We start from the raw sequence: 56,784 nt of genomic DNA, 5'->3' as shown, positions 1-56,784 counted from the left end.
CCGCGCGTGGTTCTGCGTCCAGACCGAGGAGGCCAGGGCGTACTCCACGCCGTTGGCGTACGACACGGCCTGCGCCTCGTCCGTGAAGGACTGGACGGTGATGACCGGGCCGAAGACCTCGTTCTGGATGATCTCGTCGTCCTGCTTGAGGCCCGAGACGACGGTCGGGGCGTAGAAGAAGCCCTTCTCGCCGACCCGCTGGCCGCCCGCCTCGACCTTGGCGTGCGCCGGAAGGCGGTCGATGAAGCCGGAGACCTGCTTCAGCTGGTTGGCGTTGTTGAGCGGGCCGAAGAGCACGTCCTCGTCGTCCGGCTGGCCGGTCTTCGTGTCGGCCGCCGCCTTGGCCAGCGTGGTCACGAACTCGTCGTGGATGGACTCGTGGACGAGCACGCGCGTGGCGGCCGTACAGTCCTGGCCCGCGTTGAAGAAGCCCGCCATCGAGATGTCCTCGACGGCCTTGGCGATGTCGGCGTCCTCGAAGACGACGACCGGCGCCTTGCCGCCCAGCTCCAGGTGGACCCGCTTGAGGTCCTTGGAGGCGGACTCGGCGACCTGCATGCCGGCGCGCACCGAGCCGGTGATGGAGGCCATCGCCGGGGTGTTGTGCTCGACCATCGCGCGGCCGGTGTCACGGTCGCCGCAGACGACGTTGAAGACGCCCTTGGGGACGATGGAGCCGATGATCTCGGCCATCAGGACGGTCGACGCGGGGGTCGTGTCCGAGGGCTTGAGGACGACGGTGTTGCCCGCGGCGAGCGCCGGGGCGAACTTCCATACGCCCATCATCATCGGGTAGTTCCACGGCGCGACCTGCGCGCAGACGCCGATCGGCTCGCGGCGGATGATGGAGGTCAGACCCTCCATGTACTCGCCGGCCGCGCGGCCTTCGAGCATCCGGGCCGCTCCCGCGAAGAAGCGGATCTGGTCGACCATGGGCGGGATTTCCTCGGACCGCGTCAGGCCGGTCGGCTTGCCCGTGTTCTCGACCTCGGCCGCGATGAGCTCCTCGGCGCGCTCCTCGAAGGCGTCGGCGATCTTCAGCAGGGCCTTCTGGCGCTCGGCCGGCGTCAGGTCACGCCAGGCGGGGAACGCGGCGGCGGCGGCCTCCATGGCGGCGTCGACGTCGGCCTGCCCCGACAGGGGCGCGGTGGCGTAGGGCTCGCCGTTGGCGGGGTTGACCACCTCGGTGGTCCGGCCGTCGGCGGCGTCCCGGAATTCTCCGTCGATGTAGTTACGCAGACGGCGCAGCTCGGTGGTCACTTCCGGCCCTCCAGTCAGATGTCCAATGGATGAGACTCCCACCCTAGTCGGTACACCGACGCTTTCAACATACCCGGGGCCCCCAAGCTGCGAAATCCGTGACGATCGAAGCTCCAGACAACGAATTTCATCGATCTGACCTTGCGGAACTGTCGAGTCCTGTGCACCATGGGGTCGTGGCCAGTCGCAGCGCAGATTCCAGCGGTTCCCGACCAGGGAACGGTTCTTCGTCCATCGACGCCGTCTCCCTGGCGATCATCGAACAGCTTCAGGAGGACGGACGCCGTCCGTACGCCGCCATCGGCAAGGCCGTGGGCCTGTCCGAAGCGGCCGTGCGGCAACGCGTCCAGAAGCTGCTCGACCAGGGCGTGATGCAGATCGTCGCCGTCACGGACCCGCTCACCGTGGGTTTCCGGCGTCAGGCGATGGTCGGCATCAATGTCGAGGGCGATCTGGATCCGGTCGCGGAGGCGCTGACGGCCATGGCCGAGTGTGAGTACGTGGTCATGACCGCGGGCTCCTTCGACCTGATGGTGGAGGTCGTCTGCGAGGACGACGACCACCTTCTCGAAGTGATCAACAAGCGCATCCGCGCCCTCCCCGGCGTGCGCTCCACCGAGAGCTTCGTCTATCTGAAGCTCAAGAAGCAGACCTATATGTGGGGAACCCGATAGCCGTGAGCAAGGACCTCAGCCGAACCGCGTACGACCACCTGTGGATGCACTTCACCCGCATGTCGGACTACGAGAACGCACCCGTGCCCACCATCGTGCGTGGCGAAGGCACCTACATCTACGACGACAAGGGCAAGAAGTACCTCGACGGCCTCTCCGGCCTGTTCGTGGTCAACGCCGGTCACGGTCGTCACGAGCTCGCCGAGACGGCGTACAAGCAGGCGCAGGACCTGGCCTTCTTCCCCATCTGGAGCTACGCGCACCCGCAGGCCGTCAAGCTCGCCGAGCGCCTCGCGAACCACGCGCCGGGCGACCTGAACAAGGTCTTCTTCACCACCGGTGGCGGCGAGGCCGTCGAGACCGCGTGGAAGCTGGCGAAGCAGTACCACAAGCTCACCGGCAACCACCAGAAGTACAAGGTCATCTCCCGCGCGGTCGCCTACCACGGCACCCCGCAGGGCGCCCTGTCCATCACCGGCCTGCCCGCGCTCAAGGCCCCCTTCGAGCCGCTCGTCCCGGGCGCGCACAAGGTGCCGAACACGAACATCTACCGCGCCCCGATCCACGGCGACGACCCGGTGGCCTTCGGCCGCTGGGCCGCCGACCAGATCGAGCAGGAGATCCTCTTCGAGGGTCCCGAGACGGTCGCCGCCGTGTTCCTGGAGCCGGTGCAGAACGCCGGTGGCTGCTTCCCGCCCCCGCCCGGGTACTTCCAGCGGGTGCGCGAGATCTGCGACAAGTACGACGTGCTGCTCGTCTCGGACGAGGTCATCTGCGCCTTCGGCCGCCTCGGCACGATGTTCGCCTGTGACAAGTTCGACTACGTCCCGGACATGATCACCTGCGCCAAGGGCATGACGTCGGGCTACTCCCCGATCGGCGCCTGCATCATCTCGGACAGGCTCGCCGAGCCGTTCTACAAGGGTGACAACACCTTCCTGCACGGCTACACCTTCGGCGGCCACCCGGTCTCGGCCGCGGTCGGCAACGCCAACCTCGACATCTTCGAGAAGGAGGGTCTCAACCAGCACGTCCTCGACAACGAGGACGCGTTCTACCAGACCCTGCGCAAGCTGCACGACCTGCCGATCGTCGGCGACGTCCGCGGCAACGGCTTCTTCTACGGCATCGAGCTCGTGAAGGACAAGGCCACCAAGGAGACGTTCAACGACGAGGAGACCGAGCGCGTCCTGTACGGCTTCCTCTCCAAGGCGCTCTTCGAGAACGGCCTGTACTGCCGCGCCGACGACCGTGGCGACCCGGTCGTCCAGCTCGCCCCGCCGCTGATCTCCACCCAGGAGACCTTCGACGAGATCGAGGGCATCCTGCGCCAGGTCCTCACGGAGGCGTGGACGAAGCTCTGAGCCATGGGGAGACCCATGGTGTGATCGAGTGATCAACACCGGCCCCGGGGGCGCCCGTTCGAGTGAGAACGGGTGCCCCCGGGCCGCGTCGTTTCCAGGCAGCCCGGCCTGGATCCCTAGCGTGCCCAGTGACCGATCGGCCCCGCCTTCGTTCCCCCGTACGGGGGAGGCAAACTGATCTGAACCGAGGTGTACGTGATGGTGGCCCCGCCGGACAACGACGTGCTGTGGGCACGCGCCCTGCACGTCACACACAACGGCTCGCCAGCGCTCACCGGCGTATCACTGGGTGTGCGCGAGGGCGAGATCCTCGCCGTCACCGGCCCGCGCGGCAGCGGCAAGACGACCCTCCTGCGCTGTCTCTCCGGCCAGCTCCTTCCCGAGCAGGGCGAGGTCTGGTTCAACAGCACGCCGGTGCACACCATGGGGCCGGTCGTCCGTGAGCGCCTGCGCCGCGACCGCTTCGGCTGGATCGACCCGGAGCCGCACCTCGTGCCCGAGCTCACGGCCTGGGAGAACGTCGCGCTGCCGCTGATGCTGCGCGACGCCACGCACCGCGTCTCCAAGACCACCGCCCAGGAGTGGCTCGACCGCCTCGACATCGGCGACTGTGCCCGCAAGCGGCCGCACGCGCTGCTTCAGGCCCAGCGCCAGCGCATCGCCATCGCCCGCGCCCTGGTCACGATGCCGTCCGTGATCTTCGCCGACGAGCCGACGGCGCCGCTGCACCGCGCCGACCGCGCCCACGTCCTTCGTACGCTGACGACCGCGGCCCGCTCGCACGGCATCACGGTCGTCCTGGCCACGCACGACGCGGAGGTCGCCGCCCTCGCCGACCGCACCGTCACGCTGCTGGACGGGCGGCGCGTGAACACGGTGCACCTGCCAGGGGCGGGCGACCTCGGGGAGGCGGGCGGTGACGCGGACGGTGCCGTTGCGGGGGCCGGCTCTGATGCCTCCGACCCGGGCTCCGACTCCGCCGCCGACGGCGACTCCGACGATGCGGAAGGCCGGGCCGCGTGCTCGCTCTCCGTCTAGCCCGCGGGGCTCACCCCCTGGTCCAGCTGCGCCGGCTGCTCGTCGCCGCCGCGTCGGCCGGCACCGGCTTCCTGCTGCTGTGCACGCTGGGGTACGCGATGGGCCACCCGGACGCCTCCGGCGGCGCCCTGCTGCGGCTCGCCTGGTGCGTCGCGCCGATCGCCGCCACCGTGTACTTCGCCGTCACCGTCGCGCGCACCGACCCGGCGACCCGGCCGCGCTCCGGGCTCTCCGCGGTGGGCCTCGGCCCGGCCAAGCTCACGGTGCTCGCCGCGATCTCCACGGCCGTGGCGTGCACGCTCGGCTCGATGGTGGCCCTCCTGTTCTTCCTGCACCTGCGGGGCGATCTGACGGGCCTGCCGTTCGACGGCGCCGCGGCCGACCTGCTCGCCGCCGATCAGCCGCTGCCCGTCGGCGCGGCGCTCACCCTGCTCTCCCTGGTCCCGCTGACCGCTTCCGCCGCCGGTGCGGCCGTGCTGCGGCCACGGACCGCGAAGCCGGGCAAGGAGCAGGACGAGCCGCCGCGTCCGGACGCACCGGCCGCACCGCCGAGCGGGCTGCCCTGGGGGATCGCGCTGCTCGCGGCGGGCCTCGCCGTCGAGGCGTACGCGAGCCGCTCCCCCGGCGCCTCTGACCTCACGATGCCGGGCGGTCTGACCGGCAGCCCCGCGGGCGTGCTCGCCGGGTGGACGCTCACCGCGGTCGGCCTCGCGCTCGCGGGTCCCGGCCTCACCTATCTGTGCGGGCGCCTCCTCCAGGCGGTCAGGCCCGGCGCGATGCGGCTCCTGGCCGGGCGCGGGCTGCAGGAGGAGGCCCGGCGGATCGGGCGGCCGCTCGGGGTGCTCTGTGCGGTGGGCTCCGGGGCGTACGCGGCGCTGACGCTCTACTCCGGTGCCCGGCCCGACGTCGGCCCGCTGACCACGCTCGGCTCGCTGCTGGTCGCGGGCTGCGCGGTCCTCACCCTGGCCACGGCCGCGATCGAGGCCAAGCACGCGCGCTCGGACACGACGTCCGCGCTGCTCCAGCTCGGGGCGCCCGTGTCGATGCTGCGCGGCACCGCGGCGCTGCGGGCAGCCACGCTCGTGGCCGTGCTCGGGCCGCTGACCTGGGTGGTCGCGGAGCTGGCCGCGACGCCGCTCGCGGGGTGAGGGGTCCTCGCCGAACTCGCGGAAAGAAATCTCGCGACGGGCGATGAGTTCTGCGTCGAACGTGCGTCTACCCCTCCGTAAGACACGGAACGCACGGACCGCACGGCACGCACGCGACGCACGCGCCTCGCGGAACTCACCGAAACGGGAGACTCCTCATGTACCAGCAGATGATCTTCGTGAACCTCGCCGTGAACGACGTCGACAGCTCGAAGAAGTTCTTCACGGAGCTCGGCTACACGATCAACCCGCAGTTCTCGACGGACGACTGCGCCTGCGTCGTGATCAGCGAGACGATCGTCGCGATGCTGCTGAGCAAGCCGCGCTACCGCGACTTCACCAAGAAGGAGATCGCGGACTCGACGACGACCAGCGAGACGCTGCTCTGTCTGAGCGCCGAGAGCCGCGCGAAGGTCGACGAGCTGGTCGACAAGGCCGTGGCCGCCGGTGCCACGGAGGGCAAGACGCAGGACTTCGGCATGATGTACGGCCGCGCGTTCGACGACCTGGACGGCCACACCTGGGAAATCATGTGGATGGACGAGTCCGCGGTCCAGGGCTGACGGCCCGCCCGGCGCCCACCGCCCCACCCGGCCTGCTTAGCATGGGCGGATGCAGCCGACTCCCGAACCCGCATCCGCCCCCAGGCCCTCACCCCGACTCCCGGGCGGCGACCGCGAGATCGAGTCGCTGGAGGAGTTCGACGAGATCGCCGCGGGCGGCTCCCTCGCCGGGTGCCGCGTCCAGGCGATAGACCTGACGGCGCGTACGACCGCGTTGACGGCCTGCGACGCCACGGGCGCTGTCTTCCTCGGCTGCGCCATGGAGCAGAGCGCGGTGGACGCGATGCGGACCGCCGGGGCACTGGTGTTCCCGCCCGTCCCCGGCCTGCCGTTCGACCCGTACCGCGGTCTTCTCTACACGCCCGACGAACTGTTCGCGGGACTCTCCGAGGGCGGGTACGAGGCGACTCCGGACGCCCGCGCGTACGCCTGGTTCCAGGAGACCAAGGCCGACGGCGACGTCTTCTCCTCGATGCTCCGCGCGATCCACGACGACTCGGTCTCGGACGCCCTCGACGAACTGCTCGTCAGCGCGCGGGTGGTGGGCGTCATGGGCGGCCACGCGATGGCCCGCGGCACGGACGCGTACGAGGGCGCAGCCCGGCTCGGCCGCTCGCTGGCCCGCGCCGGGTTCACGGTCGCCACGGGCGGCGGCCCCGGCGCGATGGAGGCGGCGAACCTGGGCGCGTACGCGTCGGTCTTCCGCGACGAGATGCTGGACGAGGCGCTCGAACTCCTCGCCAAGGCACCCTCCTTCACGCCGTCGATCACCGAGTGGGCGCGGGCCGCCTTCGACGTCCGCGAGCGCTGGCCGTCCGGCGGCGCCTCGGTGGGCATCCCCACCTGGTTCTACGGCCACGAGCCGCCGAACGCCTTCGCCACCCACCTGGCCAAGTACTTCGCCAACGCCACCCGCGAGGACGGACTGCTCGCCCGCTCGAACGCGGGCGTGATCTTCCTCCCCGGCGCGGCGGGCACGCTCCAGGAGATCTTCGACGCGGCTACGCCGAACTACTACGAGTCCCGCGGCGAACCGGCCCCGATGATCCTGGTGAACCGGGAGCACTGGACGGACCGCCTCCCGGCGTGGCCACTGCTTCAGGCGCTGGCGCGCGGGCGTTCCATGGAGTCGAAGATCGCCTTGGTGGACAGGGTGGAGGAGGCCCCCGACGTCCTGCGGGGCTTCAGCCCGTACGGCTTCTGAGCACCCCGTACGGATTCCGGGGCGGGCCCCCGGAGGGCGGGGATCAGCCCAGCACCACGACATCCCCGGCGTCGAACGCAACCCCCACGGTGTCCCCCACCCCAGGCGCGTCCCGCAGCGCACAGGCCGCCTCGAGCCGCGGCCCCACCCGTGGCTCCAGATGAACGGCGACGTGCGTGCCCCGGAAGGTGCGCGCCGTCACCGCGCACGGCAGCCCCTCGTCGGCGGGGACCAGCCGCACCCCTGCGGGCCGCACCAGCAGCCGGCACCGGCCGTCCACCGCGTCCTCAGGCACCGGCACCTTGCCCCACACGGTGTCCGCCACGTCACCGACGACCGTGGCGTCGACGACGTTGTCGAAGCCGAGGAACCGCGCCACGAACTCGTCCGCCGGGTTCCGCCAGACCTCAAGTGGCGTACCGGACTGGGCGATCCGCCCCTCCCGCATCACCACGACCCGGTCCGCGAGCGCGAAGGCCTCGCCCTGGTCGTGCGTGACCGCGAGCACCGTCGTACCCAACTCGTCGAAGAGTTCACGGAGTTCGACGACAAGCCGCTCCCGCAGCGACCGGTCGAGCTGACCGAGCGGCTCGTCGAGCATGAGCAGGCGCGGCCTCGGCGCGAGCGCCCGCGCCAGGGCCACCCGCTGCTGCTCGCCGCCCGAGAGCGAGGCGACGGCGCGGCGCTGCGCACCCGGCAGCCCCACCAGTTCGAGCAACTCGGCCACGCGGTTGGCCTGTTCGCCCCGCGACGCCCCGTGCATCCGCAGCCCGAAGGCGACATTGCCCGCCACGTCGCGCTGCGGGAACAGCTGGTGGTCCTGGAACATCAGGCCCACCCCCCGCTTGTGCGCGGGCACGCCCCGCTGATCGCGGCCATCGAGCAGGACCTGTCCGGCGTCGAGCTCCTGGAGCCCGGCGACCGCGCGCAGCAGCGTCGACTTGCCGCTGCCGCTGGGCCCGAGCACGCACACGATCTCGTGCTCCCCGACCGCGAGCCCGACCCGGTCGAGCACGGCCCGCGACCCGAACCGCACGGTCGCGTCCGCCAACGTCAGCAGGCCCGGACCCACGCCCACACTCATCAGAACTCCCCAGTCGTGCGGTCGGTACGGAGCCGTTCGAGCAGCAGCAGCGACACCGCGCACACCACCATCAAGATCGTCGAAAGTGCCATCGCCTGCCCGTAGTTGAGCTCCCCGGCCCGCCCCAGCAGCCGCGCCACGGCGACCGGGAGCGTCGGATTGTCCGGCCTCGCGATGAACACGGTCGCGCCGAACTCCCCCAGGGACACGGCGAAGGCGAATCCGGCGGCGATGAGCAGCGCCCGCCGCACCATCGGCAGGTCGACCTCCCGCCAGGCCCGCAGCGGCGAGGCCCCGAGCACGGCCGCCGCCTCGCGCAGGCGTCCGTCCACCGCGCGCAGGACGGGAAGCATGGTGCGTACGACGAAGGGCACGCCCACCAGAGCCTGCGCGAGCGGCACCAGAATCCAGGTGGAGCGCAGGTCGAGCGGCGGCTTGTCCAGCGTGATCAGGAACCCGAAGCCGACCGTCACCGCGGACACCCCGAGCGGCAGCATCAACAGCGCGTCGAAACCGCGCACCAGGCGACCGGCCTTCCGCGTGAGCGCCGCCGCCGCGAGCCCGCCGATCACCAGGGCGATGGCGGTGGCGGCGAGCGCGTACTGGAGCGAATTCCAGACGGCCTCGATCGGCGGCACGAGGAAGGCCCCGCCGTCCGCCGATGTCAGCTCCCTGTAGTAGGTGAAGCCGTAGCCGTCGGGGCCACTGAATGACCGCTCGATCAGCACCCCGAGCGGCAGCAGGATCAGCACGGCGATGGTGACCATGACCCCGCCGAGCAGCGTCCACTGCCCCGCCCCGCGCGGCGCCCGCGCGACCGCGGAGGCGTCGACCAGCTTCAGGGCGGTCTCCCGCCGCCGCACGGTCCACGCGTGCACGGCGAGGATCAGGCCGACCGCAGCGAACTGCACGATGGTCAGGACGGCGGCCGTCGGCAGGTCCAGGAGCTGGGCGGTCTGCCGGTAGATCTCGACTTCCAGCGTGGAGTACGCGGGCCCGCCGAGGATCTGCACGACGCCGAACGAGGTGAACGTGAACAGGAAGACCATGAGCGAGGCCGCGGCGACCGCGGGCCCGAGCGCGGGCAGCGTCACCGTCCGCCAGGCCGTCCAGCGCGAGGCGCCGAGCATGCGCGCGGCCTCCTCCTGGCGCGGATCGAGCTGCGACCAGAGCCCGCCGACCGTGCGGACGACGACGGCGTAGTTGAAGAAGACGTGCGCGAGCAGGATCGCCCACACGGTGGTGTCGAGCCGCACGCCCCACATCTCGTCCAGCAGCCCGCCCCGGCCGAGCAACGCCAGGAACGCGGTCCCGACGACGACCGTCGGCAGCACGAACGGCACCGTGACGACGGCCCGCAGGATCTGCTTGCCCCTGAACTCGAAGCGCGCGAAGACGTACGCGCCGGGGAGCGCGATGAGCAGCGTGAGTGCGGTCGACGCGAGCGCCTGCCAGGTGGTGAACCACAGCACGTGCCGCACGTCCGACTGCCCGACGACGTCCGCGATCCGCCCGAACTGCCACTGCCCGCCCACCTTCAGGCCGCGCGCGACGATCGCGGCGACCGGATAGGCGAAGAAGACCGCGAAGAACGCGACGGGCACGGCCATCAGACCGAGCCGCGCCGCGCCCCCGCGCGCAAGCCCCTGAGGGGACTTGCCCCGAGGGGACTTCCCCTTACGAAGCTTGCCCTCGCGGGGCTTGCCTACTTCAGTACGAGCGAGGTCCACGACTTGACCCACTGCTCGCGGTTGTCGGCGATCTTCTTCGGCGCCAGGGTCTCCGGCTCGGCGATCGTCACGCCGTGCTCGGCGAACAGCTCGGGCACCTCGGAGTTCTTCCGCACCGGGTTCACGAACATGTTCAGCGGCATGTCGTTCTGGAACTCGCTGCTGAGCAGGAAGTCGAGCAGCGCCTTGCCGCCCTTCTCGTTCTTGGCGTTGCCGAGCAGCCCCGCGTACTCGACCTGCCGGAAGCAGGTGCCCGTGGCGACGCCGGTCGGCGCCTCCTTGGGCTGCGGCTTCGCGTAGAGCACCTCGACGGGCGGGGACGAGGCGTACGAGACGACGAGAGGACGGTCGCCCTTGGCCTTCTTGCCGCCCGCGGAGCCGGAGAACTCCTCGTTGTAGGCCTGCTCCCAGCCGTCGACGACCTTGACGCCGTTGTCCTTGAGCTTCTTCCAGTAGCCCTGCCAGCCGTCGTCGCCGTACTCGGCGGCCGTGCCCAGCAGGAAGCCGAGGCCGGGCGAGGAGGTCGCGGCGTTCTCGGTGACCAGCAGGTTCTTGTAGGCGGGCTTGGTCAGGTCCGCGAAGGACTTCGGCGGCGCGAGCTTCTTGTCGGCGAAATACTTCTTGTCGTAGTTGACGCAGATGTCGCCGCTGTCGACCGGCGTGACCCGGTGCTTGTCCTGGTCGACGCGGAACTGCGGGAGAACCTGGTCCGAGCCCTTGGCCTCGTACGACTGGAAGAGATCGTTGTCGAGCGCGCGCGAGAGCAGGGTGTTGTCGACGCCGAAGAAGACGTCGCCCTGCGGGTTGTCCTTGGAGAGGATCGCCTTGTTGACGGCGGCGCCGGCGTCCCCGTCCTTGAGGACGTCGACCTTGTACCCGGAACTCTTCTCGAACGCCTTCAGTACGTCCTTGGAGACGTTGAAGGAGTCATGGCTGACAAGCGTGACGCTCTTGGAGTCTTCGGCCTTGTCGCCGCTGCCCGACGAGCTGCCGCACGCGGAGAGCGCGACGAGCGAGAGGCCGACCGCGACGGCGGTGACCGTGGCCTTCTTGGTGGTGCTCACTTGGGTGGTGCTCACTGAATTGATTCCTCCTGGAGTGACCAGGAAGAGACGCGGCCCTGCCCGCGGACCGGATGGGACCGGTCCGCGGGCAGGGCGCAACAGCATGAGTGATGTCCGAACTTCCTACCCGGAATGACCCGGGCAAGGTTCAGAGGGTCTGCGGCCAACCTGTCCTTGGTGCCGCACTCTCAGCGCTGTGGCGCTCCCCTGTCGGAATATGAAGATGTGTTCCGGCTATGAAGTTGTGTTCCGGCCAGAGTAACCCTCGGCGGACTAACGCTCGGACGCGGCGAGCTGACCGCACGCCCCGTCGATCTCCTGGCCACGGGTGTCACGCACCGTGACGGGCACCCCATGGGCAGCAATGGCATCCACGAAGGCCTTCTCGTCCTCGGGCCGCGACGCCGTCCACTTCGATCCCGGCGTCGGGTTCAGCGGGATGAGGTTCACGTGCACGGGCTTGCCCTTGAGCAGCCGTCCGAGGCGGTCACCGCGCCACGCGTGGTCGTTGATGTCCCGGATCAGCGCGTACTCGATGGAGAGGCGGCGCCCCGACTTGGCGGCGTACTCCCAGCCGGCTTCGAGGACCTCGCGCACGTTCCACCGCGTGTTGACGGGTACGAGGGTGTCGCGGAGCTCGTCGTCGGGCGCGTGCAGCGAGATGGCGAGGCGGCACTTGAAGCCCTCGTCGGCGAACCGGTGGATGGCGGGCACGAGCCCGACGGTCGACACGGTGATCCCACGCTGCGAGAGCCCCACACCGTCGGGCTCAGGATCGGTGAGCCTTCGGATCGCCCCGGTCACCCGGTTGTAGTTGGCGAGCGGCTCGCCCATCCCCATGAAGACGATGTTGCTCAGCCGCGCCGGGCCCCCGGGAATCTCCCCGTCCCGCAGCGCCCGCATCCCGTCGACGATCTGGTGCACGATCTCGGCGGTCGACAGGTTCCGGTCGAGACCGGCCTGCCCCGTCGCGCAGAACGGGCAGTTCATCCCGCACCCGGCCTGCGACGAGATGCACATCGTCACGCGGTCGGGATAGCGCATGAGCACGGACTCGACGAGCGTCCCGTCGAAGAGCCGCCACAGCGTCTTGCGCGTGGTGTCGTCGTCACAGCTGATGTGCCGCACCACGGACATCAGCTCGGGAAGCAACGCCTCCTGCAGCTTCTGGCGCGAACCGGCGGGGATGTCGGTCCACTGCTCCGGGTCGTGCGCGTACCGCGCGAAGTAGTGCTGCGAGAGCTGCTTGGCACGAAACGGCTTCTCGCCGACGGCGGCGACGGCTTCCTTGCGCTCGGCGGGCGTGAGGTCGGCGAGATGCCGCGGCGGCTTCTTGGCTCCGCGGGGCGCGACAAAGGTGAGTTCTCCGGGTACAGGCATGGTCCATCCAGTGTCGCAGACACCGGAGGTCCAGCCGGGCCACGGTCCCCCGCAACGCGCCCCGTGCGCGCAAGGCCGTCGACCGGGTGTTCCTTCCGAGGGACGCCGGGCACACGTGAGCAATGACCTCTTACTGTCTGGCATCGGTGCAACTGGCGGAGAAGTGGGTCGGTCCCCCGTGGTTCAAGTGGGCCTTCCTGGGCGTGTGGGTGCTCTGCGGAGTGTTCATCCTCTTCAAGCTGAGCCGGAACGGATGGAAGTTCCCCCGGCGGCGCTGACGACCGCCGGGCCGGGCATACGAAAAGGGGCCCGCCGTCCCCTGGACGACGAGCCCCTCACGTACGTGTACGCAGGTCAGCCGGACCCTACGAAGACGACGAGCAGCAGCCACACCACCGGAGCGGTCGGCAGCAGCGAGTCGAGGCGGTCCATGATGCCCCCGTGGCCGGGAAGCAGCGTGCCCATGTCCTTGATGCCCAGGTCACGCTTGATCATCGACTCGCCCAGGTCACCGAGCGTGGCGCTCGCGGCGACCGCGAGGCCGATGAGCAGCCCCTGCCACCACGTGCCGCCGTCGATGAGGAACTCCATGCACAGCGCGCCCCCGGCCATCGCGAACGTCACCGCGCCGACCAGGCCCTCGCGGGTCTTGCCGGGGCTGATGCGCGGGGCCAGCTTGTGCTTGCCGAAGCGCCAGCCGATCGCGTACGCCCCGGTGTCGCTGACCACGGTCAGGAGCAGGAACGTGAGCACCCGCATCGCGCCGTCGTCCGCGGTGAGCATCAGCGCCACGAACGTGGCGAGGAACGGGACGTAGAACGCCGCGAAGACGCCCGCCGTGACGTCCTTCAGATAGCCCTCGGGCGGCTCGGTCATCCGCCAGACGAGCACCGCGAGCGCGGTGAGCGCCATGGCCACCCAGGCACCCTCGGCCCCGCGGACGTAGCCGGCGACGACCATCGCGGCGCCGCCCACCGCCAGCGGGACCAGCGGCGCCTTGATGCCCTTGCGCTCCTCGAGCCGCGAGGTGAGCTCCCAGAGACCGACCACGACGGCGACCGCTATGACGCCGATGAAGAGGGCCTTCACGATGAAGAGCGACGCGATGATCACCGCGCCGAGCCCCACGCCGACTCCTATGGCCGCCCCGAGATCACGGCCCGCGCTCTTCTTCTGCGGCGCTTGAGGCGCACGCGGCGCCTCGGGGGCGGGCTGTGATGCGCTGGACATGGGCTCCTGGGGTACTTCAGGCACGTCAGGCACGATGGGCATGGGCTGCGTCTCTGCTGGATACAGGGCGTCAGGCGCATCGTACGCGGGACCTGCCGGGGCAGCCCCTTGAGCAGGGCCCTGGTCGGGCGGCCCCCAGTACCCGGCTCTGGGAGGCGCCCCCCAGGAAGAGTCGTTCACGGATCGGATTCCTCAGTCCTCAGACCCGAGCACTCAGACCTCGAGCAGCTCGGCTTCCTTGTGCTTGAGCAGCTCGTCCACCTGGGCGACGTACTTCGCGGTGGTGTCGTCGAGCTCCTTCTCCGCGCGACGACCCTCGTCCTCGCCGATGTCGCCGTCCTTGATCGCCTTGTCGATCGATTCCTTGGCCTTGCGGCGGATGGAACGGATCGAGATCTTGGAGTCCTCGGCCTTGGTCTTGGCGACCTTGATGTACTCCTTGCGACGGTCCTGCGTCAGCTCGGGGAACGTCACCCGGATGATGTTGCCATCATTGCTGGGGTTGACGCCGAGGTCGGAGTCGCGGATCGCCTGCTCGATGTTGCGCAGCGCGCTCTTGTCGAACGGGGTCACCACGGCCATCCGCGGCTCGGGCACCGAGAACGAGGCCAGCTGATTGATCGGCGTAAGGGCGCCGTAGTAGTCAGCCACGATCTTGTTGAACATCGCCGGGTGCGCACGGCCTGTGCGAATCGCGGCGAAGTCCTCCTTGGCGACCACGACGGCCTTCTCCATCTTCTCCTCGGCCTCGAGGAGGGTCTCTTCGATCACCACTTGCTCCTGCGTGTTGTGAGTGGGCTGCGGGCGCCCCCACACGGTGAAGTAGGGGGAGTCCATGGGGCGTCGGCTGCGTCGCGTCTCTTTCCCTGCACCGTGTCCGACCGGCAGGGCTTTGTCCATCCCTCAGGGGCGTCCCCGAGATCAGGCGCGGGTGCCCTCGTCGCCCACGAGTGTGCCGATCTTCTCACCCTTGACGGCACGGGCGATATTGCCGGTGGACAGCAACTCGAAGACGAGGATGGGCAGCTTGTTGTCGCGGCACAGGGTGATCGCGGTCATGTCGGCGACCTTCAGGTCGCGCGTGATGACCTCGCCGTAGCCGAGCGCGTCGTACTTCACCGCGTCCGGGTTGGTCTTGGGGTCGGAGTCGTAGACCCCGTCGACGCCGTTCTTGCCCATGAGCAGGGCCTCGGCATCGATCTCCAGGGCGCGCTGCGCCGCGGTGGTGTCAGTGGAGAAGTACGGCATGCCCATACCGGCTCCGAAGATGACCACACGGCCCTTCTCCAGGTGCCGTACGGCGCGCAGCGGGATGTACGGCTCCGCGACCTGGCCCATGGTGATGGCGGTCTGCACGCGGCACTCGATGCCTTCCTTCTCCAGGAAGTCCTGCAGCGCCAGGCAGTTCATGACGGTGCCGAGCATGCCCATGTAGTCGGAGCGCGCCCGGTCCATGCCGCGCTGCTGGAGCTCGGCGCCGCGGAAGAAGTTGCCGCCGCCGATGACGGCCGCGATCTGGGCACCGTCGCGGACGACCGCGGCGATCTCCTTGGCGATCGCGTGCACCACGTCGGGGTCGACGCCAAGGCCGCCCCCGCCGGCGAATGCCTCACCGGAGAGCTTCAGCAGGAAACGACCGGGGACTTTATCGTCGCCACTGTTTGTGTCGGCCTTGGTGGTCATGGAGTTCTCGCTTCTTTTTGCTCGGCGCACATACGAAGAAGGCCACTGCCGGTGGGGTGTTGTTCGCATCCCATGCTCGGCAATGGCCTCCTCGTCAGATCTGCGGTCGTACGTCGCGTACTGCGTGGGGTACGCGGGCGACCGCTGTCGACCCTAGCGGGGTCTACCGTCGATCGCGGTACGGACTCAGATGCCGACCTTGATGCGCGAGAAGCGCTTCAGGGTGACACCGGCCTCGTCCAGGACCTTCTGGACGGACTTCTTGTTGTCGAGCGCGTACGGCTGACCGAGGAGGGTGGCCTCCTTGAAGAAGCCGTTGACGCGACCCTCGACGATCTTGGGCAGCGCGGCCTCGGGCTTGCCCTCGGCGCGGGTGGTCTCCTCGGCGACGCGGCGCTCGGACTCGACGACCTCGGCCGGAACGTCCTCACGGGAGAGGTACTTCGGCGCGAAGGCGGCGATGTGCTGCGCGATGCCCTTGGCGAGGTCGGCGTCGGCCTTGTCCAGCTCGACCAGGACACCGATCTGCGGGGGCAGGTCGGGCATGGTGCGGTGCATGTACGCGGTGACGTACGTGCCCGCGAACTGGGCGAAGCGGTCCAGGACGATCTTTTCGCCGAGGGTCGCGTTGGCCTCGTCGACGTACGCCTGGACGGTCTTGCCGGCCTCGATCTCGGACGCCAGCAGCGCCTGGAGGTCGGCCGGGGACGTCTTGGCGATGTGCGCGGCCAGCGAGTTCGCGACGGCCTGGAACTTGTCGCCCTTGGCGACGAAGTCCGTCTCGCACTTCAGCTCGACGATGACACCGGAGGTGTTGTCGTCGGCGATGAGGGAGACCACGGCGCCGTTCTCGGCGGAACGGCCCTCGCGCTTGGCGACGCCCTTCTGGCCCTTGATGCGCAGGGCCTCGACGGCCTTGTCGACGCTGCCGTCAGCCTCGTCGAGCGCCTTCTTGCAGTCCATCATGCCGGCGCCCGTGAGCTCGCGGAGCTTCTTGACGTCAGCGGCGGTGTAGTTCGCCATGATCCTGAAATTCTCTTTCGGAGGTCTGAAAGATCTACGGGTGAACGGCGGGGGCCTGAAGGCCCCCGCCGTCAACTACCGAACCTGTGAAGGTCAGGCCTGCTCGGTCTCCGCGGCGGGGGCCTCAGCGGCGGCAACCTCGGCGGGGGCCTCGGCCTGCTCGGCGTCGGCGGCCTTCTCCGTCTCGGCGGACTTCTGAACCTCGGCCTCTTCGGCCTTCGGCTCGTCGGCCTTGGGCTCGTCGGCCTTCTTCTCGCCCTCGAGCAGGTCGCGCTCCCACTCGGCGAGCGGCTCGCCGGCGGCCTTCTCGCCCGGCTTCTGGTCGCCCGTGGCCACGCCGGAACGGGAGATGAGGCCCTCGGCGACGGCGTCGGCGATCACGCGGGTGAGCAGGGTGACGGAGCGGATCGCGTCGTCGTTGCCCGGGATCTTGTAGTCGACCTCGTCGGGGTCGCAGTTGGTGTCGAGGATGGCGACGACCGGAATGTTGAGCTTCCGGGCCTCACCGACCGCGATGTGCTCCTTCTTGGTGTCCACGATCCAGACGGCGCTGGGCACCTTGGACATCTCGCGGATACCACCGAGGGTCTTCTCCAGCTTGGCCTTCTCGCGCGAGAGCACGAGAAGCTCCTTCTTGGTGAGACCCGACGCGGCGACGTCGTCGAAGTCGATCTGCTCGAGCTCCTTGAGGCGCTGCAGACGCTTGTAGACGGTCGAGAAGTTGGTGAGCATGCCGCCCAGCCAGCGCTGGTTCACGTAGGGCATGCCGACGCGGGTCGCCTGCTCGGCGATGGCCTCCTGCGCCTGCTTCTTCGTGCCGACGAACATGACCGTGCCGCCGTGGGCGACGGTCTCCTTGACGAACTCGTAGGCGCGGTCGATGTACGACAGCGACTGGAGCAGGTCGATGATGTAGATGCCGTTGCGCTCCGTGAAGATGAAGCGCTTCATCTTCGGGTTCCAACGACGGGTCTGGTGACCGAAGTGGACGCCGCTTTCCAGCAGCTCCCGCATCGTGACGACGGCCATGGCCGTACTCCTTGGTGTTCTCGGTTGTGCCGCGTCCGCCGGATGGCGGTCGCGCCTGACGCCCGCGATGCGCCGTGCCACAAAGGACCGAGAGGCGCTGGCACCTGGCTTTTCATGGCCTGGTGTCGGGGCGTGCGAAGTCGACCCGGTGACCCGGATCGCCACAAGAAGTGTACGGGACCCGCGGGGCAGCGGGTGACGCCGCTGTCCACAACCGGCTGGTCATCCACAGATCCGCGCCATGATCCCCGCCGAGGGGCCGGGCGGGGGACGGTTCTGGCATGTCTCACATGCGACGAGAGCTGAGTTGTCTGGTGCTGTTGACCGTGGCGCTGATCACTGCGCTGGCGCTGCCCGCGGGGGCGGGTGTGCGTGCCGCCGGGGAGCCGGTGCCGAAGGTGGGCGGTGCGTGGCCCGTGGGGGTGCGGCCGCCCGTCGTACGGGGGTGGGAGCCGCCGGCGACGGAGTACGGCCGGGGCCACCGGGGTGTGGATCTCGCGGCGCCGCCGGGCGCCGTGGTCCGGGCGGCGGCCGCGGGGAGGGTCTCCTTCGCGGGCCGGGTGGCGGGCCGCGGGGTGATCGCCGTGGAGCTTGCGGGCACGGGGGATCCGCCCCTGCGCACGACGTACGAGCCGGTGCGGGCCACGGTCGAGAAGGGTGCCGAGGTGACGGCGGGCGAGGCGCTGGGGGTCCTGGAACTCCCTACGGCGCACTGCCCGAGCAGCTGCCTCCACTGGGGCCTGCTGAGGGCCGACACATACCTGGACCCCCTGTCGCTGCTGCCGCCGTGGCTGCTGCGGCGCGGGGCGTCCCGCTTGCTGCCGGTGATCGATGTACCGCTGCCGCGAGCGCCCCGGCTGTGGGCAGGGGCTGCGCAGGGCGGTTGGGGCCTGCCCCGCTCGAGCGGAGCCGAGAGCGGGGAGAAAGGTGGGCACAGCGCACTGCTGCCGGGTGCCGATGCCCGGGGCCTCAGCCCCGCACGCCCCTCAACGCCATGGCGACTGCCGCCTCGGTGATGGCGGTCGGCTCCTCGGCGACACCGAGCTCGATCCGCCGCACCGCGGCGTCCACGATCCCCTGAAGCAGCATCGCGGCCATCCGAGGCTGCTCATGCCCCAGGGTCTCGAGCGCCTCGACGATGATGGCGATCAGACCCCCGTGCGCGGCACGGATCTTCTCCCTCGCCCCGGCGTCCAGCTCGCTGGCCGAGATGGCGACCACGGCCCGGTGCCGCCGGTCCCCGACCAGCGCCAGCTGCCGCCGGACATACGCCTCGACCTTGCCCTCGGCGGAGTCCGCCCCCTCCATCGCCGCCGAGACCTCGGCGGCCCAGACGGGGAAGTCGACCTCGCACAGCTCCTCCACGACCGCGGCACGCGACCGGAAGTACTCGTACACGGAGGACCGCGCGAGCCCCGTGCGTTCGGCGAGGGCGGGGAAGGTCAACGCCTCCGTACCGCCCTCGGACAGCAGGGAACGCGCGGCGTCCAACAGGGCGCCCCGCTGCATCGACCGGTGCTCGGCCACAGAGGCCGCTCGAATCCTTGGCACGCCCTCCACTCTACGGACGTGACCGCCAGGACGGGAGTCGATCCACCCCGCGAAACCCCACACCGGTGCCGCACGGAGCAGCCCGGGGGCAGGGACGATTCAGCGCGCTCAGCGGCCGAAACTCGCCAGCTTCGCCCGCAGCTGGAGCACCGATTTCGTGTGGATCTGGCTCACCCGGCTCTCCGTCACGCCGAGCACGTTGCCGATCTCGGCGAGGGTCAGACCCTCGTAGTAGTAGAGCGTGACGACGGTCTTCTCCCGCTCCGGCAACGTATTGATCGCGCGCGCGAGCAGCCGCCGCAGCTCGCGGTCCTCGGCGACCTCCACGGGGTTGTCGGCCGCGGTGTCCTCGAGCGTGTCCATCAGGCTGAGCCGGTTGCCGCCCTCGCCGCCGACGTGGAGGAGCTCCTCCAGGGCCACCACGTTCGCCAGCGACAACTGGCTGAAAACGGCGTGCAGTTCCTCCAGCGCGACGCCCATCTCATGGGCGACCTCGCTCTCCGACGGTGTGCGCCGCAGCTGCGCCTCGAGCGTGGCGTAGGCCCGCTCGACGTTGCGCGCCTTCTGCCGCACGGACCGGGGGATCCAGTCGAGCGCACGGAGTTCGTCGATCATCGCCCCACGGATGCGGGTGATCGCGTACGTCTCGAACTTGATGGACCGCTCGATGTCGAACTTCTCGATCGCGTCGATCAGCCCGAAGACCCCGGACGAGACGAAGTCCGCCTGCTCGACATTGGGCGGCAGCCCCACGCTGACCCGGCCCGCGACGTACTTCACCAGCGGCGAGTAGTGCAGGATCAACTGCTCGCGCAGCCGCCCGTCCCCCGTCTCTTTGTACGACCGCCACAGCTCGTCCAGCGACGAGGGGGCGGGGGGCCGCTCCCGCTCGCCGCTACGGGCGGCGGGGGGAGCTGCCGCCCGATCGGACCCTGAGGTGTGCTGGGGCATTCGTCGCCTTGAGCCGTTCTGCCGTGAACTGGTGGGGTCGTGCGAGCCGATGGATTCGCCCGCACCCGCGAGGTGGTGATCTTGCGTGAAGTGAATGAGGTTGTCCGTCTGCTTGCCTGTGGTTGCCTGTCCGCGTCGGAATCCTTGTGAGCGTAGCGTGACTGGAGTGTCGCAGTGTGCGAACAATAGGGGATCCCGCGTACGCAGATACGTTCCGCTGGACGCCCCACCGAGTTCCCCTCATCGCCGTCCGTGACGACCACGGAGCGCCAACTCCGCTTTTTTCCAAGGCCGTCGGGGGTTGGGCCAGACGGCCGAACACGCTCGGTCACGAACCCCTTCCCTCCGGGAAGACCGACACAATCGCCTGGCGTGTCAACTGCCAGCCGTCGCCGTGTCGTTCGACGAACCCGAGAGAGCGCAACTCGTACAGCCGACCGACCGCTCCGTCCACCGTCGTGCCCGCGCCCAGCGCGATCTCCCGGGCCGGCGCACTCCCCCGGCCGGGCAGCGCCGCCAGCACACGGGCGGCGTCCGGGGTCAGCAGATCGCGCGGCACGACGGGGCCGCGCCGCTCCGGGGCGACCTCGCCCATGTCTCCCACCAGCTCGACGACTTCCGCCGCGTCGGTCACCAGAACGCCCTCGCCCCGCAGCAGTTCATGCACCCCCGCCGAGAGACCGCTGGTCGCCGGGCCCGGCACCCCCATCGTGAACCGGCCGAGCTCCTGCGCGCCGCGCGCCGTGACGAGCGCACCGCTGCGGTACGCGGCCTCGACGACGACGCTGCCCCTGGTCAGGGCGGCGATCACGCGGTTGCGGAGGATGAATCTGCTCGGCGTCGGATGATCTCCGGGCGGCAACTCCCCGACCAGTAGACCCTGTTCCGCGATCCTCCTGATCAACTCGGCGTGTCCTCGCGGATAGGCCCGGTCGACCCCGCACGCAAGGACCGCGACGGTGGCCCCACCGGCCCCCAGCGCTCCCCGGTGCGCGGCCCCGTCGATCCCATAGGCACCGCCCGACACGACCACCCAGCCCCGCTCGGCGAGCCCCGCCCCGAGGCCGGCCGCCATGTGTGCCCCGTACTCCGTGCAGGCCCGGGAGCCGACCACGGCCACCGACCGCAGCGCCCACATCCGCAGGCTGGGCTGCCCCCGCACCCACAGCCCCACCGGCCGCGCGTCCCCCAGGTCGTCCAGCTGGACGGGCCACTCCGCCTCCCCCGGGCACACGAACCGCACCCCCGCGTCCCGTGCCACCGCCAGGTCCAGCTCGGGCCGCGCCCTTTCCGCCCGCGCCCGCAGCCCTTCCCACCGCCCCGGCGTCACCCCGGCCAGCCGCTCGTCCCCCTCGGTCAACCGCCGCACCACTTCGACGGCCCCGGTCTCCCGCAACCACCGCCCGCCCGTCACGTCCCCCGGTTCGAGGATCCGGGTCAGCGCGACCCTCGCCAGACGCTCCTCCTCCGAGGCGGAGCCCGGACCCGGCACCGAGGTCATGTCAACGCCCCGATCGCCATCGGCACGCCCCGCGACACCCCCGTACGCAACTGCAGCGCCAAAGCGACGTCCTGCGCGGCGGGGCGGTCGCGGCCCGCGAGGTCCGCGACGGTCCAGGCGACCCGCAGCACGCGGTCGAGCCCCCGGGCGGTCAGGAACCCGCGCTCCAGGTCCAGTTCGGCAGCGTCCAGGGCGCCCGGCTCGGCGGGCCACCGTGCGCGCAGCGCGTGCCCCGGCACTTCGCTGTTCGTCCGCCAGCCGGTGCCGGTGAGTCTGGCCGCCGCTCTCTCCCGGGCGACGCGCACCCGGTCGGCGACCGTCTGCGTGGAGTCCCCCCGCGTGCCGTACCCGGCCAGCTCGGACCGGGTGACGGGCTCCACCTCGACCTTCAGGTCGATCCTGTCGAGCAGCGGGCCCGAGAGCCGTGCCTGGTAGCGGCGGACGACGGACGCGGGGCATTCGCAGCCGTCGCCCAGCAGCGTGTGCCGACCGCAGGGGCAGGGGTTGGCGGCCAGCACCATCAGGAATTTCGCGGGCAGCCGCACCACTCCCGCACTGCGAGCGATCACCACATGGCCCGACTCCAGGGGCTGGCGCAGGGAGTCCAGGGTCTGGCTGCTGAACTCGGGCGCCTCATCGAGGAAGAGCACCCCGCGGTGAGCCAACGAGACCGCCCCCGGCCGCGCGATTCCCTTGCCGCCGCCCACGAGCGACTGCATCGTCGCGGAGTGGTGCGGCGCGCAGTACGGCGCGGTGTCCACCAGGGGTCTGCCCGGCGGCAGCATGCCCGCCACCGAGTGGACGGCCGTCACCTCCAGGGACTCCTCCCTGGTCAGCCGGGGCAGGATGGCCGGCAGCCGCTCCGCGAGCATCGTCTTTCCCGCGCCCGGCGGGCCCTGCAGGAAGAGATGGTGGCCGCCCGTCGCCGCCACCTCCACGGCGGTCCTGGCCGACGCCTGCCCGACGACATCGGCGAGGTCCAGGGCAAGGGCGTCCTCCAGACCGCCGCCGAGTCCCGTGCCCACGCCGGTTCCCGGCACGCAGAGCCCCGCGAGCATCGGGTCGGGCCGTCCCGGCTCGTCCGGCTCCTCCTCCGGGACCGGCTCGTCGGTCAGCACCGCGATCAGCTGGCGCAGACTGCGCACCCCGAGCACCGAGACCCCGGGCACCAGCGCGGCCTCTGCCGCCGTGCTCTCCGGGACCACGACCTGCTCATAGCCCGCGTCCGCCGCCGCGAGGACCGCGGGCAGCACGCCCCTGACCGGCCGCACCCGCCCGTCGAGCCCCAGCTCGCCGACCATCACGATGTCGGCGAGGACCCGCGGATCGATCCGCTCCGCCGCACCGAGCACCGCACAGGCCACCGCGAGATCGAAGCCGCTGCCGCCCTTGGGCACCGACGCCGGGCTGAGGCCGACCGTGAGCTTCTTCTGCGGCCATTCCCCGCCCGAGTTGACCACCGCGGCCCTGACCCGGTCCTTGCTCTCCGTCAGGCTCTTGTCCGGGAGCCCGACCAGCGTGAACGCCGCGACACCGGGCTCCAGGTCGGCCTGCACCTCGACGACCACGCCCTCGACGCCCACCAGCGCCACGGAACACGTACGCGCGAACCCCATCAGGCCACCCCCCGCGCGTGCTCCACGACAGGGGCGCCGCGGCGTGGGATCAGCACCCCGACGAGGTCGATCCGCACCCCGCCCGGCGGCGGGCCGCCGCGCTCCTCGATCCAGCGCTCGGCCAGGCGCCGCAGCCGCTCCGCCTTGGCCCGGCCCACGGCCGCCATCGGATGCTGATAGATCCCCGAGCCGACCAGGCCGGCCCGGCGCGTCTTGACCTCGCAGACGACCAGCGCTTCGCCGTCCATGGCCACGATGTCGATCTCGCCGGTCCTGCCACCGCGCCAGTTGCGCTCCAGAACCGTCATCCCGGCTTCGCCCAGCCGCCTCGCGGCCAAATCTTCGCCGTACTGCCCGAGTGCCCCACGTGCGTTCATGTCGGAACCACCTCCGACACCCACACTGGGGCTCGGCCCCGGCCCTTGTGGATCTTGGTGGACGACTCACGCGTTGTGGAAAACTCGCTCACCCGTCTCGGTGAGCCCCGCCGAGACGAGGAGGCGGACTCAGCCTCCCGGCAGCTCGAGATCGCTCTTGTTGAGCTCCTCGATATTCACGTCCTTGAACGTCAGGACGCGCACCTGCTTCACGAACCGTGCGGGCCTGTACATGTCCCACACCCAGGCGTCCGCCATGGACACCTCGAAAAAAACCTCACCCTGGACCGAGTGCACCTGCATCTCGTAGTCATTCGTGAGGTAAAAGCGCCGTTCGGTCTCGATCACATATTTGAACAGACCGACGACATCGCGGTACTCCCGGTAGAGCTTCAGCTCCATCTCGGTCTCGTACTTCTCGAGGTCCTCGGCGCTCATGGCATGTTCCCCTTCAGCCGTGCGTCCCCCCATTGTGCGTCAGCCCCTGGAGCCTCTACACGATTTCCGTGTCGAGGGTCACGGGCCGGCTCGGAGGACCCTCGTCGAGCAGCCTGCGAAGCAGCTCGGCGAGCCTGGTCGGATACACCGTCTCATGTGCCTCGGTCAGTTCTTGGCACGTCCACCAACGCGCTCCAGCGACACTCCGCCGTTCCAGCTCCGTCAGCCCTGTGGCCTGCGTGGACGTCTGTGACGTACGCGCCAGGAAGTACCGCTCGTCCTGGTCCCAGCGCCGTCCGGCGAAGGGGAAGGAGCAGATCCGCTGCCACAGGGCGGGGCCGAGCTCGACCTCGGTGATGCCCGTCTCTTCCATCAGTTCACGCAGCGCGGCCTGTTCATGCGTCTCGTCGCCCTCCAGACCGCCGCCCGGCGTGAACCACCAGTCGTCCGCCGTGTCCCCCGGCTCGTGCCCGTGCAGCAGGAGGATCCGGTCCTGCGGGTCGAGCAGCACCACGCGCGCGACCTTCCGCAGCGCTTCCGGCTCCGGCCGCGCCACCGGCCGCGGCTCAGCCGACATGCGCGGTCGCCCCCGAGCGGTCCCGGCTCTGCGGACGCTCGCGCCCGCGCCGCATCCGCTTGGCCACCGGACCGTAGGCAGCGCCGCCCAGGACGAGGACGGCACCGGCCACCACCGCCCACACCACGAGCCGTACGGGCCCCGGGTCGGAGATGCCGCCCGCCATGTCCGCGAAGCCCTCGGGGCGCTCCAGCGTCCCGAGCCTGTCCGTCGGCCAGGCCACCGCGTCGACCCGCCCCTCCACCGCGTCGCGCGGCACGGAGCCGTGGTTGGAGTCGCCCAGGTGCACGCTGGAGTCCAGGGAGCCGCTGCGCTCGTCGCCGAGCAGGAAGAGGTTGCCCTTGGGGACCGTGGTGGCCGGGATTCCGGTGGCCGCGGCGCCCTTGCCCCCGGGAAGATACGGTTCTGCGACCTGCTTGCCGTTGACCATCAGCTTGCCGTCCGTGCAGCAGGAGATCCGGTCGCCGCCGACGCCGACCACACGCTTGACCATCGGCAGATCGCCCCAGCTCGCCTGCCGGAAGACGACGACGTCACCCCGGCGCACCTCGCTGCCGTCTATCCGCTCGGCCAGGACCCGGTCGCCCGCGCCGATCGTCGGCGTCATCGACCCGGTGGGCACGGTGTACGGCTGGTACAGGACGGCGCCCCAGACGAAGCCGCCCAGGAAGAGCACACAGCCGAGGGCCACGGCCAGTCCCGACAGCACGCTGCCGAGCCGTCCGCGGCCCTCGTCCGTACGTTGTGTCCTGCTCATCCCAGTGCTCCCCCATATCGGAGACGACCCCGCGCCCCTACGAACAGAGGCTCGGAAGATCAGCGATCTGGGACGGCACCCTACCCGGCGGTACCTCCGCCAGAAACCCTCCCGGCCTGGGCGGCGGCCACCGTGAGCCGACGCCTGCGCCAGAGCACGACCGGAACCGCACCCGCGAGCCCGAGGGCCGCCGGCGCCGCGCTCATCGCGGTGTTGATGCCCTGCTGGTCGAAGGTGTCCGGCTTGGGCAGCGTCGCCCAGCGGGTGGGCGGCCAGGCGATCACGATCGCGCGGCCCACGACGTTGTCCACGGGGACGGCGCCGCCGCCGGGCTGGTTCTGGTGGTAGCGGGAGTCCAGCGAGTTCTGCCGGTGGTCACCCATGACCCAGATTTTGCCCGCGGGGACGGTGATCTTGAACTGGCCGCCCTGGTCGTCGACGCTGCACGGGGTGTTGCCCTCGAAGACGTACGGCTCGTTCAGCGCCTTGCCGTTGACCTTCACCGGTCCTGTGCCCTTGCACTCCACCGTGTCGCCGCCGACCGCGATGACCCGCTTGATCAGGTCCTTCTCGTCGGCGGACGGCATCAGGCCGACCCAGCCGAGGACCCGCTGGATCGCGTTCGGGTCGGGCGTCGGCTCACCGTCCAGCCAGTGGCCGGGGTCCCGGAAGACGACGACCTCGCCGCGCTCGGGCTCCGAGCCGAACCACGGTGTCAGCTTGTCGACCAGGACGCGGTCGCCCTTCTGGAGCGTGTTCTGCATCGAGTCCGAGGGAATCGAGAACGCCTGCACCAGGAAGGTCTTGATCACCAGCGCCAGGATCAGGGCGATGCCGATCAGGAGCGGCAGCTCCTTCCAGAAGGAGCGGGGCTTCTTCGCCCCCTTGGCCTGCTTCCCGTCGAGATCGCCGGGTGCGGGACTGGAGCCCGCGGTGTCACTCCCGGGGTTCACGCCGTCCGTCGCGGCCCCGGTCTCCGGCTCGTCCGACCGCCCTGGCTGCTCCTCGGGCCCACCGTGTCCGGACCGTGCGCCGACCGCCACATCCCCCACATCCACTCCTCAGTCCGTGCTGTTGCCCGCTCCTGATGCGATGCAGGCCCACCACTCCCATAACGAGCGGGAGTTCCGCAGGGGTCGGGAGTCCGGTCAATCCGTATCGATCGCCGAGGGCCACCCTATGCGACGGGCCGAGGGCCGTGTCCGACTCCGCACGCGCGTCGGGCACGGAGGCGTACGTCTCGGGCTCCTCCAGCTTGCGCCAGTGGTCGAAGGGCCAGGCGATGACGAGCGCGCGCCCCACCACGCTCTCCTCGGACACGGTGCCGCTGAACTTCTCGGTGCGGTGGAAGCGGGAGTCGGCCGAGTCGGAGCGGTGGTCACCCATGACGAAGAGGCGCCCGTCGGGGACCTTCACCTGGAACTCGAAGGACGAGGGCTCATCACCGGGATTGATGTACGGCTCGGTGAGCGGGACTCCGTTGACCGTGAGCTTCTTGTTCTTGTCGCAGCACTTCACGGTGTCGCCGCCGACGCCGACCACGCGCTTGATCAGGTCCCGTTCGTTGTCGGAGGGCAGCAGCCCGATGAAGGACAGGCCCTCCTTGACCTGCTTGACGACCACGGGGTCGTCCTTCTTCTTGGTCTGTTCGTCCTCGAGCCAGTTGCCGGGGTCCTCGAAGACGACGACGTCGCCGCGCTCGGGCTTGGCACCGAACCACGGGGTGAGCTTGTCGACGAGGACCCGGTCGCCGATCTTGATCGTCTGCTCCATGGAGCCGGAGGGGATCACGAAGGCCTGCACCAGGAAGGTCTTCAGGACCAGGGCTATCAGGAGCGCGACGCCTATGAGGAGGGGTATCTCCTTGATCGCCGAGCGCCGCCTGCGCCGCTTGACCTTCCGCGCGAGCTTGCGCCGCTCGGCCCTTCCTGGCAGTACGGGACCGCTGGTGGGCCGGGATCCGGTGGGCAGCCTGGTGTCGGACCGGTGACTGGCGGCTCGCGTTCGCCCGCGGTTACCCATGCGCGCCGCCTGGTGCCGGCACGCGCGCGTAGCTGTCGGGGCGCTCCAGAGAGGTCCAGTGGCCGATGGGCCAGGCGATCCAGTCGGCTCTGCCGATCACGGAGTCGACGGGGATCATGCCGCCGCCGGGCTGGCCCAAGTGGTCGCGGGAGTCACGGGAGTCGCTGCGGTGGTCACCGAGGAGGAACAGGCTGTCTTCGGGCACGACGGCGACGAAGCGCGCCTTCGAGGGGGCGTCCCCCGGGTACAGGTAGGGCTCGTCGACCGGCTCGCCGTTCACCTTGATCCTCCCCCGCTCGTCGCAGCAGACCACCCGGTCTCCCCCCACCCCTGCGACCCGCTTGATGTAGTCGGCGTCCCCGAAGTAGCCGCTGCCGTCGAAGACGACCGCGTCACCTCGCTGCGGCTCGGAACCGAAACGGTACGCCAACTTGTTGACGAGTACCCGGTCTCCGACCCGGAACGCGGGCTCCATGGAGCCACTGGGGATCTGGAACGGCTGCATCACGAAGGTGCTGACGAGCAGCAGGAACACCATGCAGATCAGCAGCGTCAGGGTGGCTCTGCCGCCCGGCACCCAGGAGACGAACGACATAAAAGCGGAGCGCGACCGGTCCTCCGCCCCCGCGGACTCCCCGTCGCACTCGGCGCTCGGGGAATCGGTGGGTGGGGAGGAGCGGTCGCGCTCCGTGTGCTGTGCTTCGGTGTCCATCGGGGCCAGATGCTATCCGGCTCCGCTGTGGACCCGTGCGCGAGCTCAGTTGTCGCGCTTCTCCTTGATCTTCGCGGCCTTGCCGCGCAGCTCACGGAGGTAGTACAGCTTCGCGCGACGCACGGCGCCGCGGCTGACGAGCTCGATCTTCTCGACGATCGGCGTGTGCACCGGGAAGGTGCGCTCGACGCCGACGGAGAAGGAGACCTTGCGGACCGAGAAGGTCTCGCGCACGCCGGCGCCCTGGCGACGGATGACTACGCCCTTGAACTGCTGCACACGCGAGCGGTTGCCCTCGATGACGCGCACGTGGACGTTGACGGTGTCACCCGGGCGGAAGGCCGGGATGTCGGTGCGCAGCGAAGCGCTGTCGACGGAGTCGAGCAGGTTAGCCATGATCGTCTGCTTTCTTCACTGATGCCACAGGTCATCAGCGGTAAGTTCGTGATGAGGATTCGATTGCTGTCCACGCCGGGCGGGCGTCTTTCCCCCTGTGGCAGGGGCGCACGCTGGACGTACAGCAGCGGCCTATTCTTCCACGGCGTCGGGGTCTCGCCCAAATCGGCCGTCGGGACCCGGCCGCCACCCCAGGATCGAGAGCATCTCGCGGTCCTTCTTGTCGAAGGCGGCGGGGTCGCAACGCTCGATCAGATCGGGCCTGTTGCGGACCGTGCGCCGCAGCGCCTCGTCCCTGCGCCAGCGCGCGATCTTGCCGTGGTGGCCGCTGACCAGCACGTCGGGGATGCCGTGGCCGCGCCACTGGGGGGGCTTGGTGTAGATGGGGCCTTCGAGGAGGTTCGCCATGGCGCCGGGGGCGAAGGAGTCGTCGCGGTGGGACTCGGCGTTGCCCAGGACGCCGGGCAGCAGCCGGGCCACGGCCTCGGTGACGACCAGGACGGCCGCCTCGCCGCCCGCGAGGACGTAGTCGCCGATCGACACCTCGTAGACGGGCATCCGGGTCGCGTACTCGTCCATGACGCGGCGGTCGATGCCTTCGTAGCGCGCGGGCGTGAAGACCAGCCAGGGCCGCTCGGAGAGCTCCACGGCGAGCTCCTGGCTGAAGGGGCGCCCGCTGGGCGTGGGGACGACCAGGACGGGCCCGTGGGCGCCGGCCTCGTACCCCTCGGCGAGCACGTCGTCGAGCGCCGCGCCCCAGGGCTCGGTCTTCATGACCATGCCGGGGCCGCCGCCGTAGGGAGTGTCGTCGACCGTGTTGTGCCGGTCGTACGTCCACTCCCTGAGGTCGTGCACGTTCACGTCTAGCTGGCCACGCGCGCGTGCCTTGCCGACGAGGGAGACGTTCAGGGGTTCCAGGTACTCGGGGAAGATCGTGACGACGTCGAGCCGCATCAGGCGTCGTCCCCCGCAGGAGCCTCGTCGTCCCTGGCGGAAGCGATCTCCGCGCGGTCGTCGATCAGCCCCGGCGGCGGGTCGATGATCGCCCGCTGCTCCTCCAGGTCGATCTCGGTGACGATCGCCTCCACGAAGGGGATCATCACCTCGCTGCCGTCGGGCCGCTCCACGATGAACAGGTCCTGCGAGGGCAGGTGCGAGATCTCGGTGATCCTGCCGACCTCGACCCCGTCCTTGGTGACGATGTCGAGGTCCATCAGCTGATGGTCGTAGTACTCGTCCTCGTCCTCCGGAAGCTCTTCCGGATCGACCTCCGCGATCAGCAACGTGTTGCGCAGGGCCTCGGCGCCCGAGCGGTCGCGTACGCCCTCGAAGCGCAGCAGCAGCCTGCCGCTGTGCACCCGGCCGGTCTCGATGGTCAGCGGCCCCGTGGAGGCGGGGTCGGTGGCGAGGACGGCGCCGGGCCCGAGCCGCAGCTCCGGCTCGTCGGTGCGCACCTCGACGGTGACCTCACCCTTGATGCCATGGGCGCGGCCGATCCGCGCGACTACCAGCTGCACTGCTGTCTCTCCTGTCATGTGCCTACGGAAGGAGGCCCGTAGGCGCCTACAGACGACTACGGGCCGGGGAAGGCCCAGAAGCCCTCCCCGGCCCGTGCCGGTGCTACCTGTGGTTCAGTGAACCTGGTCCACGTCGACGAGGTCGACGCGGACACCACGGCCGCCGATCGCGCCCACGACGGTCCGCAGAGCGCGCGCGGTACGGCCGTTGCGGCCGATCACCTTGCCGAGGTCATCCGGGTGAACCCGGACCTCGAGCACACGCCCCCGGCGCAGGGTGCGCGAGGCGACCTGCACGTCGTCGGGGTTGTCGACAATGCCCTTCACGAGGTGCTCGAGAGCCTCCTCGAGCATGCTCAGGCCTCGGTCGACTCGGTGGGCGCGGCCTCGGCCGCGTCCGCCTTCTTGTCAGCCTTCTTGGCCTTCTGGGTGATGGCCTCACCCTTCGCCTCGTCGCCCTCGAGGCCCTTGGTGAAGGCCTCGAACGCGGCGCGCTTGTCCTTGGGCTCCGCGACGAGCAGCGGCGCGGGGGCCGGAAGGCCCTTGTGCGCCTGCCAGTCACCGGTGAGCTTCAGGATCGCCATGACCGGCTCGGTCGGCTGAGCGCCGACGGAGAGCCAGTACTGCGCGCGCTCCGAGTTGACCTCGATGCGCGAGGGGTTCTGCACCGGGTGGTACAGACCGATCTCCTCGATGGCCCGACCATCACGGCGGGTACGGGAGTCGGCGACGACGATGCGGTAGTGAGGCGCGCGGATCTTTCCCAGACGCTTCAGCTTGATCTTGACTGCCACTGGAGTGGTGTCTCCTGGTCTTGACGTGGTTGGGCACAACGAGATGCCACGTGGGGTTGCGGTACTCGGGGTGCCCGATGGACGCGTCAGCCGGAGGCGAGAGGGTTCCTATGCGGCTGTCGAGTACAGCTAGCCATTGTGCCATACGTCGCCGGGGCGTCCGAAACCAGTCCGGACGCCCTGACGAGCACGGTGCGGCACCGCTCCGGCCCGGCCCCGTCAGCCGGCGGCGGCACCCACCACTTCCGGAATGCGGAAGGGCTTGCCGCAGCCGCCGCAGACGATGGGCGCCTGGGCGAGCACCGACGGGACGACGCGGACGTTGCGCCCGCAGTCGCAGACCGCCTTGACGCGGACGCCGCCCCCGGAGGAGCCGTGCCGGGCGGCCGGACCCCGGAAGCTGCGTGCCGTGTCGGCGGCGGTCGCCGCGGTGTGTGCCTTGAGGGCGCGCTGGAGCCGCTCGATCGTCGGGCGGTAGCGCTTCCTTGCCTCGGGGTTGAGCGTGACCAGCGAGAAGCCGCTGCTGGGGTGCGGTTCCTCGGGGTGGTCAAGACCCAGCTCCTCGGCGATCGCGAGGAATCTGCGGTTGTGATAGCGGCCCGCGCGTGAGGTGTCGCGTACGCCGCGTGACGCGGCGATGCCATGGACTGCCTCGTGGAGCAGTCGCTCGAAGGAGAGCTCGGCGCCGCAGGCGGACGACGACTCTCCGATCAGGGATTCGGGCGCGGCAAGATCGGGCAGCTCGGGGTGGTGCCGCTGAATATCGGCCCACGCCTGTGCCAGCTCTGCGGCGAGAACAGGTGGTGTCGTGCTCACGTCGTGAACAACGAGCCGGGATGCCCAGGGGTTCCATTCCGGGGCATCCCAAATAATTTGCACGTACCCGTCAGTTGCCATTGATGCGTCCGGACGAGGGCGGGTGCGCTGATCTGCCCAGAAGCCTCGCAGCTCATAGCAAGCCGGTACGTAGTAGCGCGTACGCCCCGGCGCGTAGAAGAACTCCGCACACCGGGGCTTGTGTTGCCTGGGCAGGCGTACGAGCCGGGAACGAGCGCGCTGGTACCGGAAGGCGCGCCGTCAGTAGGCGCGGGCCACTACGGCGACGTTACCGGGGGTCTCATCGGCGTCCGGCACCGCCCCGTCCTCCGCGACCAGACACCGTACGGACACGGAGTGCTCCGCGAGCTTGGCCTCGCCCTCCGGGCCGAGCGTGGCCCACGGGATGCGTGCCCAGCCGCCGGCCGCCGTGGCCTGGACGGCCTGGTCGACGGTGGTGACGTCCGAGGTGCGGGACTCCCTGCGCTCGCGGGCCTGGTCCAGGAGCAGCCTCTGGTCCTCTTCGAGGACGGTGGGCAGCAGCGCCGCGAGGGAGTCGATCGCGACCGGCTCCTTGCCTCCCTTGATGCGGCGGGCCAGCATCGCGGTGCCGCTCTCCAGGTCGCGCGGGCCGACCTCGACGCGGACCGGCACTCCCTTGAGCTCCCAGTCGACGGCACGGCGCCCGAAGGGGGTGTCCGTGCGGTCGTCGACCTGGACGCGCACGCCCGCGGCCTTCAGGCGCTCGCCGATCTCGTGGACCTTGGCGAGCACCGCTTCGTCGCCCTTGATGGCGAGGACGACGGCCTGGACGGGTGCCAGGCGCGGCGGGACCCGCAGGCCGTTGTCGTCGCCGTGCATCATCACCAGGGCGCCGATCATCCTTGTCGTACTGCCCCAGGAGGTCTGCCAGACGAGCTCCTGCTTGCCCTCCTTGGAGAGGTACTGGGTGTGGAAGGCCCGGGCGAAGTTCTGGCCGAGCTCGTGGCTGGTGCCGAGCTGGAGGGCCTTGCCGTCGCCCATCATGCCTTCGAGGGTGAGGGTGTTGATGGCGCCCGCGAAGCGCTCCTGGGCGGTCTTGCGGCCCAGGACGAAGTCCATCGCCAGGACGTCGCGCATGAAGGCGCCGTAGACGTCCGTGTGGATGCGGGCCGCGAAGTCGCGTGCTTCTTCGTACGTCGCGTGGGCCGTGTGGCCTTCCTGCCAGAGGAACTCCGAGGTCCGCAGGAAGAGCCGGGGCCGCAGCTCCCAACGGACCACGTTCGCCCACTGGTTGATCAGGAGCGGCAGGTCGCGGTAGCTCTGCACCCACTTGGAGAAGTACTCGTTGACGATCGTCTCGGAGGTGGGGCGGATGACGACCGGCTCCTCCAGCTCCTTGCCGCCGCCGTGCGTGACGACGGCCAGCTCGGGGGCGAAGCCTTCGACGTGCTCGGCCTCCCTGGTCAGGTACGACTGGGGGATGAGAAGGGGGAAGTACGCGTTCTGGGTACCCGTCTCCTTGATGCGGGCGTCCATGTCCTGCTGCATGCGTTCCCAGAGGCCGTAGCCGTACGGTCGGATCACCATGGTGCCGCGCACCGGGCCGTTGTCGGCCAGCTCCGCCTTGTTGATCAGGTCTTGGTACCAGCGCGGGAAGTCTTCCGCCCGGGGCGTGAGAACGGGTGCCTTAGCCATGGCGCGCATGGTACGGCGGTCCTCCAAAGAGCGTGCATTGAATTCCTCCGGGGGGCGCACGACGGTGGCACGCAAGCATTGCCCCACAACCTCTGGACGCCACGACGGATGCGGAGTTCTCTGGCATACAGGGGGAGTGCGAGCGCACTGCACGGGGGCGGACGAAACGTTTGAATACGACACTCCAGCAACTCTCGGCGGATTGGGGCGCTTTCGATGACACCTACACTCGCGCAGCCGCACCTCCCCCGCGCGGGCACGACCCCCCGTGGCGTGGACCGGTGCGCACGCGCGCGTGACTGGGCGGAGATCCAGGAACGGATGCTGGTTCCGCTCTATGAAGCGGTGTACGAACGACTCGAAGTAGGCAGCGGTACACGGCTTCTCGGCCTCGGCTGCGGTTCCGGACTCGCTCTCCTGATGGCGGCATCACGGGGCGCGTCGGTCACCGGTGTCGACCCCTCGGCGCCCGAACGGCTCGCCCTGGCGCGTGAGCGCCTGTTGCCCGAGGCAGGCCTGGACGCACGGCCGCACGGCGCCGCCCGGCTCGTGGAGGGCGGCCCCGACGACGTGTCGGGGCCGGACGCGCCCGGGTTCAACATGGTGACCGCTTTCCAGCCGATCGGCTGCACGGCGGGCGACTCCGAGGGCCTCTCCGGCCTCCTGGAGTCCACCGTCCCGCTGACCGGGCGCGGCACCCCGGTGGTCCTCGTCGGATGGGGTCCTCCGGAGCGCTGCACGACCTCTTCTGTACTGAGGGTGGCGACCAAGCTCGCCGACCCTCTCCGTAGTACGGGAAGTTGGCGCCCCGCGCTCCGCGACGACCTGGAGGAGGTCGCCCAGCGGGCGGGCCTCAAGCCGGACGGCTCGGGACGCGTGGCGTGCCCCTTCGGGTACGCGGACACGGACAGCGCGGTCCGCGGTCTGCTCTCGACGGGGCTGTTCGACGCCGCGGTGGGTGCGACGGATCAGGTGCAGGTCGACAAGGAGCTGACGGAGGCCCTGCATCCCCACATGCGGCGGGACGGCACCATCTGGATGCCCAACGTCTTCCGGTACTTGATCGCGCGCACGCGGTAGTCCTTGTCGGCGAAGAGGGCTAGTCGGCGTCCTTGGTGAGGCGGGTGATGCCGGCGACCCGGTACGCCGCCTCCTCCTCCAGCGTCTCGTTCTCCAGGAGCGCGGCGGCCAGGGCGTCCAGCCGGCTCCTGTGCTCCCGCAGTTGCCGGCACGCGCTCTCGTAGCACTCGTCGACGATCCGCCGCATCTCGTGGTCGATCGTGTCGAGGGTGACCGGGGCCGCCGAGAGGCCGTAGGCCTGCTGGGCGTCGCTCGGCAGCGCGGAGAGGCGGCCCACGCGCTCGCTCATGCCCCAGCGGCCGACCATGCCGCGGGCGATGTTGGTGACCTGTTCGAGGTCGCTCTCGGCGCCCGTGGTGATGGCGTCGAAGACGACGTGTTCGGCCGCCATGCCGCCCAGGGCTCCGACGATGCGGCCACGCAGATACTCCTCCGTGTACGCGTACTTGTCGGAGTCCGGTGTCGACAGCGTGACGCCCAGGGCGCGCCCCCGGGGCACGATGGTGATCTTCCGGACCGGGTCGGCGCCGGGCTGCAACATGCCGAGCAGGGCGTGCCCGCTCTCGTGGTACGCCGTGCGCCGCCGCTCCTCGTCGGGCATGACCAGTGGCCGCTCCGCGCCGAGCTGGACCTTCTCCAGGGCCTCGGAGAGGTCGGCCTGCGTCACCTTCCTCTGCCCCCGCTTGACGGCGAGCAGGGCGGCTTCGTTGGCGAGGTTGGCGAGTTCCGCGCCGGTCATCCCCGGTGTCGTACGAGCGACCTGGGCGAGGTCGGTGTCGTCCGCCATCGGGATCTCACGCGTGTGGATCTTGAGGATGGCCTCGCGTCCGCCGCGGTCGGGCGGGCTGACGGTGACGACCCGGTCGAAGCGGCCCGGGCGGGTCAGCGCGGGGTCGAGGATGTCGGCGCGGTTGGTGGCCGCGAGGACGATGACGCCCTCGGAGCCGGAGAAGCCGTCCATCTCGGTGAGGATCTGGTTCAGCGTCTGCTCGCGCTCGTCGTGCCCGCCCATCCCGCTGCCGCCGCCGCGCGCCCGCCCGATGGTGTCGATCTCGTCGATGAAGATGATGGACGGCGCGACCTTCCTGGCCTCCGCGAAGAGTTCACGTACGCGCGAGGCGCCGACGCCCACGATCATCTCGATGAACTCCGAGGCGGACGCCGAGAAGAACGGCACCCCGGCCTCACCGGCGACGGCCCGCGCGAGCAGCGTCTTGCCTGTGCCGGGCAGACCCGCGAGCAGCACGCCCCGCGGCATCTTGGCGCCCATCTCGCGATAGGCCGAGGGGTTCTTCAGGAAGTCGACGACATCGCTCAACTCGCCCTCGACCTCGTCGATGCCCGCCACGTCGGCGAAAGTGGTGCGCTGGTCACCGGGTTCGAGCTCCACCGGCTTCGGCGGCGCCTTGCGCCCCAGCATGCCGCCCGCGCCGCCCATGCCCGAGCTCATCCGCCGGGCGATGAAGATCCACAGGAAGACCAGGAGCAGCATCGGCGCGAGGGAGATGAGCAGGTTGGAGAGGAAGCTGCGCTCCTGCACGACGGGCTCGGCGGTCACCGTGACGTCGTGCTTGGTGAGGTCGTCCCAGAGCTTGTCGTCGGCGAAGGCGGGGCGCTGGGTGATGAACTTGGTGTACTTCCCCTTCTCGTCGCCCGGCTTCTCCTGCTCCTTCTTGAGCTGACCCTGGATCGCGTCGCCCTTGGAGTAGATCTTCGTGACGTTCCCGGAGTCGACCTGCTTGCTGAACTCCGTGTACGAGATCGTCGGCTCGTCGCCGTCGTTGAAGAAGGAGAGGACGAGGTTGGCGATGAGATAGACGATGAGCGCGGTGAGGATGAGCCCGCCCCAGCCGCCCGGCATCTTCTTCTTCGGAGGTGGCGTGGGCGCGGGCGGGGGTGCGCCCTCGGAGCGCCATGGCTGGTCGGGCGCCTGGCGCGGCGGCACAGGGTTGCTCATATGCGGACGTTACGACAGAAAAAGGGGCCGGGCATCCGCTCCGGAAACGCCTGGGGCGCCCCTCTCGGCAGAGGGGCGCCCCAGGAAACGCACGTAACGCAGGACCTCAGCCCATGAACTTCTTGAACTCGTCCGGCAGCTCGAAGTCCTGCGCCTGCTGGCCCGCGGGGAGGCCGAAGGCGCCGCCTTCCTGACCCGCCTGCTCGCGGCGGGCTGCGGCCTCCTGCTCCTCCTGCTTGCGCTTCATCGGGTTGCCCGACTTGCGCTTGCCCTTGGCCTGCTTCTGCTTCTTCTTCTGCTTGCCGGCGCCGCCACCCATGCCCGGCATCCCGGGCATGCCCGGCATTCCGCCGCCCTGGGCCATCCGCGACATCATCTTGCGGGCCTCGAAGAAGCGCTCGACCAGGTTCTTGACGGCGCTGACCTCGACGCCGGAGCCCTTGGCGATACGGGCGCGGCGCGAGCCGTTGATGATGGTCGGCTCGTGGCGCTCGCCCGGCGTCATCGACTTGATGATGGCGGCGGTGCGGTCGACGTCCCGCTCGTCCAGGTTGTTGATCTGGTCCTTGATCTGCCCCATGCCGGGCATCATCCCGAGCAGCTTGCTGATGCTGCCCATCTTCCGGACCTGCTCCATCTGGGCCAGGAAGTCGTCGAGCGTGAAGTCCTTGCCCTTGCTGCTCGCCAGCTTGGAGGCCATCTTCTCGGCCTCTTGCTGGGAGAAGGTCTGCTCGGCCTTCTCGATCAGCGTGAGCATGTCGCCCATGCCGAGGATGCGGGACGCCATGCGGTCCGGGTGGAACGCGTCGAAGTCGTCCAGCTTCTCGCCGTTCGAGGCGAACATGATCTGGCGCCCGGTGACCTGCGCGATGGAGAGCGCGGCACCACCGCGGGCGTCACCGTCGAGCTTCGACAGGACCACGCCGTCGAAGCCGACGCCGTCGCGGAAGGACTCCGCCGTGTTCACGGCGTCCTGACCGATCATGGCGTCGACGACGAAGAGGACCTCGTCCGGGCTGACGGCGTCGCGGATGTCCGCGGCCTGCCGCATCAGCTCCTGGTCGATGCCGAGGCGTCCCGCGGTGTCGACGATGACGACGTCGTACTGCTTGGTCTTGGCGAACTCGATGGAGTCCTTGGCGACCTGGACCGGGTCGCCCACGCCGTTGCCCGGCTGCGGGGCGTAGACGCCGACACCCGCGCGCTCCGCGACGACGGACAGCTGGTTCACGGCGTTGGGCCGCTGCAGGTCGCACGCCACCAGGAGCGGGGAGTGGCCCTGCCCCTTCAGCCAGAGGCCGAGCTTTCCGGCGAGGGTGGTCTTACCGGCACCCTGCAGACCGGCGAGCATGATGACGGTCGGCGGGTTCTTGGCGAACCGCAGGCGTCGCGTCTCGCCACCGAGGATGCCTACGAGCTCCTCGTTGACGATCTTGATGACCTGCTGGGCGGGGTTCAGGGCCTGGGAGACCTCGACCCCCGCGGCGCGCTCCTTGACCTGCTTGATGAAGGCCCGGACGACGGGGAGGGCGACGTCCGCCTCGAGCAGGGCGATGCGGATCTCGCGCGCCGTGGCGTCGATGTCCGCCTCGGAAAGGCGGCCCTTGCCCCGGAGGTTCTTGAATGTCGCTGCGAGGCGGTCGGAGAGAGTGTCGAACACGGCGGTCGCGAATCCTCGGGTCGAAGGGGGCGCCCCCCGCTCGCGCGGAGCTGAGCGTGGGGGAGGGCGGATAGGTCGCCCTCCAGGGTATCTGTCCCGCCGGGCGGGCGGGCCCGCAGGAGCGGGGCGGGCTTCCGTCACTCCGTGACGGGGTGATCGCCTTGCCTGCCGGCCCTGGCGGAGGCCCTGCTGGACGGGCCTCTCCCACCCGCCCACCCGCATCCACCCCTGAACGAACAAGCTCTCCCGCCCACCCGCCCGATTACCCCACAGCGCCAAGGGATGGGTGGGCGGTGGGGGCGATCCGCGTAACGGGTGGGGTGGGGGACGTGGCCAGCCCCGCACCCCCTACCCCCTCAACCCCTCAACCCCTCCTCCACCGCCCGAGCCACCCCCGCCGCCCGCTCCCCCGACAGCGGGGTCGGGGATCCCGCCCCCACCCCCGCCTCCGTCACGTAGAACGCGTCCACCGCGTTCGCCCCCAGCGTCGACACATGCGCACTGCGCACCACCACCCCCGCCGACTCCAGCGCCCGCCCGATGCGGTGCAGCAGGCCCGGTGCGTCCTGGGCCCGTACCTCGATCACCGTCGCGAGGCGGGAGCCGGCCGAAGCCACCGTCACGCGCGGCGGCGGGGCCACCGTCCCCCGGCGGCGCGGGTACGCCGCGTCCCGTTCCGCCAGCCGTGCCGCGATGTCCAGCGAACCGTCGAGCGCCCGCACCAGGTCCGACCGCAGCCGCGCCGCCTGCGGCAGGGAGCCGTACTCCGCCGCGACCCGCCAGTTGAGCAGCAGCACCGAGTCCTCGAGGCCGGACGGCAGCCCGACCCCCCGCAGCTCCGCCGTACGCACCGCGAGCCGGTGCACGGCCAGCACCCCCGCGACGGCGGACAGCACACCGGGCTGGTCCGGCACCGCGATGATCAGCTCCACGCCCAGCGGCTCCGGGCCCCCCGAAGCCTCCTCACCACCTGCCGCGGCTCCCTCCGTCTGTGCCCGCAGCGCCAGCACAGGGCCACCCGTACGGAACGCCTCCACAGCCAGCCGCTCCTGCTCGGCCGTGGGAGCCGCGTCCTCCACCGCCTCCGGTTCCTCCCCCGAAAGCACCGCCCCGACCCGCTTCACCAGATCGGCGACGAGCGAACCCCGCCAGGTGGACCAGGCCGCCGGACCGGTGGCCAGGGCGTCCGCCTCCGTCAGCGCGTGCAGCAGCTCCAGCGTCCCGACCGATCCCACCGCGTCCGCCACGGACCGCACCGTCGCCGGATCGTCGAGGTCGCGCCGCGTGGCCGTCTCGATCAGGAGCAGGTGATGCCGCACCAGAGTCGCGAGGACCGCCACGTCCCCCCGGTCGAATCCGATCCGCGCGGCGACGTCCCGGGCGATGATCTCCCCGGCCACGGAGTGGTCCCCGGGCCAGCCCTTCCCGATGTCGTGCAGCAGCCCGGCCACCAGCAGCAGGTCGGGCCGTCCCACGCGCCGGGTCAGCTCCGAGGCCTGCACCGCCGTCTCCACCAGGTGCCGGTCGACCGTCCACGTGTGCACGGCGTTGCGCTGCGGCCTGCACCGCACCCGCTCCCAGTCGGGGAGCAGGCGAGTGATCAGCCCCTCGGCCTCCAGCGCCTCCCACACCTCGACCGTCGGCCGCCCCGCTCCCAGGAGCGTCACCAACTGCTCCCGGGCCTCCGCGGGCCACGGCGTCGGCAGCGGCCGCACCGTCGCCGCCATCCGGCGCACCGCGTGCAGCGACAGGGGCAGCCCCGCCTGCGCCGCCGCCGCGGCCGCACGCAGCGGCAGCACGGGATCACGCTCGGGCCGGGCCGCCCGGGCGAGGACGACCTCCCCGTCCTGCTCCACGACCCCCTCGGCCAGCGGCGACCGCTCGCCCGCGGCTCCCTTGCCGCCGCCCAGCATCGCCCGCAGCCGGGGCCGCACGGACCGCGACCGCAGCACCCTGCTCACCTCGCGCCACGTCACGTCACTCGCGTACGACACCGTGCGCGCCGCCTCGTACACCTGCCGCAGCAAGGTGTCGGCGTCCAGCAGGCCCAGTTCCGCCGCGACCTGATCCTGTTCCTGGAGCGCGAGCCGGTCCGTGGCCCGCCCCGTGGTCAAGTGCAGCGCGTCCCGCACGTCCAGCAAACGCCGCCGGGCATCGGAGAGCCCTTCCCTCGGCGCGTCCGCGAGCCAGGAGGCGGCGACGGCCCGCAGCGCGGTCGCGTCCCGAAGGCCGCCCCGCGCCTCCTTCAGGTCCGGCTCCAGGAGGTAGCTCAACTCCCCCTGCCGTTCGGCCCGTTCCTCGCACAGCTCCCGCAGCTCGGGCAGCCGCTTGGGCGCGAGGTTGCGCCAGTCGGCGAGGACCGCCGTCCGCAAGCCGGCCGTCAGCCCCAGGTCACCCACCACGTGCCGCGCGTCAAGCAGCCCCAGCTGCACCTTGAGGTCCTCCCCCGCGGTCTTGCGCGCCTCCACCGGCGTCCGCACGGAGTGGTCGAGCGCGAGCCCGAGATCCCAGATGGGGTACCAGATGCGGTCCGCGAGGGCCGCCACCTCACCGGCGTCCGCGCTGCCGTCGTGCAGCAACAGCAGGTCGAGGTCGCTGCGCGGCGACAGCTCTCCCCTGCCGTAGCCGCCCACGGCGACCAGCGAGGCCCCGCGCGGCGCACCCGCGGCCGTGAAGAGTCCGGTCAGCCAGTCGTCCGTGAGGTCGGCGAGGGCCGAACGGCGCGGCGGCCCGGACTGCGCCTCCCCTTGAAGGAGGCGCAGCCGGGCCGCCGCGTAGCCGCTGGGTCCGGAGTCTTCCGAGTCCGATTCAGTACGTACTTCCACACTCGTCACCCAGCAGCTCCTGTCAGTCCCGCTCAGTTCCGCTCAGCCTCTGGTAGCTCAGCCCTTGCCGACCGAGCTCACAACGCATCAGGCCCACGCTCGCCGGTCCGCACCCGGACGGCCGTCTCGACCGGGACGCTCCAGACCTTGCCGTCCCCGATCTTGCCGGTCCGGGCGGCCTTCACCACGACATCCACGAGCTGTTCGGCGTCGTCGTCCTCGACCAGGACCTCGATCCGGATCTTGGGCACGAGGTCGACGGTGTACTCCGCGCCACGGTAGACCTCGGTGTGGCCGCGCTGTCGGCCGTAGCCGCTGGCCTCGGTGACGGTCAGGCCCTGCACGCCGAAGGCCTGGAGGGCTTCCTTGATCTCGTCGAGCCGGTGCGGCTTGACGACCGCGGTGATGAGCTTCATGCGTCCACCCTCTTGTTCTTGCCGGTCGCAGCCTTACCGGCGTCCTGGGCCGGCGGGCCGGGCACGGGGGCGGTACGGGGAGCCGTGCCACCGCCCGCTCCACTGAAGTCGTACGCGGTCTCGGCGTGCTGCACCTGGTCGATGCCCCCGACCTCCTCGTCCTCGCTGACCCGCATCCCGATGGTCTTGTCGACCAGGAGGGCGAGGATCGCGGAGGCGATCATGGAGTACGCGAGGACGGCGCCGACACCGGCGGCCTGCTTGCCCAGCTGTTCGAGTCCGCCGCCGTAGAAGAGGCCCTTGGCGTCGGACTGGACGCCGCCGGTGGCGAAGAAGCCGACGAGCAGCGAGCCGACGACACCGCCGACGAGGTGGACACCGACGACGTCGAGGGAGTCGTCGTAGCCGAACTTGAACTTGAGGCCGACGGCCATGGCGCAGAGCAGACCGGCGATGGCGCCGATCGCGATCGCGCCGAGCGGCGAGCAGGAGCCGCCGGACGGGGTGATCGCGACGAGGCCCGCGACGGCACCCGAAGCGGCGCCGAGCGTGGTGAACGCGCCGTGCCGGATCTTCTCGTAGGCGAGCCAGGCCAGCATGGCCGCGGCGGTGGCGACCTGCGTGTTCAGGAACATCATCGCGCCGACGCCGTCGTCGTTGCCCAGCCACGATCCGGCGTTGAAGCCGAACCAGCCGAACCACAGGAGCGCGGCGCCGAGCATGACCAGCGGCAGGCTGTGCGGCCGCATCGGGTCCTTCTTGAAGCCGACGCGCTTGCCGATGACCAGGATCACGCCGAGCGCCGCGGCACCGGCGTTGATGTGCACGGCCGTACCACCGGCGAAGTCGATGACGCCGAGCTCGAAGGCCCAGCCGCCCGTCCCCCACACCCAGTGCGCGACCGGGAAGTAGACGATCGTGGCCCAGAGCGCGACGAACAGCGCCCAGGCGGTGAATTTCACGCGGTCGGCGAGCGCACCGCTGATCAGCGCGGGCGTGATGATCGCGAACATCAGCTGGAAGACCGCGAAGACGTACACCGGGATGGTGTAGCCGTCCCACAGCTCGGTGAGCCCTATGCCGCTCAGCCCGACGTAGTCGGACGACCAGCCGATGAGGCTGCCGTGGTCGGTGCCGAACGCGATGGAGAAGCCGTACAGCACCCAGAGGATGGTGACGATCCCCAGACTGATGAAGCTCATCATCAGCATGTTCAGCGTGCTCTTGACGCGGACCATGCCTCCGTAGAAGAAGGCGAGTCCCGGCGTCATGAGCATCACCAGGGCGGAACAGATGAGCATGAACCCTGTGTTGGCGGCAGACAGCTGCGGGGCGTCTGCGGCGATCGTGATGCCTGGGGGCATCGGCGTCTCCTCGTCGTCGTATGCGGCCCGTGCGGGCGGGGCGAGTGGGGTCTCCCCTGGTCGAGCGGAGCCGAGAGCTTGGGGAAGGGTGGGCCGTTATGCGCCATGAGATTGGCCCAGCGCCGTTTCAGGGGGCGCCCCTCGATGTTTCGCCGCAGTGACGAAGAGGTCGTACGTGTTACGCGTCCATGAACTGCCGGGTCAGGCGGGGCGCGGTTTCATACCCTGCGCACACCACGCAAACCGACCGCGGCGGCCATCCGGTTGACCTGGCGTGGGGGAGCCGAGTCGGGCAGTTCGGGATGGGCCGGCCGCGGCCGGGGTTCTGGTGGGGCGCCGTCAGACCGCTTCCGCGGTCTCCGGCATGTCGATGGCGAGCTGGTCGGTCAGCTGCACGACCTCGGCGATGTCGCCGAAGTCCCGCACGGCGGTGTCCACGGTCTTGCGAAGGCGGGTGTTGACCCGCTCGGAGCGGACCTTCTTGGCGATGGTCAGGGCCTGGCCCGCGAGCACCGTGCTCTGCTCGGGCTCGCGCTGGAGCAGGTGGACCGTGGCCATCCCGATGAGGTTCAGTGCGTACGAACGCTGGTGCTCGGAGTCCTTGCCGAAGAGGTCGACGGCGCGCTCCATGACGGGCTCGGCGAGCGATGCGTACGTGGGGCTGCGGCCCGCCACATAGGCCAGGTCGCGGAACGAGTGGGCGTTCTCGCCGTTCAGCTCGGCCTCGGAGAAGAAGCGGATCCAGTCGGGCTCGGGCTCGTCGAACTCGGCGGCGTCGGCGAAGGTGTCCTCGGCCATGCGCACGGCCCGCTTGCACTTGCCGGGCTGGCCCATGCTGGCGTACGCGCGGGCCTCCATCGCATACAGCATGGCCTGGGTGCGCGGGCTCGCGCAGTCCCGGCTTCCGTACTGCGCGAGGTGGATCAGTTCGAGCGCGTCGTCCGGCCGTCCGAGGTGGATCATCTGGCGGCTCATGCTGGAGAGGATGTACGACCCGAGGGGCTTCTCGCCGGCTTCCTTCGCGGCGTGCAGGGCGAGCACGAAGTACTTCTGGGCGGTGGGCTGCAGTCCGACGTCATAGCTCATCCAGCCGGCCAGTTCGGCCAGCTCGCCGGCGACCTTGAAGAGGCGCTTGGACGTGGCCTCCGGCTGGGGCTCCTGCAACAGGTCCGTCACCTCGTGCAGTTGGCCGACGACCGCCTTGCGCCGCAGCCCGCCGCCGCACTGCGCGTCCCACTGCCGGAACATCACGGTCGTGGACTCCAGGAGGTCGAGCTCCGGTTTGGAGAGCCGGCCGGGCCTGCGGGACGGGGCGGGCGGCTCGGGGTCGCCGACCGGGGTGGTCGGCCCCGGGACCAGCCAGCGCTGCATGGGCTCGATGAGGGCGGGGCCCGCGGAGAGCGCGAGCGAGGTGCCGAGGAAGCCGCGCCGGGCCAGCATCAGGTCGCTGCGCGAGAACTCGCTGATGAGCGCGACGGTCTGGGGCCCGGTCCAGGGCAGGTCTACGCCCGACACCGAGGGCGACTGGTGCGGGGCGCGCAGGCCGAGGTCCTCGACGGCGACGACACAGCCGAAGCGCTCGGAGAACAGCTCGGAGAGGATGCGCGGGATGGGCTCGCGGGGATTCTCGCCGTCCAGCCAGCGCCGCACCCGGGAGGTGTCGGTGGAGATGTGATGGGCGCCCAACTGCCGTGCCCTGCGGTTCACTTGGCGCGCCAGCTCGCCCTTCGACCAGCCGCTGCGCACGAACCAGGAATTGAGCAGTTCGTTCGGGCGCTTCTCAGCGTTCGCACCACTTCCGCCATTGCCGCCCACTGGAACGCCCCCATCCCTCAAGACACTTACGCGCGGTCCCACGCCAAGCCCTACCAGAATGCCGCGCACCGCGGCTCTCCGTCCGGAGAACGTCACCCATCGAACAGGAAACCGACTTGCCTCCGGCATACCCACGAGTGCACACCACTCAGGGCCCGTGCACTGAAAGTAATCCTACGATCACCCCTCCGGCGAGGGCGATCGCGGAAACGCCACCATTCGCCACCCCTTCGAATGAACTCCCCGCCCTCCACAAGCGATTGACTTGACAGTGGACGTTCGAAGGTGGGCGGAAGGGAGCACTTGGGGGCGCGAATGACCGAGCGCACCCCCCTGAGAGCACCGGCGCCTGAACAAAAGCACAGGGTCACGATCCGATTCCGTCACGTAACCACACCGCGCTCGACCCGTTGGAGGGGGCATGGGCTTCACGATCGGCGGCATCCGGGGGACCGACAAGCCCCGCACCGGTTCACGGCGGCGCGGCCGCGCGTCGGACTGCACCGCGGTGGCTGAGTACACCGGGCTGTGGGGATGGGCCGCGGTCCCCGGCGCACGGGCCCAGGACGGCCGCTGCTCCTGCGGCGCGGCCGACTGCGCGGCCCCCGGCGCCCACCCCCTGGAGTTCGCTCCCGAGGTCCCCGCGGGGGCGACGCTCGGCGAAGTGACCGAGACCTGGGCCCAGTTCCCCGGCGCCGCCGTATTGCTGCCCGTGGGCCGCGCCTTCGACGTGATCGAGGTGGCCGAGGCGGCCGGCCGCAGGGCGCTGGTCCGCCTGGAGCGCATGGGCCTGCCGCTCGGCCCGGTGGCCGCCACCCCGGAGGGCCGCACGCACTTCTTCGTCGCCCCCGGCGCCGCCACCGAACTCCCCCAGCTGCTCTACCGCATGGGCTGGGACGACGCCGGCATCGACCTGCACGGCCTGGGCCCCGGCACGCACATCACGGCCCCGCCGTCCGACCGCGCGGGCCTCGGCCCGGTCCGCTGGCTCCGCGCGCCGGACCTCGACTCCGCGACGCATCCCCCGCAGGCGCGGCTGGTCCTGGGGACACTGGCGTACGTGGCGCACCGCTCACCGGCGTGACCGGCGCTCCGCAGACGGAAATGCCCCACCCCGGCTGCACCCCGGGGCGGGGCATTTCTCTGGTCGTACGCCGTCTCCCGCGGGGCTAAGGAGCCACGGAGCCGCCTCGCGTCACCTACTGGTCACCGATGAGCGCGTCGACGAACGCCTCCGGCTCGAACGGCGCGAGGTCGTCCGCGCCCTCGCCGAGCCCGACCAGCTTCACCGGCACGCCCAGCTCGCGCTGGACCGCGACGACGATGCCGCCCTTGGCCGTGCCGTCCAGCTTCGTCAGGACGATGCCGGTGATGTCCACGACCTCGGCGAAGACCCGCGCCTGCACCAGGCCGTTCTGCCCGGTCGTCGCGTCCAGGACGAGCAGCACCTCGTCCAGCGGCGCGTGCTTCTCCACGACGCGCTTGACCTTGCCGAGCTCGTCCATCAGGCCCGTCTTGGTGTGCAGCCGGCCCGCGGTGTCGATGAGGACGACGTCGGCGCCCTCCGCGATGCCTTCCTTGACCGCGTCGAAGGCGATCGACGCGGGGTCGCCGCCCTCGGGACCGCGGACCGTACGCGCGCCGACGCGGTCGCCCCAGGTCTGCAGCTGATCGGCGGCGGCGGCGCGGAACGTGTCCGCGGCGCCGAGGACGACCGAGCGGCCGTCGGCGACGAGGACGCGGGCGAGCTTGCCGGTGGTGGTGGTCTTGCCGGTGCCGTTCACGCCGACGACCATCACGATGCCGGGCGTCTCCAGGCCCGACTCGGTCTTCACGGTGCGGTCGAAGTCCGTGCCGAGGAGCGCGAGGAGCTCCTCGCGCAGCAGGGCGCGCAGGTCGTCCGTGGTGCGGGTGCCGAGCACGCGGACGCGCTCGCGAAGGCGCTCGACCAGTTCCTGGGTGGGGGCGACGCCGACGTCGGCGGTGAGGAGCGTGTCCTCGATCTCCTCCCACGTGTCCTCGTCGAGGTGCTCGCGGGAGAGGAGCGTGAGCAGCCCCTTGCCGAGTGCGTTCTGCGAGCGCGAGAGGCGCGAGCGCAGACGGACCAGGCGACCTGCCGTGGGCTCCGGGGTCTCGATCTCCGGGGCGGCCTCGGGGGCCTCTTCGGTGACGACCGGCGCCTGTGCTCCGGCGCCCGGGAGTTCCACCTCCTCGATCGTGCGGCGCGGTTCGTCGCGCGGCGTCTCGGCCTCGTCGCCGATATGCGGCTCGGCCGGAGGGGCGGTGATGGTGGGCGTGGACGACGGGGCCTGCGGCGGCAGCTGCTTCTTCTTGCGGCTGCCGATCACGAGCCCGCCGAGCGCGCCGATCACGACCACGGCGATGACTACAGCAAGGATGACGATTTCCATAACCCACCCAGTATCAGCCATGGGGGCAGCAGAGGCCCAGGCTGTAGCTTCCTCCAAAGAACATAAGCTCATAGAGGGCACTACTCGGACTAAAGTACGATGGAGCTCTCCGCATCAACGCGCGTAGAGTCCAACGCGATCACCCCCACGGACGGGTCGCGACGTTGCGATCCGAGCGAGAGGCACGGACCCCACCCCATGAGCACCACCGCCGAAACCGAAGGCGCCCTGGAGACACGCGGCCTCGAGCCCGTCCCCGACTCCGAGCGCACGGGCCGGACCCGCGAGCTGTTCCCCACCTGGGTGGCGGCCAACATCAGCGTCCTGCTGCTCACCATGGGCGCCGGTCTCATCGTGACCAACGGCCTCAACTTCTGGCAGGCCCTGGTCGTCGCCCTGGTCTCGCCGCTGCTCAGCTACGGCCTGGTCGGGCTGATCTCGATCGCGGGCAAGCGCGGCGGCTCCCCCGGCATGACGCTCTCGCGCGCCGTCTTCGGCCAGCGCGGCAACCTCTTCCCCGGCTCGCTGATCTGGATCGCACGCTGGGGCTGGGAGACGATCAACGCGGTGACGGGCGCGTACGCGATCATCACCGTCCTGGACATCTGCTTCGGCGTGAAGTCCAGCACGTGGCTGACGGTCGTGACGCTGGTCGCCTTCGTCGCCTGCACGTTCCTGATCAGCGGCCTGGGCCGCAAGGTCCTGCACATCTGCAACACCTGGGCGACGTACCTCTTCGGCGCGTTCAGTGTCCTCGTCCTGGTCTACCTGGTGGCCAACACCCCCTGGTCGGACGTCTTCTCGCGGCCCGCGGGCTCCACCGCGGCGATGGTCGCGGGCGTCGGCGTGATCGCCGCGGGCGGCATCAGCTGGGTCCCCACGGGCCCGGACTTCACGCGCTACCTCCCGCGCAAGGCCTCGAACAAGGCCCTGGTGGGCAACGCCATCGGCGGCGCCGGCATCGTCGTCGTACCGATGGTCCTGATGGGCGCGGTCATGGCGGTCAGCACGCCGAGCCTGTCGGACGCATCGGACCCGGTCTCCTTCCTCGGCCAGCTGCTTCCGACGTGGATCGCCGTGCCGTACCTGGTGATGGCCCTGATCGGCATGCTCCTGATCAACTCGATGTCGATGTACTCCGCGGGCTTTACCGCGATGACGCTCGGCATCAAGGTCCCGCGCACGTGGGCGGTCTCCATCAACGCCATCATCAGCCTGATCTTCGGCTACCTCCTGATGAACGTGGCCACCAGCTTCATCGGCTCGTTCATCTCCTTCCTGACCCTGCTCGCCGTCGCGTTCTCCGCCTGGATCGGCGTCTTCGGCATCGACATGCTGCGCAGGAAGACGTACGACGGCGAGGCGCTGATGGACACCAAGCGCACCAGCGCCTACTGGTACAAGGCGGGCTTCGCCTGGCAGGCCATGACCGCGTGGGCGATCGCCCTGGTGGCGGGGCTGCTCTTCACGAAGGTCGACTGGTTCAGCGGTCCGCTCGCCACCTCCTGGGTCGGGCGCAACGGCCTGGGCTGGCTGGCCACGATCCTCATCGCGGCCGCGCTGTACGCGGTGCTGCCGAGGAACCCGGCCGTCGAGGCGCCCGAGGGCCCCAAGCGAAACGGCGAGGGCGAGACGGAGCTGGTCTCGGCCTGATCCGGAGCAACTGCCCCCGGACCCTGGTCATCTGACACCACGTCATCTAACGTCCCTCTTCGCCCGCCCATGGTGAAGGGGGACGTTTTCCATGCCCGTCACAGTCGTACGCTTCAACCTCGTCGATCCGGACGCCACGCCCACCTCACTGAGCGAGCGCTACAAGGCCGCCCTGGAGATGGCCGCGTACGCCGACGACCGGGGCATCTCCACCGTGCAGACCGAGGAGCACCACGGCGTCGGCAACAACTGGCTGCCCTCGCCCTTCACCTTCGCGGGCGCGGTGTTCGGCGCGACCCGGCGCATCGCGGTCACGGTCTCCGCGATCATCGGGCCGCTGCACGATCCGCTGCGGCTGGCCGAGGACATCGCCGTACTCGACCTGCTCAGCGGCGGACGTCTGGTGACCGTGGCGGGGATCGGATACCGGCCCGCCGAGTACGAGGCGTTCGGCGTCGAGTGGAAGCGGCGCGGCAAGCTCCAGGACGAGCTCCTGGAGACCCTGTTGCAGGCGTGGACCGGCGAGCCCTTCGCGTTCCGCGGCCGCACCGTGCGCGTCACCCCGCGCCCCTTCACCCAGCCCCACCCGATGCTCCTGGTCGGCGGCTCGTCGCAGGCGGCGGCCCGCCGCGCGGCCCGGCTCGGCCTGCCGTTCTTCCCCAGCGCCCATCTGCCCGAGCTGGAGGCGTACTACAACGAACGCCTCACCGAGTACGGCACCAAGGGCTGGACCATGATGCCCGCGGCCGAGACCCCGCTCCTGCACATCGCCGACGACCCGGACCGCACCTGGGCCGAGCACGGCGAGCACTTCCTGCACGAGGCCCGCACCTACGCCTCCTGGCAGTCCAAGGACATCCGCTCGGCGGTGAAGTCGAGCGCGACCACGGTCGCCGAGCTGCGGGCCGAGGGCGTCTACCGCGTCCTGACCCCGGACCAGTGCGTGGCGTACGTACGGGGCGGCGGCGCCAATCTCGTCCTGCATCCGCTCTCCGGCGGGATGCCGATCGACGAGGGCTGGCGCAGCCTGCACCACTTCTGCGAAAACGTGCTGCCCCGGCTCAAGGAGTAGGTCCTTGAACCGGGGCAGCATCCTCAGAGGAGGGGCAGCGGGGATTAGCCCATTTCCTCCAGGGTCTTTCCCTTCGTCTCCTTGACGAACTTCATGACGAAGGGGATCGAGATCACGGCGAAGGCGCCGTAGATGATGTACGAACCGGTCAGGCTCCACTCGGACATGCTCGGGAACGTCTTGGTGATCGCGAAGTTGGCGAGCCACTGGGCCGACGCGGCCACACCGAGCGCCGCCGCGCGGATCCGGTTGGGGAAGATCTCGCCGAGCAGGACCCAGACCACGACGCCCCAGGAGAGCGCGAAGAAGAGCACGAAGAAGTTGGCGGCGATGATCGCCGTCAGGCCCTGCGCGTTCGGCAGCGTGACGTTGTCGCCGGAGCCGGTGCGGTACGAGAACGCCCAGGCGCAGGTGAAGAGCGCGAGCGCCATGCCGGCCGAGCCGATGATGGCCAGCGGCTTGCGGCCGATGCGGTCGACGAAGAGCATCGCGATGACCGTGCCGATGATGTTCACGATCGACGTCTCGAACGAGTACAGGAACGAGCTGCTCGGGTCCTTGCCGACCGACTGCCACAGCTGGTTCGAGTAGTAGAAGATCACGTTGATGCCGACGAGCTGCTGGAACACCGAGAGGCCGATGCCGATCCAGACGATCGGCAGGAAGCCGACCTTGCCGAGCAGGTCCTTGAAGGAGGACTTGTGCTCGCGGCGCATGCCCTCCTCGATCTCGATGACGCGCGCGTCCAGGTCGATCTTGGTGCCCTCGACCTCGCCGAGCACCTTCCTGGCCTCGACGTCACGGCCGACCGAGATCAGGAAGCGGGGGGACTCGGGGATGACGAAGGAGAGCACGCCGTACAGGACGGCGGGGATGACCATGACGCCGAGCATCAGCTGCCAGGCCTCCAGGCCCATCAGCTTGCCGCGCTGGTCGTCGTCCGCCAGCTTCAGGATGCCGTAGTTGACCAGCTGGGAGACGGCGATGCCGATGACGATCGCGGCCTGCTGGAAGGAGGCGAGGCGGCCTCGGTACGCGGGCGGGGCGACCTCGGCGATGTAGGCCGGGCCGATGACGGAGGCCATGCCGATGCCGATGCCGCCGATGAAGCGCCACATCGTCAGGTCCCAGGCCGCGAACGGCAGGGCGGAACCGATGGCGCTCGCCGCGAAGAGGACGGCGGCGATCTGCATGCAGCGGATGCGGCCGATGCGGTCGGCGATGCGCCCGGCGACCGCCGCGCCGACGGCGCAGCCGAGCAGCGCGGTGGCGATGATCCAGCCGAGCATGTTCGCGTCGACGTCGAACCGGTGCTGGATGGCGACGGTCGCGCCGTTGATCACGGAGCTGTCATAGCCGAAGAGGAAGCCGCCCATGGCTGCGGCCGCCGTGATGAAGATGACATGGCCGAGATGGTCCGGCCTGGCCTCTCTGCCTTCGGGCTGGGGCGCCTTCATTGTGCTGGTCACATGGACTCCTCGGGCCACCGGCAGCATCGCCGGGGGTGGGGGTGAGCACTTCAAGTGGCGCACAACTTCACGCCGCCCACCACCTGAAGGTAAAAGCAACGTTGCAGAGACTATGCCTTCAAGTTTCGAAGTCAAGACCTGGGTTCCTGTGAACTTCAGGCACATGTGTGGCGTGCTTCGTTCAAGTCTTGAAGTTAATGAGGTGGGCCCGTGAAGGGCTGTGAAGGGGCTAGCGCAGCCGCTGGCTGATCACCTTCGAGACGCCGTCGCCCTGCATGGACACGCCATAGAGCGCGTCCGCGACCTCCATCGTCCGCTTCTGGTGCGTGATCACGATGAGCTGCGAGGCCTCCTGCAGCTCCTCCATGATGCGGATGAGCCGCTGCAGGTTGGTGTCGTCGAGCGCGGCCTCGACCTCGTCCATCACATAGAAGGGACTCGGCCGTGCCTTGAAGATCGAAACGAGCAGCGCGACGGCCGTCAGCGACCGCTCACCGCCGGAGAGCAGCGAGAGCCGCTTGACCTTCTTGCCCGGCGGGCGCGCCTCGACGTCGACTCCCGTGGCGAGCATGTTGTCGGGGTCGGTCAGGATGAGCCGCCCCTCGCCGCCGGGGAAGAGCCGCGAGAAGACGCCCTCGAACTCACGGGCGGTGTCGCGGTAGGCCTCGGTGAAGACCTGCTCGACGCGTTCGTCGACCTCCTTGATCACTTGCAGGAGATCGGTCCGCGTCTTCTTCAGGTCCTCCAGCTGCTCGCTCAGGAACTTGTGACGCTCCTCCAGCGCGGCGAACTCCTCAAGGGCCAGCGGGTTCACCTTCCCGAGCTGCTGGTACGCCCGTTCGGCTGACCTCAGCCGCTTCTCCTGCTCACCGCGGACGTACGCCACGGGCCTGTTGCGCGGATGCTCCGGGTCGTCGGGGAGCTCCTCGCCCTCGGCCGCGGGCGAGGGCGGCACGAGCTGGTCGGGGCCGTAGTCGGACACGAGTCCTGCCGGTTCCACACCGAGTTCCTCCAGTGCCTTGGACTCCAGCTGCTCGATCCGCAGCCGCTTCTCGGCACCGAGTACCTCGCCGCGGTGGACTGAATCCGTCAGTTTGTCGAGCTCCGCCTTGAGATCGCGCCCCTGGCCCCGCTCGGCGGCCAGCTCACGCTCGCGCACCTCCTTGGCCCGCTCGGCGGCGGCACGTTCCTCCTGGGCCCGCACCAGCGAGACCTCGACGTGCGCGAGCAGCTGCCGCGCACCACGGGCGACGGCCTCGGCGACCGCCGCCTCGTGCCGCATCCGCGCCTTGCGCTGCTCGGCACGCGCGCGTGCCTCGCGTTCGGCGCGCGCGGCCCGGTCGAGCGAGTCGGCACGCCCCGCGAGCCCCTTGACCCGCTCCTCGTGCGTACGCACCTGGAGCCTGGCCTCCATCTCGGTCTGCCGGGCGTTGGCCCCGTCGGCGGCGAGCCGGTCGCGCACCGAGGTGTCGGGCTCCTCCTCCACCGGAGCCTCTTCCGCCACGGCGAGCCGCTCGGCCAACTCCTCGGCGTCCTCGACCGCCTTGTCCAGCGCCTCCTGCGCCTTGGCCGCGGCGGCCGCACTGCGCTCGGCCTCGCCCGCCGCGCCACGCGCCTGCCCGGCGAGGGCGCCGAGCTGCTGCGCCACGGCGGACTTCTCCCGGTCGGCGGCGCGCCTGCGCTCCCCCAACTCCTCGACCAGCAAGGCGACTTCCTTGCGCCGCTCCCCCGCGTCCCGCTGAGCCGTCGCCAACTCGTCGCACTGCTCGGCGAGTTGTTCCAGCTCGGCCGCCGCCTCGTCGACGGAGGCCTGCACTTCGAGCAGGCTCGGCGCCCCGGCGGACCCGCCCTGCGCGAAGTGTGCCCCGAGCAGATCGCCCTCGGCGGTGACGGCGGTCAGCTCCGGGTGGGCATAGACGAAGTCCTCGGCGTCCTCCAGCGTGCCCACGACGACCATCCCCCGCAGCAGCCGCCGCACCGCGGGCATCAACTCCTCGGGCCCACGCACCAGTTCGGCCACCGGCGGCGGCCCTTCGGCACCTTCCTGCCGTACGTCACGGGGGTCGACGTCCGACTCCGGTGCCCCCGCGAGGAGCAGCGCGGCCCGCCCCGCGTCCTGCTTGCGCAGCAGCCGGATGGCCTCCGCCGCCGATGCCGGTGTGGTCACCGCGATCGCGTCCGCCGCCGCGCCGAACGCCGCAGCGACCGCGACCTCGTGACCCGGGGCGATCGAGAGCAGCTCGGCCGCCGGACCGAGCAGCCCCGTGAGGCGGTCCTTGGCGGCGAGCAGCGCCCCCGTACCGTCCTTGCGGCGCAGGCCCAGCGCGAGCGCCTCGTGCCGGGCGGCGACCGCGGCCCGCTTGCGCTCGGCGGCGGTGGCCGCCTCCCGTGCCGCGGTCAGCGCGCCCTCGGCCTCCGTGAGGGAACGCTTCGCCTCGTCGTGCCGCTCGCCGAGTTCCGCGTCACCGGCGTCGAGCCCGTCGACCTCCGCCTTCAGCTGCTCGTACTCCTCCTGGGCGGCGACCGCGCGCTCCCCCGCCTCGTCGCGCGCCACGGCGAGCCGGTCGATCTCGGCCTGGGCGGAGCCCGCCCGCGAGCGCGCCGCGTTGACCTGTCCGTTCAGCCGCGCGAGCCCTTCACGCCGGTCGGCGATGGACCGCGCCACGTCCTTGAGGCGGCGCTCCTCGACCGCAAGCTCCCGCTCCAGATCGGCACGGTGGCCGACGGTGTCCTCAAGGGCGTGCTCCGCGGCTTCCAGGGCGGCTTCCAGCTCCGCCTCCTGCTCGCGGATGCGCGCGGCCTCGCGCTCCATGTCCTCGGGGTCACGGCCGCGCCGCTCCTCCGGGGGCGCGGCGGTCGCGCTCTTGACCCGGGCGTCGGCGAGCGACACCGTGCCGCGCACCCGCTCGGCCAGCTGGGAGAGCTCGTACCACGTCTGCTGCGCCCGCTGGAGCCGCGGCGCGAGGCGGCGCACCTCGTCCTCCAGGTCCGCCTCCCGCTGGAGCGCCTTCTTCAGCTCGGCCTCTGCGCTGTCCTTGCGCCGCTTGAGCTCCGCCTCGTCGGCGACCTCGTTCCGCAGCGCGTCCCGCAGGCGTACGAGATCGTCGGCGAGCAGCCGCAGCCGGGCGTCGCGCAGATCGGCCTGGATGACGGCGGCCCTGCGCGCCACGGCGGCCTGCCGGCCGAGCGGCTTGAGCTGGCGCCTGAGCTCGTCGGTCAGATCCTGTACGCGAGCGAGGTTGGCCTGCATCGCGTCGAGCTTGCGCAGCGCCTTCTCTTTGCGCTTGCGGTGCTTGAGGACGCCCGCGGCCTCCTCGATGAAGGCGCGGCGTCCCATGGGGTCGGCGTGCAGGACGCCGTCGAGCTGGCCCTGCCCGACGATGACGTGCATCTCGCGCCCGATGCCGGAGTCGGAGAGCAGTTCCTGGATGTCGAGCAGCCGGCAGGTGTCCCCGTTGATCTGGTACTCGCTGCCGCCGTTGCGGAACATGATCCGCGTGATGGTGACTTCGGCGTACTCGATGGGCAGGGCGCCGTCGGAGTTGTCGATGGTGAGCGACACCTCGGCACGGCCGAGCGGCGGGCGCCCGGTGGTGCCGGCGAAGATGACGTCCTCCATCTTGCCGCCGCGCAGCGACTTGGCGCCCTGCTCGCCCATGACCCAGGACAGCGCGTCCACGACATTGGACTTGCCGGAGCCGTTCGGTCCGACGACGCAGGTGATGCCCGGCTCGAACTTCAGCGTCGTGGCCGACGCGAAGGATTTGAAACCGCGCAGTGTCAGGGCCTTGAGGTGCACGCCGCCGGACTCTACCTTTCACTGACCGTTTCACCCAGGAACATGCAGGGCACATCAGGTGTAACGGAAACGGCTGCACGGCGGCAAGAAAGAAGGGACGCCGAAGCGTCCCTTGCAGATCTGGACAAGCGGCTGACATGGGCAGCCCGACCACGTGCGTTAACAGGCATCCCGCAGAGCGAAGAGTGCGTCACGCGATCACATGTCACGTCACGCGCGATCTCGCGGGATCAGCGCCTTACTGAAGGTGTGGTGGTCAGGTGAGCGCAGGCTCCGCCTGGGGTACGTCGATGCTCTCCAGGAGCGATTCGTGAGAAGCGGCAGCCGCGAGCGCGTCGTTCTCGGCCTGGATCTTCACAAGCTCAGATTCCAGGTCCTGGACGCGCTGCTGGAGCCGTCGCATCTCGGCGAGAAGTCGCGGGTCGGAACCGCCGACGTAACCGAGAAGCGCCTTTGCCATGATGGATGGTCCTCCACAATGAGTGACCGACCGAAGCGGTGTGGGTCGTGAGGGATTCGCACCCGCGGTGCTTGGCACTCGTTGTACTTGCTGGGTCTTGCTGGCCGTTCTCACATGCCAAACAGCTAAGGTGCGCGGGGCTTCCAGAGTCTCACCAAAAAGTTTGACGGTCAACACGATCACGCCCCGTATTGGCGGGCAACCCGGGGGCCTGCGGCCGATGGAACGGCGGCGCTGCCTCTGCTGCGGGGCCCTGGGGGCGTGTCGATCATCCTTCACCTGGGAGCCTGCCACGACGGGCCGTTCTTGGCAACCACCAGGCGTTTCCTGCCCCGGGCAGTTGCCCTGACCACACCGGGGCGGGTACGTACGACGGCTCTCCGTCAGCGAATCGCGAACGTCTCGTAGATGCCGCGCGGAGTGTCCCAGATCTCAGTGACACCGTCGACGCGGCCGGGTGTGTCGCCCTCGCGCAGCCAGTCGAGCAGCCCCTGGGCGCCCGCGCGCGGACCCTCGGCGACGACTTGCACACGGCCGTCCTCCAAATTGAGAGCAAAACCACTCAGGCCGCCGATCTCCAGGGCCTTGGCCCGCGTGAACCAGCGGAAACCCACGCCTTGCACCCGCCCACGCACCCAGGCCGTGAGTCTGACTTCTTCGTTCATGGGTGCACGCTAACCGGCCAATTGCACTCGGAGCACTTCGTCCCCATGCGCCATCGCGTACAGTCCCGAATCGATGAGCCTCACCCGTATGGGTGAGTCACGTTGACCGCTCAGGACGAGGAAGGCCAGGAGATGGGACGCCACCGACGCTCCGGCGCAGGGGCAGCCGCCACCGGCCGCGCCACTGGGGTCTCCGACACGTACGCGGGCGAGCACGCCGGCGCCCCGGAGCCCCGCCCCGCCACCGTGTCACACCGCCGCAGGGGCCGCGCCGCACCGGTGCGCACCGGCCTGCTCGGTGTCTCGGCGGCCGTCGCCATGGGCGCCGTGGCCGTCGCGACCGGCCTGGTCCCGGGCGCCGAGAACTACTCCCTGGGCGGTGGCGGCGACTCGAACAAGGTGCGTGCCGCGACCACCCCCAGCGAGGTCGCGCCGCAGGGCGGCGAGAACGGCACCGCCGAGCGCGAGTCGGCACCGCCGAGCCGCGGCTCGGAACGCCCCGACGCCCCGACGCCGACGCCGACCCCTTCGAAGGCCACCGAGAAGCCCTCGGCCGAGCCGTCGAAGAAGCCGTCGACCAAGGCGCCCGAGCCCGAGGCCGGCGAGAAGAAGAAGACGACGCCCCCGAGCGCCCCCGAGCGCACGCCGTCCGAGAAGCCGAAGGCCCCGCCGGCCACCGGCTCGAAGTCGCCGTCCGCCGAGAGCGCGGCCGAGGCAGCGGTGCTCACCCTGGTCAACGCGGAGCGGGCCAAGGTGGGCTGCTCCCCCGTGCGCGCCGACGCCGCGCTGGCCTCGCTCGCCGGAGACTTCAGCGCGGACATGGCCGAGCGCGACTTCTTCGACCACACCGACCCGGACGGCGCGACCCCCTGGGACCGCGCCGAGAAGGCCGGGATATCGGACCTGGGCGGCGAGAACATCGCCCGCGGCCAGGCCAACGCCCAGTCCGTGATGGACGCCTG

The 56,784-nt window shown here is 70.3% G+C and carries 51 protein-coding genes and 1 pseudogene (2 of these 52 only partly in view); 13 read left to right on the top strand and 39 right to left on the bottom strand.

Features of this window, described 5'->3' with window-relative positions:
* Positions 1-1,260, bottom strand: the 5' portion of a protein-coding gene (locus ACZ6ZP_RS31805; protein ID WP_351165453.1) for a gamma-aminobutyraldehyde dehydrogenase. Its footprint begins 180 nt before the window's first position; only the first 1,260 of its 1,440 coding nucleotides appear in the window; its start codon is at positions 1,258-1,260; the stop codon falls past the left edge of the window.
* Positions 1,261-1,421: 161 nt separating this feature from the next.
* Here ACZ6ZP_RS31805 and ACZ6ZP_RS31800 point away from each other — a divergent pair, with 161 nt between their 5' ends.
* The 6 genes from ACZ6ZP_RS31800 (at position 1,422) to ACZ6ZP_RS31775 (ending at position 7,251) form a co-directional block, all read left to right on the top strand.
* On the top strand, positions 1,422-1,934 hold the full coding sequence (locus ACZ6ZP_RS31800; protein WP_351165715.1) for an Lrp/AsnC family transcriptional regulator: 513 nt from the start codon (positions 1,422-1,424) through the stop codon (positions 1,932-1,934).
* Entirely contained in the window at positions 1,919-3,298 is a 1,380-nt protein-coding gene (locus ACZ6ZP_RS31795) for an aspartate aminotransferase family protein (protein ID WP_351165451.1), read from the top strand. Before ACZ6ZP_RS31800 ends, ACZ6ZP_RS31795 begins: the two co-directional genes overlap by 16 nt.
* Positions 3,299-3,496: 198 nt before the next feature.
* Positions 3,497-4,336 (top strand): ABC transporter ATP-binding protein, encoded by an 840-nt coding sequence (locus ACZ6ZP_RS31790; RefSeq protein ID WP_351165449.1) that lies wholly within the window; start codon positions 3,497-3,499, stop codon positions 4,334-4,336.
* Positions 4,318-5,484, top strand: a complete 1,167-nt coding sequence (locus ACZ6ZP_RS31785) for a hypothetical protein (RefSeq protein WP_351165446.1) — start codon at positions 4,318-4,320, stop codon at positions 5,482-5,484. The genes ACZ6ZP_RS31790 and ACZ6ZP_RS31785 overlap by 19 nt, the downstream gene beginning before the upstream one ends.
* A gap of 158 nt (positions 5,485-5,642) precedes the next feature.
* Positions 5,643-6,047, top strand: a complete 405-nt coding sequence (locus ACZ6ZP_RS31780) for a VOC family protein (RefSeq protein WP_351165444.1) — start codon at positions 5,643-5,645, stop codon at positions 6,045-6,047.
* Between the two features lie 49 nt (positions 6,048-6,096).
* Entirely contained in the window at positions 6,097-7,251 is a 1,155-nt protein-coding gene (locus ACZ6ZP_RS31775) for an LOG family protein (RefSeq protein ID WP_351165441.1), read from the top strand.
* Positions 7,252-7,294: 43 nt separating this feature from the next.
* On the opposite strand, the gene ACZ6ZP_RS31770 is transcribed toward ACZ6ZP_RS31775, so the two are convergent.
* The 4 genes from ACZ6ZP_RS31770 to rlmN all read right to left on the bottom strand — a co-directional run bounded on the left by ACZ6ZP_RS31770 (position 7,295) and on the right by rlmN (position 12,509).
* Positions 7,295-8,323: an ABC transporter ATP-binding protein gene (locus tag ACZ6ZP_RS31770; RefSeq protein ID WP_351165713.1), complete on the bottom strand. Its 1,029-nt coding sequence runs from the start codon at positions 8,321-8,323 to the stop codon at positions 7,295-7,297.
* An 11-nt stretch (positions 8,324-8,334) separates the two neighbouring features.
* Positions 8,335-9,945 (bottom strand): ABC transporter permease, encoded by a 1,611-nt coding sequence (locus ACZ6ZP_RS31765; protein ID WP_351165439.1) that lies wholly within the window; start codon positions 9,943-9,945, stop codon positions 8,335-8,337.
* 95 nt (positions 9,946-10,040) lie between these two features.
* Entirely contained in the window at positions 10,041-11,144 is a 1,104-nt protein-coding gene (locus ACZ6ZP_RS31760) for a thiamine ABC transporter substrate-binding protein (protein ID WP_399979767.1), read from the bottom strand.
* Between the two features lie 258 nt (positions 11,145-11,402).
* Complete coding sequence (rlmN, locus tag ACZ6ZP_RS31755) at positions 11,403-12,509, bottom strand: dual-specificity RNA methyltransferase RlmN (RefSeq protein ID WP_351165436.1); 1,107 nt, start codon at positions 12,507-12,509, stop codon at positions 11,403-11,405.
* 122 nt (positions 12,510-12,631) lie between these two features.
* On the opposite strand from rlmN, the gene ACZ6ZP_RS31750 reads away from it, so the two are divergent.
* Positions 12,632-12,787, top strand: a complete 156-nt coding sequence (locus ACZ6ZP_RS31750; RefSeq protein WP_361465314.1) for a hypothetical protein — start codon at positions 12,632-12,634, stop codon at positions 12,785-12,787.
* A gap of 76 nt (positions 12,788-12,863) precedes the next feature.
* Here ACZ6ZP_RS31750 and ACZ6ZP_RS31745 read toward each other — a convergent pair whose 3' ends face one another.
* From ACZ6ZP_RS31745 to rpsB, 5 genes are all read right to left on the bottom strand, one after another.
* A complete protein-coding gene (locus ACZ6ZP_RS31745; protein WP_469409265.1) occupies positions 12,864-13,919 on the bottom strand; it encodes a phosphatidate cytidylyltransferase in 1,056 nt (351 codons plus the stop codon).
* A 33-nt stretch (positions 13,920-13,952) separates the two neighbouring features.
* Positions 13,953-14,510, bottom strand: coding sequence for a ribosome recycling factor (gene frr / locus ACZ6ZP_RS31740; RefSeq protein WP_351165429.1), 558 nt, complete (start codon positions 14,508-14,510; stop codon positions 13,953-13,955).
* A 150-nt stretch (positions 14,511-14,660) separates the two neighbouring features.
* On the bottom strand, positions 14,661-15,422 hold the full coding sequence (gene pyrH / locus ACZ6ZP_RS31735; RefSeq protein ID WP_351165427.1) for a UMP kinase: 762 nt from the start codon (positions 15,420-15,422) through the stop codon (positions 14,661-14,663).
* Between the two features lie 186 nt (positions 15,423-15,608).
* Positions 15,609-16,445, bottom strand: a complete 837-nt coding sequence (tsf, locus tag ACZ6ZP_RS31730; protein ID WP_351165425.1) for a translation elongation factor Ts — start codon at positions 16,443-16,445, stop codon at positions 15,609-15,611.
* A gap of 93 nt (positions 16,446-16,538) precedes the next feature.
* On the bottom strand, positions 16,539-17,474 hold the full coding sequence (rpsB, locus tag ACZ6ZP_RS31725; RefSeq protein ID WP_351165423.1) for a 30S ribosomal protein S2: 936 nt from the start codon (positions 17,472-17,474) through the stop codon (positions 16,539-16,541).
* A 281-nt stretch (positions 17,475-17,755) separates the two neighbouring features.
* Here rpsB and ACZ6ZP_RS31720 point away from each other — a divergent pair.
* Positions 17,756-18,319: pseudogene (locus ACZ6ZP_RS31720) on the top strand (peptidoglycan DD-metalloendopeptidase family protein); the annotation flags it as partial.
* A gap of 124 nt (positions 18,320-18,443) precedes the next feature.
* Here ACZ6ZP_RS31720 and ACZ6ZP_RS31715 read toward each other — a convergent pair.
* From ACZ6ZP_RS31715 to proS, 18 genes are all read right to left on the bottom strand, one after another.
* Positions 18,444-19,001, bottom strand: a complete 558-nt coding sequence (locus ACZ6ZP_RS31715) for a TetR/AcrR family transcriptional regulator (protein WP_351165709.1) — start codon at positions 18,999-19,001, stop codon at positions 18,444-18,446.
* Positions 19,002-19,133: 132 nt separating this feature from the next.
* Positions 19,134-19,976 (bottom strand): RNA polymerase sigma factor WhiG, encoded by an 843-nt coding sequence (gene whiG, locus ACZ6ZP_RS31710; RefSeq protein WP_351165420.1) that lies wholly within the window; start codon positions 19,974-19,976, stop codon positions 19,134-19,136.
* A gap of 328 nt (positions 19,977-20,304) precedes the next feature.
* Positions 20,305-21,477, bottom strand: coding sequence for a DNA-processing protein DprA (dprA, locus tag ACZ6ZP_RS31705; RefSeq protein ID WP_469409262.1), 1,173 nt, complete (start codon positions 21,475-21,477; stop codon positions 20,305-20,307).
* The gene (locus ACZ6ZP_RS31700; RefSeq protein WP_383822924.1) at positions 21,474-23,093 is read right to left on the bottom strand and encodes a YifB family Mg chelatase-like AAA ATPase; all 1,620 of its coding nucleotides are present in this window, start codon (positions 23,091-23,093) and stop codon (positions 21,474-21,476) included. The genes dprA and ACZ6ZP_RS31700 overlap by 4 nt, the downstream gene beginning before the upstream one ends.
* Complete coding sequence (locus tag ACZ6ZP_RS31695) at positions 23,093-23,470, bottom strand: YraN family protein (protein ID WP_351165413.1); 378 nt, start codon at positions 23,468-23,470, stop codon at positions 23,093-23,095. Before ACZ6ZP_RS31695 ends, ACZ6ZP_RS31700 begins: the two co-directional genes overlap by 1 nt.
* A 129-nt stretch (positions 23,471-23,599) precedes the next feature.
* Complete coding sequence (locus ACZ6ZP_RS31690; protein ID WP_003965949.1) at positions 23,600-23,908, bottom strand: DUF2469 domain-containing protein; 309 nt, start codon at positions 23,906-23,908, stop codon at positions 23,600-23,602.
* Positions 23,909-23,963: 55 nt separating this feature from the next.
* Positions 23,964-24,485: an NUDIX hydrolase gene (locus ACZ6ZP_RS31685; RefSeq protein ID WP_351165411.1), complete on the bottom strand. Its 522-nt coding sequence runs from the start codon at positions 24,483-24,485 to the stop codon at positions 23,964-23,966.
* Positions 24,475-25,242, bottom strand: coding sequence for a signal peptidase I (lepB, locus tag ACZ6ZP_RS31680; protein ID WP_351165408.1), 768 nt, complete (start codon positions 25,240-25,242; stop codon positions 24,475-24,477). Before lepB (ACZ6ZP_RS31680) ends, ACZ6ZP_RS31685 begins: the two co-directional genes overlap by 11 nt.
* An 80-nt stretch (positions 25,243-25,322) precedes the next feature.
* The gene (gene lepB, locus ACZ6ZP_RS31675; RefSeq protein ID WP_469409260.1) at positions 25,323-26,294 is read right to left on the bottom strand and encodes a signal peptidase I; all 972 of its coding nucleotides are present in this window, start codon (positions 26,292-26,294) and stop codon (positions 25,323-25,325) included.
* The gene (gene lepB, locus ACZ6ZP_RS31670; protein WP_469409259.1) at positions 26,179-27,264 is read right to left on the bottom strand and encodes a signal peptidase I; all 1,086 of its coding nucleotides are present in this window, start codon (positions 27,262-27,264) and stop codon (positions 26,179-26,181) included. Before lepB (ACZ6ZP_RS31670) ends, lepB (ACZ6ZP_RS31675) begins: the two co-directional genes overlap by 116 nt.
* Positions 27,257-27,976 carry a signal peptidase I gene (lepB, locus tag ACZ6ZP_RS31665; RefSeq protein WP_361465330.1) on the bottom strand — a complete coding sequence of 240 codons (720 nt, stop codon included), beginning with the start codon at positions 27,974-27,976 and terminating at the stop codon, positions 27,257-27,259. Before lepB (ACZ6ZP_RS31665) ends, lepB (ACZ6ZP_RS31670) begins: the two co-directional genes overlap by 8 nt.
* A 45-nt stretch (positions 27,977-28,021) precedes the next feature.
* Positions 28,022-28,372, bottom strand: a complete 351-nt coding sequence (gene rplS, locus ACZ6ZP_RS31660) for a 50S ribosomal protein L19 (protein WP_351165399.1) — start codon at positions 28,370-28,372, stop codon at positions 28,022-28,024.
* Positions 28,373-28,504: 132 nt separating this feature from the next.
* Positions 28,505-29,326 carry a tRNA (guanosine(37)-N1)-methyltransferase TrmD gene (gene trmD / locus ACZ6ZP_RS31655; protein ID WP_351165397.1) on the bottom strand — a complete coding sequence of 274 codons (822 nt, stop codon included), beginning with the start codon at positions 29,324-29,326 and terminating at the stop codon, positions 28,505-28,507.
* A complete protein-coding gene (gene rimM, locus ACZ6ZP_RS31650; RefSeq protein ID WP_351165396.1) occupies positions 29,326-29,889 on the bottom strand; it encodes a ribosome maturation factor RimM in 564 nt (187 codons plus the stop codon). Before rimM ends, trmD begins: the two co-directional genes overlap by 1 nt.
* A gap of 114 nt (positions 29,890-30,003) precedes the next feature.
* A complete protein-coding gene (locus ACZ6ZP_RS31645; RefSeq protein WP_351165394.1) occupies positions 30,004-30,243 on the bottom strand; it encodes an RNA-binding protein in 240 nt (79 codons plus the stop codon).
* 2 nt (positions 30,244-30,245) lie between these two features.
* Positions 30,246-30,683, bottom strand: coding sequence for a 30S ribosomal protein S16 (gene rpsP, locus ACZ6ZP_RS31640; RefSeq protein WP_351165392.1), 438 nt, complete (start codon positions 30,681-30,683; stop codon positions 30,246-30,248).
* Between the two features lie 219 nt (positions 30,684-30,902).
* Positions 30,903-31,499: a hypothetical protein gene (locus ACZ6ZP_RS31635; RefSeq protein ID WP_351165389.1), complete on the bottom strand. Its 597-nt coding sequence runs from the start codon at positions 31,497-31,499 to the stop codon at positions 30,903-30,905.
* A 261-nt stretch (positions 31,500-31,760) separates the two neighbouring features.
* Positions 31,761-33,176, bottom strand: coding sequence for a proline--tRNA ligase (gene proS, locus ACZ6ZP_RS31630; protein ID WP_469409257.1), 1,416 nt, complete (start codon positions 33,174-33,176; stop codon positions 31,761-31,763).
* Positions 33,177-33,392: 216 nt separating this feature from the next.
* On the opposite strand from proS, the gene ACZ6ZP_RS31625 reads away from it, so the two are divergent.
* Entirely contained in the window at positions 33,393-34,256 is an 864-nt protein-coding gene (locus tag ACZ6ZP_RS31625; RefSeq protein ID WP_351165384.1) for a class I SAM-dependent methyltransferase, read from the top strand.
* 19 nt (positions 34,257-34,275) lie between these two features.
* On the opposite strand, the gene ftsH is transcribed toward ACZ6ZP_RS31625, so the two are convergent.
* The 6 genes from ftsH to nsdA form a co-directional block, all read right to left on the bottom strand.
* Positions 34,276-36,213 carry an ATP-dependent zinc metalloprotease FtsH gene (ftsH, locus tag ACZ6ZP_RS31620; protein ID WP_351165382.1) on the bottom strand — a complete coding sequence of 646 codons (1,938 nt, stop codon included), beginning with the start codon at positions 36,211-36,213 and terminating at the stop codon, positions 34,276-34,278.
* Between the two features lie 106 nt (positions 36,214-36,319).
* Positions 36,320-37,873, bottom strand: coding sequence for a signal recognition particle protein (ffh, locus tag ACZ6ZP_RS31615; protein ID WP_351165380.1), 1,554 nt, complete (start codon positions 37,871-37,873; stop codon positions 36,320-36,322).
* Between the two features lie 356 nt (positions 37,874-38,229).
* Positions 38,230-40,707 carry a [protein-PII] uridylyltransferase gene (locus ACZ6ZP_RS31610; RefSeq protein WP_351165377.1) on the bottom strand — a complete coding sequence of 826 codons (2,478 nt, stop codon included), beginning with the start codon at positions 40,705-40,707 and terminating at the stop codon, positions 38,230-38,232.
* 68 nt (positions 40,708-40,775) lie between these two features.
* Entirely contained in the window at positions 40,776-41,114 is a 339-nt protein-coding gene (locus tag ACZ6ZP_RS31605; protein ID WP_249587501.1) for a P-II family nitrogen regulator, read from the bottom strand.
* Positions 41,111-42,478 carry an ammonium transporter gene (locus tag ACZ6ZP_RS31600; RefSeq protein WP_351165375.1) on the bottom strand — a complete coding sequence of 456 codons (1,368 nt, stop codon included), beginning with the start codon at positions 42,476-42,478 and terminating at the stop codon, positions 41,111-41,113. The genes ACZ6ZP_RS31605 and ACZ6ZP_RS31600 overlap by 4 nt, the downstream gene beginning before the upstream one ends.
* Positions 42,479-42,817: 339 nt before the next feature.
* A complete protein-coding gene (gene nsdA / locus ACZ6ZP_RS31595) occupies positions 42,818-44,293 on the bottom strand; it encodes a transcriptional repressor NsdA (protein WP_351165373.1) in 1,476 nt (491 codons plus the stop codon).
* 421 nt (positions 44,294-44,714) lie between these two features.
* On the opposite strand from nsdA, the gene ACZ6ZP_RS31590 reads away from it, so the two are divergent.
* Positions 44,715-45,377: a bifunctional DNA primase/polymerase gene (locus ACZ6ZP_RS31590; protein ID WP_351165371.1), complete on the top strand. Its 663-nt coding sequence runs from the start codon at positions 44,715-44,717 to the stop codon at positions 45,375-45,377.
* Between the two features lie 115 nt (positions 45,378-45,492).
* On the opposite strand, the gene ftsY is transcribed toward ACZ6ZP_RS31590, so the two are convergent.
* Positions 45,493-46,704: a signal recognition particle-docking protein FtsY gene (gene ftsY / locus ACZ6ZP_RS31585; RefSeq protein ID WP_351165369.1), complete on the bottom strand. Its 1,212-nt coding sequence runs from the start codon at positions 46,702-46,704 to the stop codon at positions 45,493-45,495.
* Positions 46,705-46,902: 198 nt separating this feature from the next.
* Here ftsY and ACZ6ZP_RS31580 point away from each other — a divergent pair, with 198 nt between their 5' ends.
* Together ACZ6ZP_RS31580 and ACZ6ZP_RS31575 are read left to right on the top strand one after the other, a co-directional pair.
* Positions 46,903-48,357 (top strand): purine-cytosine permease family protein, encoded by a 1,455-nt coding sequence (locus ACZ6ZP_RS31580; RefSeq protein ID WP_361465348.1) that lies wholly within the window; start codon positions 46,903-46,905, stop codon positions 48,355-48,357.
* A gap of 91 nt (positions 48,358-48,448) precedes the next feature.
* A complete protein-coding gene (locus ACZ6ZP_RS31575; protein WP_351165364.1) occupies positions 48,449-49,429 on the top strand; it encodes an LLM class flavin-dependent oxidoreductase in 981 nt (326 codons plus the stop codon).
* A gap of 44 nt (positions 49,430-49,473) precedes the next feature.
* Here the strand turns inward: ACZ6ZP_RS31575 and ACZ6ZP_RS31570 are convergent, their stop codons facing one another.
* The 4 genes from ACZ6ZP_RS31570 to ACZ6ZP_RS31555 all read right to left on the bottom strand — a co-directional run bounded on the left by ACZ6ZP_RS31570 (position 49,474) and on the right by ACZ6ZP_RS31555 (position 55,822).
* A complete protein-coding gene (locus ACZ6ZP_RS31570; RefSeq protein ID WP_383823129.1) occupies positions 49,474-50,886 on the bottom strand; it encodes a sugar porter family MFS transporter in 1,413 nt (470 codons plus the stop codon).
* A 241-nt stretch (positions 50,887-51,127) separates the two neighbouring features.
* A complete protein-coding gene (gene smc, locus ACZ6ZP_RS31565; RefSeq protein WP_469409254.1) occupies positions 51,128-54,697 on the bottom strand; it encodes a chromosome segregation protein SMC in 3,570 nt (1,189 codons plus the stop codon).
* Positions 54,698-54,953: 256 nt separating this feature from the next.
* On the bottom strand, positions 54,954-55,157 hold the full coding sequence (locus ACZ6ZP_RS31560; RefSeq protein ID WP_135333243.1) for a hypothetical protein: 204 nt from the start codon (positions 55,155-55,157) through the stop codon (positions 54,954-54,956).
* A gap of 383 nt (positions 55,158-55,540) precedes the next feature.
* Complete coding sequence (locus ACZ6ZP_RS31555; protein WP_351165357.1) at positions 55,541-55,822, bottom strand: acylphosphatase; 282 nt, start codon at positions 55,820-55,822, stop codon at positions 55,541-55,543.
* Positions 55,823-55,954: 132 nt separating this feature from the next.
* Here ACZ6ZP_RS31555 and ACZ6ZP_RS31550 point away from each other — a divergent pair, with 132 nt between their 5' ends.
* On the top strand, positions 55,955-56,784 hold the 5' portion of the coding sequence (locus ACZ6ZP_RS31550) for a CAP domain-containing protein (RefSeq protein WP_383822892.1). It continues 115 nt past the right edge of the window; only the first 830 of its 945 coding nucleotides appear in the window; its start codon is at positions 55,955-55,957; its stop codon lies off the right edge, out of view.

The organism is Streptomyces sp. NPDC054047 (assembly GCF_055585065.1).
Note: the sequence above shows the minus strand (reverse complement) of the source record. Positions and strands in the feature narration are given on the sequence as shown.

What these genes read in the sequence shown, in the direction of transcription:
- ACZ6ZP_RS31790 (WP_351165449.1), top strand. Translation starts at nt 3,497, where the DNA reads ATGGTGGCCCCGCCGGACAACGACGTGCTGTGGGCACGCGCCCTGCAC.
- ACZ6ZP_RS31780 (WP_351165444.1), top strand. Translation starts at nt 5,643, where the DNA reads ATGTACCAGCAGATGATCTTCGTGAACCTCGCCGTGAACGACGTCGAC.
- ACZ6ZP_RS31775 (WP_351165441.1), top strand. Translation starts at nt 6,097, where the DNA reads ATGCAGCCGACTCCCGAACCCGCATCCGCCCCCAGGCCCTCACCCCGA.
- ACZ6ZP_RS31765 (WP_351165439.1), bottom strand. Translation starts at nt 9,945, where the DNA reads ATGGCCGTGCCCGTCGCGTTCTTCGCGGTCTTCTTCGCCTATCCGGTC.
- rlmN (WP_351165436.1), bottom strand. Translation starts at nt 12,509, where the DNA reads ATGCCTGTACCCGGAGAACTCACCTTTGTCGCGCCCCGCGGAGCCAAG.
- ACZ6ZP_RS31750 (WP_361465314.1), top strand. Translation starts at nt 12,632, where the DNA reads ATGACCTCTTACTGTCTGGCATCGGTGCAACTGGCGGAGAAGTGGGTC.
- pyrH (WP_351165427.1), bottom strand. Translation starts at nt 15,422, where the DNA reads ATGACCACCAAGGCCGACACAAACAGTGGCGACGATAAAGTCCCCGGT.
- tsf (WP_351165425.1), bottom strand. Translation starts at nt 16,445, where the DNA reads ATGGCGAACTACACCGCCGCTGACGTCAAGAAGCTCCGCGAGCTCACG.
- rpsB (WP_351165423.1), bottom strand. Translation starts at nt 17,474, where the DNA reads ATGGCCGTCGTCACGATGCGGGAGCTGCTGGAAAGCGGCGTCCACTTC.
- whiG (WP_351165420.1), bottom strand. Translation starts at nt 19,976, where the DNA reads ATGCCCCAGCACACCTCAGGGTCCGATCGGGCGGCAGCTCCCCCCGCC.
- dprA (WP_469409262.1), bottom strand. Translation starts at nt 21,477, where the DNA reads ATGACCTCGGTGCCGGGTCCGGGCTCCGCCTCGGAGGAGGAGCGTCTG.
- ACZ6ZP_RS31700 (WP_383822924.1), bottom strand. Translation starts at nt 23,093, where the DNA reads ATGGGGTTCGCGCGTACGTGTTCCGTGGCGCTGGTGGGCGTCGAGGGC.
- ACZ6ZP_RS31695 (WP_351165413.1), bottom strand. Translation starts at nt 23,470, where the DNA reads ATGAACGCACGTGGGGCACTCGGGCAGTACGGCGAAGATTTGGCCGCG.
- ACZ6ZP_RS31690 (WP_003965949.1), bottom strand. Translation starts at nt 23,908, where the DNA reads ATGAGCGCCGAGGACCTCGAGAAGTACGAGACCGAGATGGAGCTGAAG.
- ACZ6ZP_RS31685 (WP_351165411.1), bottom strand. Translation starts at nt 24,485, where the DNA reads ATGTCGGCTGAGCCGCGGCCGGTGGCGCGGCCGGAGCCGGAAGCGCTG.
- lepB (WP_351165408.1), bottom strand. Translation starts at nt 25,242, where the DNA reads ATGAGCAGGACACAACGTACGGACGAGGGCCGCGGACGGCTCGGCAGC.
- lepB (WP_469409259.1), bottom strand. Translation starts at nt 27,264, where the DNA reads ATGGGTAACCGCGGGCGAACGCGAGCCGCCAGTCACCGGTCCGACACC.
- lepB (WP_361465330.1), bottom strand. Translation starts at nt 27,976, where the DNA reads ATGGACACCGAAGCACAGCACACGGAGCGCGACCGCTCCTCCCCACCC.
- rplS (WP_351165399.1), bottom strand. Translation starts at nt 28,372, where the DNA reads ATGGCTAACCTGCTCGACTCCGTCGACAGCGCTTCGCTGCGCACCGAC.
- trmD (WP_351165397.1), bottom strand. Translation starts at nt 29,326, where the DNA reads ATGCGGCTCGACGTCGTCACGATCTTCCCCGAGTACCTGGAACCCCTG.
- ACZ6ZP_RS31645 (WP_351165394.1), bottom strand. Translation starts at nt 30,243, where the DNA reads ATGCTCGAGGAGGCTCTCGAGCACCTCGTGAAGGGCATTGTCGACAAC.
- proS (WP_469409257.1), bottom strand. Translation starts at nt 33,176, where the DNA reads ATGGCTAAGGCACCCGTTCTCACGCCCCGGGCGGAAGACTTCCCGCGC.
- ACZ6ZP_RS31625 (WP_351165384.1), top strand. Translation starts at nt 33,393, where the DNA reads ATGACACCTACACTCGCGCAGCCGCACCTCCCCCGCGCGGGCACGACC.
- ftsH (WP_351165382.1), bottom strand. Translation starts at nt 36,213, where the DNA reads ATGAGCAACCCTGTGCCGCCGCGCCAGGCGCCCGACCAGCCATGGCGC.
- ACZ6ZP_RS31605 (WP_249587501.1), bottom strand. Translation starts at nt 41,114, where the DNA reads ATGAAGCTCATCACCGCGGTCGTCAAGCCGCACCGGCTCGACGAGATC.
- ACZ6ZP_RS31600 (WP_351165375.1), bottom strand. Translation starts at nt 42,478, where the DNA reads ATGCCCCCAGGCATCACGATCGCCGCAGACGCCCCGCAGCTGTCTGCC.
- ACZ6ZP_RS31590 (WP_351165371.1), top strand. Translation starts at nt 44,715, where the DNA reads ATGGGCTTCACGATCGGCGGCATCCGGGGGACCGACAAGCCCCGCACC.
- ftsY (WP_351165369.1), bottom strand. Translation starts at nt 46,704, where the DNA reads ATGGAAATCGTCATCCTTGCTGTAGTCATCGCCGTGGTCGTGATCGGC.
- ACZ6ZP_RS31580 (WP_361465348.1), top strand. Translation starts at nt 46,903, where the DNA reads ATGAGCACCACCGCCGAAACCGAAGGCGCCCTGGAGACACGCGGCCTC.
- ACZ6ZP_RS31575 (WP_351165364.1), top strand. Translation starts at nt 48,449, where the DNA reads ATGCCCGTCACAGTCGTACGCTTCAACCTCGTCGATCCGGACGCCACG.
- ACZ6ZP_RS31570 (WP_383823129.1), bottom strand. Translation starts at nt 50,886, where the DNA reads ATGAAGGCGCCCCAGCCCGAAGGCAGAGAGGCCAGGCCGGACCATCTC.
- ACZ6ZP_RS31560 (WP_135333243.1), bottom strand. Translation starts at nt 55,157, where the DNA reads ATGGCAAAGGCGCTTCTCGGTTACGTCGGCGGTTCCGACCCGCGACTT.
- ACZ6ZP_RS31555 (WP_351165357.1), bottom strand. Translation starts at nt 55,822, where the DNA reads ATGAACGAAGAAGTCAGACTCACGGCCTGGGTGCGTGGGCGGGTGCAA.